The following is a 55459-nucleotide window of genomic DNA, read 5'->3' on the forward strand; positions in this document are numbered from 1 at the left end:
TGATACCGCAACGATTGCCGACTTCATTGAGAAGACGGTCGGGTTGGTGAGACGGCAACTGACGGAGTGACACAGGGACAGCTTAACCGCTTACGGCCGCATCCCCACATCCGTCATACCGGCCCTGAGCCGGTATCCAGCCAACCCAAGTCCTTGGGCTGAAAGGAGTCCTTCTCGCCGCGCCGACGCGCGTCGGCTGGATGCCGGATCAGGTCCGGCATGACGGAGGACGAAGTGCTGAGCCGACGACAACCACCAAACTTGTGGTACTTATCCTGCGCATCACCCCAAAAATGAAAAAGCCGGGCTCTTCACCCGGCTTCATCATTCCTTGAGACGCAATACCTATTCAAGGAAACCTGATGGGTTCACCGGTGTCGCATCCTTGCGAACTTCGAAGTGAACCTGCGGACGCTTGGCGCTGCCGGTCATGCCTGAGGTGGCGATGGTCTGGCCACGCTGGACCTTCTGGCCGCGCTGTACGTCGAGATTGGCGGCGTTGCCGTAAACGGTGACCTTGCCGTCGTCATGGCGCACCAGCACCGTGTTGCCGAGCTGCTTCAGACCGTTGCCGGCATAGATGACCACACCGTTTTCAGCGGCCTTGATCGGCGTACCCTCGGGAACCGAGATGTTGATGCCGTCATTGCGGCTGCCTTCGACATTGTCACCGAAATTGTTGATGACCGCGCCGCGAACCGGCCAGCGATATTTGCCGATGCCGGTGGATTCCGGAGCGAGAGAAGCCATGTCGGACTTCTTTTCGATGTCGCTGACACTTGCCGTGGCAGCCGGCGCGGCAGGAATAGTCGCGGCAGCAGCGGCAGGGGCCTTGTAGGGCTCCGGCTTGGCGGATGCGGTCTCCACTGCCTTGGCCGCCTCCTTGGCGGGAACCGAGGCTGTCTTGACGTTGTCAGTGCCGGCGCCCGGCATGGAAAGTGTCTGGCCGACACGGATGCTTTCGTTGGAAAGCCCGTTGGCGGCCTTCAGCGCGGCAACCGAGACGCCGTTTTCACGGGCGATCTTCGCCAGGCTGTCACCCGGCTGAACCTTGTAACCACCGGTCGGCGGCAGTGGCTTGCCACCGGGAGGCGTCAGCTTGCCAGCCTCGGAGGAAATCTTGTCACGGGCGGCAGCCTGCGACGGCAGCACGGCAACATTGCCCTCAGGGCTGCGCAGCGGGGTCGGCTGGTCGCCATTGCGGTTCAGCGCGATATTGCCGGCCGCATCCTTGGCGGCGTTGCGCACCTGGCCGAATTTCGGAATGAGGATCGACTGTCCGGCCTGCGCCGAAGACGCGGCTTTCAGGCCGTTGACCCGCAGCAGTTCCTTTTCCGGGACACCGTAGCGGTTGGAAATGGTCGTGATGCTTTCGCCGGGACGCAGGGTCACGGAGGAAGCGCCATCCGTATGCCAGCCATTCTTGTCGGAACGGACGGTTGCGGTTGTCAGATTGTCGGCGACGGGCGCGGCTGCCTGGCGGGCAGGTGCTGCCAGAGAAGGTGCGGCTTGTCGCTGTGTGGACGGGAAAGGCTGAGCCATGGCTTCGTTGCGCGTCGCCGGATCGCGGCTTGCCACTGCCGACGGTGCCGACAGTTCGGAGCGCTGCACCGGAGAGGCCGAAGCCGAGCGGGCCGTGGACGGCTGGACGCCGCCGCCGTAACCGCCGGACTGCGGATAGGAATTGCCCGCCATGTTCTGATTGGCGTAACCGCCCTGCGGCGCGGCGGAAGCATAACCGCCGTTCATGTCGCCCTGCGGAACCGGGGCCTGCGCATAAGCACCACCACCCTGACGGGCTGGAATTGACGCCGTGGTCATCTTGTCCGGTCCACTGGAAAAGAGGCCGCCGAACCGCGTTGCATCCGAGCTACAGCCCGTTGCGACGCTTGCCAGCAATGCCGCTGCGAACATTTTTGCGACTGATTTTCCGATTTTAGACGAATGTCTCATACGCATGACTCGATCTACACTGACGCCAACCCGCCGCATCGAAACCGATCCGGCACAAATTTCACTTCTTGCAAGGCCCATTTCCCGAGGTGGGGAAAACCATGCGTCGATGTTTATGATTAAAGCGCGTTAGTGTTACCACGCCGTTAAAACGTTAAGCCTCTCAGTGCTTTTTTGACACTTCGATAACCATGACGAAAACCGGATGCGTCATGTTGAGACAATAATGATATTGAAAATCAGATAGTTGCGACAATTCAGAACTTTAGAAGACTAAAATAAACTGTCTTCAAAATTTTCACTTTGTCACAAATGCCGGGCAATATGGGTGCTGAGCGGCAGATAAGGCGCCTCGAACAGCTCTTCCTTTTCGAAGCGGCTGCCGGTCTTGGAGAAGCGGGTCATCACGCAGCGATCACCCTCAACGATGATCGGCGCGATCATCATGCCGCCCGATACGATCTGTTCGGCAAAAAAGCGGGGCATGGTGGTGAAGGCGGCTGTGGAGACGATACGGTCGAAGGTACCTTCGCCCACCAGACCGTTGCTGCCATCCGCCTGACGGATGACGACATTGCGGATGGAAAGATCGTCCAGACAGTTCTGCGCCTGCTGCACCAGCGTCTTGTAACGCTCCAGCGAAAACACCCGCTCCACCCGACGGGCCATGATCGCGGTCATGAAACCGCTGCCGGTACCGATTTCCAGCACTCGCTGGCCGGGCTTGACCTGCAGGCGGGCAAGGATTTTCACCGCCATGTCGGCGCCTTCCATGAAGGCGCCGCAGTCGATCGGGATCGTGCGGCTGGAATAGGCGTCAGCAGCAAATTGCGGCGGCACGAATTTGGAACGTGGCGTCTGCTCGACCGCCGTCAACAGGTCGAGGTCGGAAATCCCCTCGCCCCGCAGACGGAGAACGAGAGCGGCAAAACCTTCCTTTTCGACCATGGCGGATTTCAATCGGCGACTCCGAATCCAAGTGCTTGCGCAACCCGATCCTTTACCGAGTAATCCGTCAGGTCAAGCTTAAGCGGCGTAACCGAAATCTTGCCGTGCTTCAGGGCATGGATATCGGTGCCTTCGCGGAAGGTACCAAGACGCTCGCCGAAGCGCAGCCAGTAATAGGGGAAACCGCGGCCGTCCTGTCGTTCTTCCACGGTCAGGCCGAAATCGAGCTTGCCCTGCCCGGTCACGGAAACGCCCTGCACATCCTTGGGCGCGCAATTGGGGAAATTGAGATTGAGGAAGGTGCCATCAGGCAGATCGACATTCATCAGCTTGCGCAGAAGATCCGGCGCATAGGTTTCGGCGACTTCCCACGGCACGACACGGCCGTCAGCATGGCTGAAGGCCTGGCTGAGCGCGAAGGAACGCACGCCCTGCAGGGTGCCCTCGATGGCGCCGGCAATGGTGCCGGAATAGGTCACGTCATCGGCCATGTTGGCGCCGGCATTAACGCCGGACAGCACGAGGTCGGGCTTCTCCGGCAGAACTTCGCGAATGCCCATGATGACGCAATCGGTCGGCGTGCCGCGCAACGCATAATGCTTGTCGGAGATTTTGCGCAGACGCAACGGTTCGGAAAGCGTCAGCGAATGGGCAAGACCGCTCTGGTCGGTCTCAGGCGCAACGATCCAGACATCGTCGGACAGCGTGCGGGCGATACGCTCCAGCACGGCCAGACCCTCGGCATGGATACCGTCGTCATTCGTCAGCAAAATCCGCATGTTTTCTCTCCGCTATTCATTTGGTTCAGGTAAGAGCACCCCCTCAACCGTCATCCCGGCCTTGAGCCGGCATCCAGTCGACGCGCGTCCGCGCTTCGGGAAGAGCCCTTCCAGCCCAAGGACTTGGGCTGGCTGGATTCCGGTTCAGGGCCGGAATGACGGAAACATCAGAACTCAGGCCGCCTTCTCGATGCGTGTCAGACCGCCCATATAGGGCAGCAGCACGTCTGGAATTGTGACGGAACCGTCCTCGTTCAGATAATTTTCGAGAACCGCGATGAGGCAGCGGCCGACAGCCGTACCGGAGCCGTTCAGCGTGTGCACGAACTTCGTCGCCTTGTCGTCCTTGCCGCGATAACGCGCATTCATGCGCCGGCCCTGGAAATCGCCGCAGACCGAGCAGGACGAGATTTCACGATAGGTGTCCTGACCCGGCAGCCACACTTCCAGATCGTAGGTCTTGCGCGCGCCAAAACCCATATCGCCGGTGCACAGCGTCATGGTGCGGAAATGTAAGCCGAGACGCTTCAGCACTTCTTCGGCGCAGGCCGTCATGCGCTCATGCTCTGCGACAGCACTTTCCGCATCGGTGATGGAGACAAGCTCGCATTTCCAGAACTGGTGCTGTCGCAGCATGCCGCGCGTGTCGCGACCAGCCGAGCCCGCTTCCGAACGGAAGGACGGGGTCAGCGCGGTGAAGCGCAGCGGCAGCTTTTCCTGCTCGAGAATTTCGCCTGACACGAGGTTGGTCAGCGTCACTTCCGCCGTCGGGATCAGCCAGCGGCCATCGGTGGTCTTGAACAGGTCTTCGGAAAACTTCGGCAATTGCCCGGTGCCGAACATCGCCTCGTCGCGCACCATCAGCGGAGAGGACACTTCGGTATAGCCGTGCTCTGACGTGTGCAGGTCGATCATGAACTGGCCGAGCGCCCGCTCCAGACGCGCCAGCTGGCTGGTCAGTACGGTAAAGCGCGAACCAGACAGCTTGGCGGCGCGTTCGAAATCCATGTAACCGAGCGCTTCGCCGATCTCGAAATGCTCCTTCGCCGCATGGTTCCAGCCGGGCTTCTGGCCGACCACGCGGGCAACGACATTGTCGTGCTCGTCCTTGCCATCAGGCACGTCGTCGAAAGGCATGTTCGGCAGGCGCGACAAAGCATCGTTCAGCTCGGCGGTGACGTGGCGGTCCTCCTCCTCGGCGCGCGGCATGTTTTCCTTGATGTCGGCGACTTCTGCCTTCAGCTTTTCCGCAAGCTCCATGTTCTTCTGCGCCATGGCGGCGCCGATTTCCTTGGAGGCGGCGTTGCGGCGGGACTGCATGTCCTGCAGGGACTGGATGACGGAACGGCGCTTTTCATCAAGGGCGATCAGGCCGCTGGCAGCAGCCTCCACGCCACGGCGTGCAAGGGCCGCATCGAAGGCTTCAGGGTTTTCGCGTATCCATTTAATGTCGTGCATCGTCGTTCCAGACCGTTGTTGCATTGCCCTCAGCAAAACGCCGGGCAAAGGCCCGGCGCGAAGAGATTTGTGAGCGGGGGAAACCTTCGCAAAGGCTCAGGTCTCTTCCAGCTCCGTGCTTTTGGATTCCGCCGCACGTTTCCTCTCCACGAGTCGAGCCATGTAGATGGAAATCTCGTAGAGAATGATCGCAGGCAGCGCAAGACCGATCTGGGACATGGGGTCGGGCGGCGTCAGCACGGCGGCGACCACGAAGGCCAGCACGATGGCGAACTTGCGCTTTTCCCGCAGCCAGTCGCTGGTCAGAATGCCGACGCGGGCCAGAAGCGTGGTGACGACCGGCAGCTGGAACACCAGACCGAAAGACAGCACCAGCGTCATGATGAGGCTCAGATATTCCGATACCTTCGGCATCAGCGAAATCGCCACCTCGCCATCTTCAGGTAATTGCTGCATGGCGAGGAAGAACCACATGACCATGGGCGTGAAGAAGAAATAGACGAGCGCAGCACCGATGAGGAAAAGGATCGGCGACGCGATGAGGAACGGCAGGAAGGCGGCGCGCTCGTTCTTGTAGAGACCGGGTGCGACGAATTTATAAAGCTGCGAGGCGATCACCGGAAAGGAGATGACCATTGCGCCGAACATGGCGACCTTGATCTGCGTGAAGAAAAATTCCTGCGGCGCGGTATAGATCAGCGACGATTTCGTCACATCGAGCCCGGCCCAGAGCACTGCCCATTTATAGGGAATGACAAGCAGGTTGAAGAGGTGCTTGGCCACCGCAAAACAGCCGATGAAGGCGATGAAGAATGCGCCGAGCGACCAGATCAGCCGGGTGCGCAACTCCATGAGGTGCTCGATAAGCGGCTGTGGCTTATCTTCGGTATCGCCGCTCATGCTTCATCCTTTTTCGGCTTTGCAGCCTTGGTTCTTGCCGGTTTGGCGTCAGCCACCACAACAGCCTTGTCCGCTGCCGCTTTCTTGATGGCTGCCTTTTTGGCGACAGCCTTCACGGAAGATTGCGAAACGGCTGGTTCGCCGGTTGCGGGAGAGGCAATGGGTTGCGGTGCTGCGTCCGCCTTGGTGCGGACGGCACGCTTCGGCTTGGCGGCAACCGCCTCTGCCTCAACCGTCGCAATTGATTTCGCACGTGCGCGCTTCGGCTTCGTCTCCGCAGCAGCAACAGGAGTAACCGGCGCGGAGGCCGCAGGCGTGGAAACCACTGAAGGCGGCGTGTCCGGAAGTTTCATTTCCGGTTCCGGCACGCTGACCAGCGGCGCAACCGGCTCGCTCGTCGCGGGTGCCGGGGTGGACGACAGGCCATCGGGCGCCGCCGTCGCCTTCTGGAGATCGGACTTGATCTCGTTGCCCAGCTGGCGAAGCGGGTTCATCGCATCGCGCAGCGAGTTGGTGGGGTTGAGATTGCGGACATCGGAAATGGTCTGGCGCACATCGTCCATGTCGGCCTCTTTCAAGGCCTCGTCGAACTGCGTGCGGAAATCCCCCGCCATCTTGCGAAGGCCGGCCATCGTTTTACCGAAGGCGCGGATCATGGGCGGCAAGTCTTTCGGCCCGACAACCACGATCAACACGACCGCAATCACCAGAAGCTCACTCCAGCCGATATCTAACATCAATATGCTCCCGAGACCCTAGCGCCGTCTCAAAACAAGCAGCTTCAAAGCCGCTTACTTGATCTCGTCAGCCTTGTGGTCGACGGTCTTCGCATTGGCAGGAGAGTTTGCATCGGCCGGAGGCGGCGTCTGGTCTTCGTCAGCAATGCCCTTCTTGAAGCTCTTGATGCCCTTCGCGACATCGCCCATCAATTCCGGGATCTTGCCACGTCCGAAGAGGACGAGAACAATCACCAGCACGATGAGCCAATGCCACACACTAAAAGAACCCATAACTGCAACTCCTGAATTTCGCTTTCAGACGATGTAAGACGTTTGAAAGGCTTTTTCAAACAACAAATTGTCGCGTCAACAAGGTGTGAGCATAAAGTTTTTGCGTCCTGTCATCCGCTGACGGCGATATCAATCATCACCATCGCCGCCGCCCGGCGCAAGCAGGCCCAGCTCCTCCAGATCGAGCTGCGTGATCGGGTCTTCGTCTTCACGCAATTCGTCGCTCATCATCGGCAGGGGAATGCCGAAATTGGACGGGATACGACCGGAAAGCAGCCCCGCGCCTTTCAGCTCCTCAAGGCCCGGCAGATCCCGTAGCTCCTCAAGGCCGAAATGATCGAGAAACTCCACCGTGGTGCCGATCGTCACCGGCCTGCCCGGTGTGCGCCTGCGACCGCGGAAACGCACCCAGCCCGCCTCCATCAGCACGTCGAGCGTACCGCGTGAGGTCTGCACGCCGCGGATTTCCTCGATTTCGGCGCGTGTCACCGGCTGATGATACGCTATGATCGCCAGAACTTCCAGCGCCGCGCGCGACAGCTTCTTCGGTTCCTTCTCCTCCGTGCGGATGACGAAGGAAAGGTCGCCCGCCGTGCGGAACGCCCATTGCCCGCCCACCTGCACGAGATTGACACCCCGGTCGCCATAGGCGGCCTTCAACTGGTGCAGAATGGTGACGACATCCATGCCGCGCGGCAGACGCTCGGCGATGAAGCCGACGGAAACCGGCTCGGCCGAGGCGAAAATCAGCGCCTCGGTGATGCGCTCAGCCTCCTTCAGCTGACGCTCGGAAAATATCGTGGGTTCGGGCTCCACCCCATCTGTCACGATCAATACCTCGCCGGCCTCGTCATCATTCGTCATCATTGGTCCTTTCGGCATTCACCGCGCGATCGTCTCTTTCGCCCCTGCGCATATAGATCGGCTGAAACGCACCGTCCTGCCGGATTTGTAGCGATCCCTCACGCACCAGTTCCAGCGAGGCGGCAAAAGCGCTGGCGATGGCCGTTACCCGCATGGCGGGATCCGGCACATATTGCAGCAGATATTGATCGAGCACCGTCCATTCGCCGACATCGCCGAGGAGACTGTTGAGAAGCTCGCGCGCCTCAACCAGCGACCAGACCTGCCGCTTTTCGATGGTGACCTGGGTGATGGCCTGCCTCTGCCGCAGATTGGCATAGGCGCTCAGAAGATCGTAGAGGTTCGCCTCGTAGGCCGAACGGTTGATATGCGGAATATGCTCCGGCGCCCCACGGGCAAAAACATCGCGGCCAAGCTGGGCGCGGTTGACGAGCCTTTCGGCCGCCTCGCGCATCGCTTCCAGGCGTTTGAGGCGGAAGGCCAGCGTCGCGGCCATTTCCTCACCTGAGGGGCCGTCATCCTTCGCCTGTTGCGGAATGAGGAGCTTGGATTTGAGGAAGGCGAGCCACGCCGCCATGACCAGATAATCGGCGGCCAGCTCGATGCGCACGCGGCGCGCGCTTTCCACGAATTGCAGATATTGCTCGGCAAGCGCCAGCACCGAAATGCGCGACAGATCGACCTTCTGCGTGCGGGCAAGGTGCAGCAGCAGATCGAGCGGGCCTTCGAAACCCGCGACATCGATGACCAGCCCGGCCTCGCCCGTCAGCCGCTCCGGCGTCACATCCTGCCAGAGCTTGTCCATCGGCGGTAAATTGCGAGACTTGTCTGCGGCCATTGTTCCATCCGCCGGGCATCCGGCCTGTGATCCCGAGTGGGCGACCGCCGCCCGATCGTCAGGAAACGGCCCACATGGCGTTGAATTCAGCTCTCAGTTCAGCTTCGTCGGCGGTGTCAGCAGCGGGGAAACCCGCCTCCACGGCCCGCACCCGCTCCAGCGAACGGCCGGAAAGAACGGGAACTTCCTTCACGACCTCAAGCATTTCACCCATCACGCCGTTGCAATGCAAGACTATATCGCAACCACCCGCAACAATATTCGCAGCCCTTTCGCCAAGCGTGCCCTTCAGCGCATTCATGGAGCTGTCGTCGGACATCAGCAACCCGTCAAAGCTGATCCGGCCGCGAATGATCTCTTCGATCACCTTCGCCGAGGTGGTAGCCGGCCGTTCGCGGTCAACGGCGTTGAAGACCAGATGTGCGCTCATCGCCATCAATTCGCGGTTAAGCGCCCGGAACGGTACGAAATCATGGGCGTCCAGCTCGTCGAGCGGTACATCGACAACCGGTAGATCATGATGAGAATCCACCATGCCGCGCCCGTGGCCGGGCATGTGTTTCATGACAGGCAACATGCCGCCCGCTTTCAGGCCGTCCGCCGCCGCCTGCCCCATCTCGGCAACCATGGTCGGCGAATAGCCATAGGCGCGGTTGCCGATGACGTTGCTGGCGCCCTCCACCGGCACATCGAGCACCGGCAGGCAATCGACATTGATGCCGAATTTCATCAGGTCAAAGGCATGCAGACGCGACATCAGCCAGGCGGCGCGCAGGCCTTCCTCGCGGTCGCGCTCGTAGATTTCGCCGAGAATGCGGGCATTCGGATAGGCTTGCAGGATCGGCGGCTTGATGCGCTGGACGCGCCCGCCCTCCTGATCGATCAGCACCGGAGCCTCCGGCCGCCCGACGGCATCACGCATCGAGGCGACGAGATCGGTGATCTGCTGCGGTTCGCCAATATTGCGGCCGAACAGGATGAAGCCCCAGGGCTTTTGGTCACGGTAAAGGGCAATCTCGTCGGCGGTCAGCGAAAGCCCGCTGCATCCGAGGATCATAGCTTTGCAATCGGTCATGGTGTCACGCTCGCAAGGGGAAAGAGATGGAGGATAAGAGAGGCTGCGCCGTCAGGCGTACGACAACGGTCCGCCAACCTCACCGCCGTCATCCTCGGGCTTGACCCGAGGATCCATTCAGGCGGCAGTGGATCCTCGGGTCAAGCCCGAGGATGACGTCGAGTTTGCAGGAGGTCCAGATATTTCAAAGGGCTGCCTCACTCGGCAGCCCAATCGTCACGAAGCCAGATCGGCCGCTATCAGCGTGCCACCAGGCAGCTGCCGCCGGCCGAGCGGAACTTTTCGCAAAGCGCCACGGCTTCGTTCTTGTCACCGGCCGGGATGCGGACACGGTAGAATGTGCCCTTGCCGGCAATTTCAGCCGCCTTGATGTCGACACCGCGTCCACCGATGACCGAACCGAACTTGGCCGACATGTTCTGGTAGGACTTCTGGGCCTCGGCCTGGCTCGGCAGCGACGCGATCTGGATGTAGTAACCACCGGCAGAAGGCGTGCTGGTTGCGGCGGGTGTTGCGGCAGCCGTTTGCTGTTGCGTAGCCTGCGGCTGGGCCGGAGTGGTCGCTGCCGGGCGGACATTGCCCTGATTGGTAACCGTTGCCACCACGTTGGCAGGCTGGGAAGACGGACGCGCCGAAGGAAGCGGCGCTGCAGACTGCGCAGCCGGTGTGGAAGCGGCGGCAGGCGTATTGGCCTGCGGCTTTGCGGCCTGCTCGGGCGCCACCGGAACCCGCGAAGCCGCGATGACGGCGGGAGCGCCCTCACCCGGCTTGGCGGTCTGCGGTGCGGCAAGCTCTGCAACCTTGTCGGCCTTCGGCGGCTGGGCTGCCGGTGCGTCCACTTCCTGGGCGACCAGCGTACCATCCGGCTTGACGATCATGGTGCGGACCTTGCGCGGCGAAACACCCGTTGCGCCAGCACCTTCGTTCTGAGCCGCCTTTTCTTCCGGCGAAAGCAGACGCGGATCTTCGGTCTCGCCAACCGGTGTGCCGGCGGCTTCCATATCTGCGTCGTTTTCACCTTCAAGCGGCAATTGTTCAGGGATCAGCGTGCGCTGAACCACATCCACCGGCTGTTCGTTGCTGGAAATCAGCGCCGGCTGCTTAGGATCGGCTGCGTTGCCGCCGGCAACACGGTCATAAACCGCCTTGTCCTGATTGGGCACGACGCGGCCGCCCGGATTTTCCGGCACAACCTTCATCGGATCGTTGTCGGCGGAAATGATGACCGGCGCGCCATTCGAACCGGTGCTGGAGGAGCCGCCGGAAATCAGCGCGTAAACACCACCACCGATAAGCACCAGACCGATGGCAGCTGCCACGGGCATGATCCAGCGGCGACCGCTGCGTTCATCTTCGTCGCGATAGGCCGCCTGATGATCGACATAGGTATTCTCGGCATCGCGTGATGCATTGCCACGGGACGCCGCAGCCTCCTGCATGGAGCGGCGGAAGTCCTCTTCCAGAGCCCGCTCGAATTCGTCGGCGTCTTCCGGAGCCTGCACGGCGCGCGCCTGCGGGGCAGCAGCACGGTTTTCCGCGTGTTTGTGGCGGTCAAGTCCGCCGGCAACTGCAGGCGCAAACAGCGTCGCAAGCTCGGTATCGATATCGAGATCTTCCTCATGACGGCGCGGCGCTGGCTTGGGTTCGAAAACCCCGACCGGCAATTCCGGAACATCCATCTCGATGATGGTTTCCGGGTGTTCTTCCGTCTCGCCGATCTGTGAAGGATCGAAAGGCAGGCTTTCCAGCGTCTGCGGCTCGGCCGGCTGCGGCGCGGCGACGGCCGGGCGCGGTTGAACGGGCGCAGCTGCCATCGCGATAGGCGCGGACATGGTTGCGGCGCGCGGTTGAGGCGCTGGCTGTTCCCTCACCGGCTGGGGCGCAGCGGCCACCACCGGAGCAACCGGCTGCTGGCGAACGGGTTGGGGCGCAGGCGCAGGAGCAACCTCGGCTTCAGCGATTTCCGACAGGTCGAGATCAAGGTCGAGATCGTCGAGCGCCAGCTCGAAATCATCGTCGTTGAAACCGGCGAAATCCGCAAAGTCCAGTTCCTGAACAGGTGCCGCGGATACGGCAGGGGCAACCGGCGTTGCCCGCACGGACGATGCGGCAATGGGCGTCGCCACAACTGGCGTTGCGACAGCCACCGGTGGCTCGATCCTGGCCGCCTGAACGACGGGCGCGGACTGCACGACCGGCTCTTCGCCGCGACCGGGAATGGAATATTTCGCAACGTCGTAGATCAGCTCGTCCATCGCCGACAGATTGGTCGCAGCCGGCTGCTGGGCGACCGGAGGCATCACAGGTTGCGCAGCAGGCGTGAAGGTCTCCGCGACCGAGGGTGCGAAGGCAGGCGCGGTCTCTTCCGCCTGAATGATGGCAGGCGCCAGCGCTGGCGCGGGTTCGACCTGCGGCTCGATCCGGGCAGCAGGCTGCCGTTCGGACCTCGGCTCAACCCGTCGCGGATCGGCGGACGAAACATCGCGACGTGCACCGAAATTGGCAAGCGGCAGGCGCAGGCTGGAAAATTCCAGCGAAGAACGGCCGCCATGCGAAGGCGGACGCACGGAAACGGGTGCTTCCTCAGCGACCGCGATCTCTACCTCGTCGGCAAGATCAAAGGACTGCGGCTCCGGTACATAACCGTGAGCAGAAGACGACACGTTGCTCGAAACATCGGCCGGAAGCTCCGGCATGGCGTGCCACTCGGGCTGGGCCGGCTCTGCTGCCTGCGGCTCTTCCCATGCGGCATGCTGGGCGACCTGCTGGTAATCCATCGGCTCGGCGGCACGCGGCTGGTGCGAATGCACATCGAAAACTTCTGCAAACGCACCGGCGTCGTCGCGGAAATCCGCGCGAATGTCCTGCGTCGAGGTTTCGACGTAATTGTGAATATAGGCGTTATCGACCTCCGGAAGCGGCTGCGCCATTTCCTCGGGGGCGTGCGTCAGCTCCGGCGCGTACTGCGTCTCGGGCGCGGCAACGGGCTCAAGCTCAGGCTCGCGGCGGGCGAAGACAGATTCGACGCGCTGCATGAAATCGTTGGGGTGGATGCCCGCACGAACATCGTTTGCCGGATCAAGAACCACGGGATCGGCGTGCGGCGCATCATAAACCTCGAATTCCCGAAGCAACTCGTCTTCGAGATTAAATTCGGGTTCGCGGCGGGCAGAGGCTGGCGCAGCCGCAGAACCCGCATGCGAAGGACGCTCATCGAAACCGACGATACGCGCCAGTTCTGCCAGAGGATCGTTGTCAGCGAACCCTTCGGACCGGGCGTCCCGGTTATACGCGACATTTTTTTCGACCATTACGTGTTCCACCATCTACGCATTGCAGCTCTTGCCAGCGTATTGTGAGCAAATAATGGTGATATGTTATCGCATTTCGTCAGGTGCGTCCGCTCCCAAAAGCGTAAGGCCAGACTTCAAAACATTTGCGACAGCATTCACCAGCCCAAGTCTGGCAATGCTCAATTCTCGGTTTTTATCGTTAATAAAACGTAATTCCGGTTGGTCTTTGCCCTTGTTCCAGTGTCCATGGAAGGAACTGGCCAGATCATAGAGGTAAAAAGCAAGCCGGTGCGGCTCATGCGAAAGGGCCGCCGATTCGATCAGACGCGGATATTCGGCAAGCTTCGCAACCAGCTGTAACTCGTTGATATCGCTAATCAAAGCCACAGAGGCCGCCATCTCTTCCGCAGAGGGAGCAAGCCCCGGAAACGCTTCCCGCGCCTGCCGGAAGATCGACTGTGAGCGGGCATGTGCATATTGCACGTAAAAGACCGGATTATCCTTCGATTGTTCGGTCACTTTCGCGAAATCGAAGTCCAGCGGCTCGGAATTCTTCCGATAGAGCATCATGAATCGCACCGGATCGCGACCCACTTCGTCGACAACATCGCGCAGCGTGACGAAGTCGCCGGAGCGCTTCGACATCTTCACCGGCTCGCCATCACGGAACAGTTTGACGAGCTGGCACAAAAGCACGGTCAGCTTCGACTTGCCTTCGGAGACAGCGCGCGCAACCGCTTCCAGCCGCTTCACATAACCGCCATGGTCAGCGCCCAGCACATAGATCATCTCGGAAAAACCGCGATCGAACTTATTCTTGAAATAGGCGACGTCGGCAGCGAAATAGGTGTAGGAACCATCCGATTTCATCAGCGCACGGTCCATGTCGTCGCCCACTTCGGTGGAACGGAACAACGTCTGCTCGCGATCTTCCCAGTCGTCAGGCAATTCACCCTTCGGCGGCGGCAGCGTGCCCTTATAGACATGGCCCTTGAAGGTCAGATCGTTGATGGCCGAGAGAATGGGGCCACCATTGCCCTCATGCAGCGTGCGCTCCGAGAAGAACATGTCATGCCGGACGTTGAGAAGCGCAAGATCCTCGCGGATCATCGCCATCATCGCATCGATCGCCTTGTCCTTGACGATCGGCATCCACTTTTCCTCGGGCATGGCGCGCAGCTTGATGCCATATTCATCCGCCAGCGCCTGGCCGACGGGAACGAGGTAGTCGCCGGGGTAGAAGCCCGACGGAATGGAACCGATATCTTCACCCAGCGCTTCGCGGTAACGCAGGAAGACAGAACGCGCCAGCACATCGATCTGCGAACCGGCATCGTTGATGTAATATTCCTTGGTCACGCCATAGCCAGCGAATGCGAGCAGGTTCGCCAGCGTGTCACCCACCACGGCGCCACGGCAATGGCCGACATGCATCGGGCCGGTGGGGTTGGCGGAGACGTATTCGACGTTGATCTTCTGGCCCGTGCCGACCTTCGAGCGACCGAAATCGATGCCCTGGCCGATCATGTCGGCAAGCAGACGCTGCCAGTAACGGACCGAGACCTTGAGATTGATGAAGCCGGGACCGGCGACATTGACGCTGTCGACATCGCCGTCGGCCTGAAGTGCCGGCACGATGAGTTCGGCGAGCGCCCGCGGATTGGTGCCGAGCGGCTTGGCCAACACCATCGCCGCATTGGTTGCGACATCGCCATGGCTCAGATCACGCGGGGATTCGACGGTAATTCGACTGAAATCGACCTTGTCGCGGTTCTCTTTCACGATATCGAGGGTCTCGAGCGCGTTTTTGATCCTGGTATCGAAATCAGCAAAAATGTTCATCGTTCCAACCTGCGCGAAGGGCTTCTGTTTATGTCCGGTCGTCATAACCGGGTCGGCTTCGCGATCGCCCGCTGCCCTATCGCAAATCGGGGGTGTGGTCAAACAGCCGCTGGTGGCTGCGCAGTGCATAACTATCGGTCATACCGGCCAGATAATCGCCCACATGCCGGGCTTTTGCGGCCTCGCTCATGCCGGAAATGCTGTCCACCCAGTAGTGACTCTGCATCTCCGCCGGCGTCTCCATATAACGGTGGAAAAGGTCGGTAACGATCTGCGTCGCACCAGCCCGGATGCGCATGATTTCCGGGTGCCGGTAGATATGGCCGAACAGCAGCTTCTTGATCTGCCGGTCGGTCTCGGCCATCTCGGGCGAAAACGTCGCGACGGTGAAATCGGCGGCGCGGATATCGGCAGCACTCTGCGGGTTCAGGCGAGCAAGGTTGTTCTGCGCGACCCCGATCACATCTTCGACCATATGGGTGATCTGGCGACGCATGATCTCATTGGCGAAACGCTCCTTGTCGAGCACGGGATATTTTCCCCGCACCTCGGCCATAAGACCACTCAGGAACGGCACCTCTTCCAGCATCTCAAAGGTGAGATAACCGGCGCGCAACCCGTCATCTATGTCATGGGTATTATAGGCGATGTCGTCGGCAATCGCCGCCATCTGCGCCTCAAGGCTGGCATAGCTGCCAATCTCCAGATCCTGCAACTCGCAATATTCGAGGATGGGCAGCGGAACCGGTCCCTTGACGCCCTCACCCTTGGCATTCACCAGCGGGCCATTGTGCTTGACCAGCCCTTCGAGCGTTTCCCATGTCAGGTTGATGCCGTCATATTCGGCGTAGCGACGCTCCAGCTTGGTGACGATGCGCAGCGACTGGGCATTGTGGTCGAAACCGCCATAGGGCAACAGCACCGCATCCAGCGCATCTTCCCCGGTATGACCGAAGGGCGTGTGGCCGAAATCATGCACCAGCGCCACGCCTTCCGCCAGATCCTCGTCCAGCTTCAGCGCGCGGGCGAGCGCACGGGCAATCTGCGCTACCTCGATCGTATGGGTAAGACGGGTGCGGTAGTGGTCCCCGTCAGGGCTGATGAAAACCTGCGTCTTGTGTTTCAGGCGGCGAAAGGCTGTCGTATGGACGATGCGGTCCCGGTCGCGCTGGAATTCCGAACGCGTCAGGCTTCCCTCTTCGGCAAAAAGACGCCCGCGCGTGCTCCATGGATCGGAAGCGAAAATCGCCCTCTCGCCACTTCCAAAACCCAATGCGCGCTGGTCTATGATCATGCATTCACCCGTACTGTTCTCTGGCCATGACGTCGGCTGTGACTTCCTTGAGCCTTGACCATTGACCTTTTCATCCACCCTTCATACCTATCGCAAAGGTCGGCGCAAAGCATCATCGCGGCAAAGACCGTTGCGAACATCGCTATAGACCGTTTATTTGACCGGTTTATAATGACGCCGACAGGACTATTGCTCTCCGGTTCTTGACCCCGGCACGAGGAACGACATGGAAAACACAGACATTACCCTTTCGGAAGCCGCAGCGAAGCGGATAGCACAGATCGTCGCAGCGGATGCGGGCAAGCAGGCCTTGCGCGTTTCGGTGGAAGGCGGCGGCTGCTCCGGCTTCTCCTACAAGTTCGATCTGGCGGAAGACCCCGCGGATGACGACATCGTGATTGCGCGCGGCGACGCCAAAGTGCTGATCGACAGCATGTCGGTCATCTACATGGCCGGCTCCGAAATCGACTTCGTCGATAATCTGCTCGGCCAGTCCTTCCAGATCAAGAACCCCAATGCGGTGGCAAGCTGCGGCTGCGGCACCAGCTTCTCGATCTGAGTGAAACGGCCATAACTCCGGCTGGGCTCTTGGCTTTGAGGTGACCCACATCTCTCTCCTCCCTCATCCCTGTGCTTGTCACAGGGATCCAGCCAGCCCAAGTCTTTGGGCTGAAAAGAACTCCCTCGCCGCGCAGACGCGCGTCGGCTGGATTCCTGTGACAAGCACAGGAATGAGGGGTCGGCAATGCAGCGGCACCTCCCCTGCCGTTGGTCTGCCCTACCAGCCTCATCTCTATCCACCACATCCTCACCACCACATTCCAAAAACGGTGGCAATCGCCTTTGCATCGGATAAAAGTACCCTCACAAAAGGGAAACTCCGATGAAGATTGCCACCTGGAACATCAATGGCGTCAAGGCGCGTATCGAAAACCTCTGCCAGTGGCTGAAGGATTCATCGCCTGACATCGCCTGCCTTCAGGAAATCAAGTCGGTTGATGAGGGCTTTCCCCGTCTGGAGCTGGAAGCGCTCGGTTATCATGTCGAGACCCACGGCCAGAAAGGTTTCAACGGCGTCGCCCTGCTCTCGAAAGTGAAGCCGGACGAGGTCAATCGCGGCCTACCGGGTGACGATGCCGACGAACAGGCGCGTTTCATCGAAGGCGTGTTCTCCGTTAACGGTGGCGCGATCCGCGTCTGCTCGCTTTATTTGCCGAACGGCAATCCGCCTGACGATCCGGTCAAATATCCCTACAAGCTCGCCTGGATGGAACGGCTGCGCCGTTTTGCCGAAGATCGCCTCGCGCTGGAGGAACCGCTTATTCTGGCCGGCGATTACAACGTCATCCCCGAGCCCTTCGATTGCCACGACCCACGCGTGTGGGAAGGTGACGCTTTGTTCCTGCCGCAGACGCGCGCGGCCTTCCGCAAGCTGGAAAATCTGGGGTTCACCGATGCTGCCCGTGCAACCACAGATGAAGCCGGACTATATTCCTTTTGGGACTATCAGGCCGGCGCATGGCCGAAAAACAACGGCATCCGGATCGATCATCTGATGCTATCGGCGGAAGCGGCCGACAGGCTGCAATCGGTCAGCATCGAAAAACACGTGCGGGCATGGGAAAAACCGTCCGACCACGTGCCGGTCTGCGGTTATTTCGATTTTCGGCCGGTCGACTGACCGGCTCTCCTCAGACGACAAGAATTCGCCTCAGCTGACATCATCTTAATTGGAATCGTCGATCTGCATGTTCTGCGCCATCGCGATGGCCGCGCGGCGATCATTCTCGCCCGCCAGTGAAAATGCCTGTTCCTGCAGGCTCTGGATCCAGGTGCAGTCCACCGCCGTACATTTGTCGAGCGCCGCCGTCATGAATGCCAACCCCTGCGCCGCCTGGCCTTCCTGGAAGATCAGATTGCCGAAAATCGACATCGCGCCGGCATGGCCATGCTTGCGTGCCTGATTGAGCCACTTCTTGGCCTGCTGCACATCGGTCCGGCCGCCCTCGCCGGCCAGAATCATCTCCGCCAGCCGGAACTGCGCTTCAGCAACGCCAAAGGTGGAAGCCACCTGAAAATAAAGCTGGCGGGCCTGTGAAAGGTCCATTTTCACCGGGCTGCCGGGAATGCCGTGCCGGTAATAGTCGGCCAGAGACAGCAGCGCATTGACGAAAAAGCCGGTATCCTCGGAGCCCGGTTCGACGCCCTGGCTGGCGATCTCGCTGTAAATCTTGAAGGCTTCGAAGTCGTTCTTGGCGACGCCATCACCGAAGGCGTACATATTGGCAAGCGCCCAGCGCGAACCGGTATGGCCCTTTTCAGCCGCGTAGCGATAGGCCTCGACGGCTTCGCCCTTGTTGCCGTTCTTGTAGGCCTTGAAGCCGAACTTGAACAGGTCGAAGGGGCCGGATTCCTTGGTCACGCCCGCATTGATGTCAAAAGCCGCGGCAGGCATTGCGAGCGACGCAAGCAACATGCCCATAAGGAGCGGCTTTAAAACGTTGGCTTCACATTTCAGCATTTCGGCGAACTTCTCATAACTCTTCCCGGCATATAGCCAATACTTGCGGAATACTGCAAAGCCGAACCCCGCCGGGTCGCGATTTTTCGAACACACTGCGTCTTTCCGGCAGCACTTTCCAGCGCACCGCCGGTGGCCTCTTGCGGTAATTGCTCCAAATTTTCAGTGAAACAGATATAGGCATAATTTCCGGCAATATAACGGCGTTTCACCATCTGCCGATCAGCGCCAAACAAAAAATCCGGACCAAATTCCCGTATTACTTGCTTAAACCCTGAATCCAAACCCGTTTTCACTTGTCGCAATTCCAGAGATCCACATCAAACGCCTGCATGTTCTTTCATTCCCGCGTCCATAAACAGAAGCCAAGCACTCTGTTTGTGGCGGGAAATGGACAGATATGCTCACATTCCAACGCGGCTCCAAGCTTGCAGAAAAGTGTTGCCAAATCGTCACAAAACTTCTGGCCTAGAAAATTTTATCGAGAAGGAATCATAGTCGGGCATGAAAAAAGGCCCGGTTGGTAAACCGGACCTTTATTTTAGCATCAGCAGAAGTATGACGTCAGAACTTGACCTTCACACCTGTGGAAATGGCCGCCACGAGATCGTTGCCGAAGTCGTAGCCTGCCTCGTTGCCACACCGTAAGCCGTTACCGCAGGGTCCGCCGTTAATGGAAGAGCTACCCGAGGTCAGAAGGCCGAGAGCACCAGCAATCTTAAACTCGATATTCTTGTTCGGAGAGTACACAACCTGCGTGCCTAGCGTCCATGTGTCGGTCTGGGTACCGATAACGGTCGATGTACCGCGGTCCCAGGTCAGGCTGACCGCGCCGCTCCACTGTTCGTTGAACTTGTGACCAACGCCGCCGGAGATCGTCCAGCCGTCGCGATAGAACAGGTCGAGCGTGTTCAGCGTGTCTTGGCCACTTGGAACGCAGGGAGACGTGCCGACCGCGCAGAAAGGAATGACCTGAATCTGGCTCCAGTCAGTCCACTTCACCGAGCCGAAAGCAAGCCAGTCTGGCGCTATGCCGGATTGCACCTTGAGTTCGATACTGTCTGGCATGGAAACAGAGCCATAGATCGGCACGAGCTTGCCGCCGTATTTTGCAAGCGTCTGAGATACGGACGGCGGTGTCTGCGGGACCGCTCTCACGTCGGCGAAGCCGTTCAAATCGTGATCGACAGCGCTGTTATAAACAAGGCTGGCGCGGAACGCGATTTCAGGGATTTCATAGGCCATGCCGGCACGCCAGCCCCAGCCATCGCCTTCCATCTCCAGTTTGCCAACGCCACTGAAGCTGCGCCACGCAGGAACCGAGCTAAGAACGTCTGGCCCCAAAACCTGTCGATACTTGTAACCGCTGATTTCCTGATAGAAGCCACCGCCGATGATCGAGAAGTCACCCTTGCCAAGATCGAACTTCACCCGGCAGGTGGTGGCGTAATTGTGCGACTTGACCTTGGTTTCGATATTGTAACTCGATCCCTGCCAGATGCCGGGATTGAGATGCGCGCCCCATGGCTGCGAATAGTCGAACATGCAGTCGCCAAAATCGCCGATTGCCGCCTTGGCGCCGATACGGGTCGACCAGAAATTCTCGGAATCATCTGCACTCGTTGACCAGGACGCAGGCAGAGGACCGCCCTTTGGACTATCCTTCGCATTCTCAACCTTGCGCTGCGGCGCAACGAAGGTGGCCGAACTATCGAGAACATAGTCGGACGGATCAAACAGCAGGTCGATATTGTAACCGCCGCGTTCAAGGCCGCCGGCCAGTGAAGGCGTGACCGCCGCGATGCTGGCTACGAAACATACCGCGCCGCGAAAAATTGCAGTTTTTGCCATCTCTCTCCCCAATCAAGGCAATGTGATCGAGGATAGAGTGAAACGCTAAAGGGCAAATGACAATCTGTCGCAGTTTCCGGCTGTCGCATAAATGCGGCGATTTTTTTACGTAAGAATTTTATGTCTGGCTTCTTATATAATCATTTTAGGCTATTTTTCTAATCCGTTCGAAAAAATTGACACAAAACGAAACAAATTGCCAAACCCAACGAGAATGTCGCCAAATAACCACAGTCGCATTTTCCCGAAGAAACCCGCTTATCAGACCGTTTTTATTGGTTTTTTTCCGCTTTTCCGGATTATCCGGCCGAAGATCGCGATGAAATAATCGCACTGTTTCCCGAAAATGATTCGCCGCTGCAACGCAGCAATGAAAAGAAATTAAACCTGACAGAAGGCAAAAAAACGCCCCGCATTAACGGGGCGTTTTGCTGTTGGAAAGGCAATGGCGGGCTATCCCGCCTCGTTCACCCGCTGCATGGCGGTCTTCAGGCTCGTCAGTTGCACCTCGAGTTCCGCCTTGCGTTCGCGTTCAGTGGCCACAACCTCCGGATCGGCATTGGCCACGAATTTTTCGTTCGAGAGCTTCTTGTCGATACGTTCCATTTCCGCATCCACCTTGCCGATCGCCTTTTCGAGGCGGGCTTTTTCGGCCGCGAGATCGACAAGATTGCCGAGCGGCAGGCAGACCGTGGCTTCACCGATGATGATCTGGGCCGAACCCTTCGGCGCGACATCCCCGGCGCGAATTTCATCGGCCCGCGCTAAGCGCCGGATGGCGGCAGCGTGGCGGTCAAGCCGCGCTTCGGTGGAGGTGTTGGCGCCGACGACCACCAGCGAGGCAGTCGCACCCGGCGGCACATTCATCTCGGCACGTGTCGAGCGGATGCCCGATACGACATCGATGAGCCAGTTGATTTCCGCAGCCGAAGCATCGTCGCGGAATTCCGGCACCGGCCAGTCGGTGAGGCAGAGCAGATCATCCCGCTCCTCGCCCTCGCCGGCCGTATGCGCCCACAGCTCTTCCGTCATGAACGGCATGAAGGGATGCAGCAGCTTGTAGATCTCATCCAGAACATAGGCCGCGCAGGCCTGTGATTCCGTCTTCGCCTTTTCGTCTTCACCACCGAAGACCGGCTTCAGCAGTTCCAGATACCAGTCGCAGAACTGGTTCCAGACGAAACGGTAGAGAATGCCGGAGGCATCGTTGAAACGGAAGTTCTCAAGCGAGGCCGTCACATCGCGCGCCGTATTGGCAAGCTCGGTCAGGATCCAGCGGTTGATCGTCAGCGATGCGGTTTCGGGCAGGAAGTGCGGATCGCGCTTCACGCCGTTCATCTCGGCAAAACGCGTGGCGTTCCACAGCTTGGTGCCGAAGTTGCGATACCCGGCGATACGCGCCGGATCGAGCTTCACGTCGCGACCCTGCGCCGCCATGATGGCGAGCGTGAAACGCAGCGCATCCGCACCATATTCATCGATGAGATCAAGCGGATCGATGACGTTGCCCTTGGACTTCGACATCTTCTGGCCGTTCTTGTCGCGGACCAGCGCGTGGATGTAGACCGTGCTGAACGGCTCGACCGGATTGCCGGCATCGTCCTTCATGAAATGCAGGCCCATCTGCATCATGCGCACCACCCAGAAAGGAATGATGTCGAAGCCGGTGACCAGCACATTGGTCGGATAATAACGCGCCAGTTCCGGGGTCTCTTCCGGCCAGCCAAGCGTCGAGAACGGCCAGAGCGCCGATGAGAACCAGGTGTCGAGAACGTCTTCGTCGCGGATGAGGATTTCGCCCGGCTTGAAGTTCTCAAGTTTCTCCTCGACCCAGGCCTTCCACGGGCCTTCATGGGCGATATAGTGCTGGATGGCCGCCTGCAGCGCCTCTTCCTCGGTCTTTTCAACGAAGACCTGCCCGTCCGGGCCGTACCATGCCGGGATCTGGTGGCCCCACCACAGTTGCCGCGAGATACACCAGGGCTGGATGTTATCCATCCATTGGAAGTAGGTGTTTTCCCAGTTCTTCGGCACGAAATTGGTGCGGCCTTCGCGAACCGAGGCAATCGCCGGCTGGGCCAGCGTCTTGTTGTCCACCCACCATTGATCGGTCAGGCGAGGCTCGATCGGCACGCCGCCACGGTCGCCATGCGGCACCACGTGCTTGTGCGACTCGATCTTGTCCAGCAGACCGGCTTCCTCGAAGATTTCGACAATGACCTTGCGGGCAAAGAAGCGGTCCTGTCCTTCCAGACGATCCCATGCGCCATGCAGGGCGGCCGGATGATTGAGGCCCTCGAGGAAATCCTCGTTCTCCTTGATGGAAATGGTGCCATCGATATTCATGACGTTGATGGCGCGCAGGCCGCAACGCTTGCCGACTTCGAAGTCGTTGAAATCATGCGCTGGCGTGATCTTGACCGCACCGGTTCCAGCCGTCGGATCGGCATAGTCGTCGGCAACGATCGGGATCTTGCGGCCAACGATCGGCAGGATGACATGCTTGCCGACGATGCCCTTGTAACGCTCATCTTCCGGGTTCACCGCAACACCGGTATCGCCCAGCATGGTTTCCGGGCGCGTGGTGGCGACGACAATATAATCGCGGGTTTCGAACTCGGTGGGTTTGCCCTCCTCGTCGAAAGCGACCGGATATTGATAGGTCACGCCCTTTTCCAGAGGATAACGGAAGTGCCAGAGATTGCCCTTCATTTCCAGCTGTTCGACTTCCATGTCAGAAATCGCAGTCTGGAGCTTCGGGTCCCAGTTGACCAGACGCTTGTCCTTATAGATCAGGCCCTGCTTGTAGAGCGTGACGAAAACCTCAAGAACCGCCTGCGACAGCCCCTCATCCATGGTGAAGCGCTCACGCGACCAGTCACAGGACGCGCCAAGGCGCTTCAGCTGGTTGAAGATCAGACCACCGGATTCGGCCTTCCATTCCCAGACCTTTTCCAAGAACGCCTCGCGGCCCATCTCACGGCGGCCCGGAAGCTGCTGTTCCATCAGCTTGCGCTCGACCACCATCTGGGTGGCGATGCCGGCATGGTCCATGCCCGGCTGCCACAGCACATCCTTGCCGCGCATGCGCTCGAAGCGGACCAATATGTCCTGCAACGTGTTGTTGAGCGCGTGGCCCATATGCAGGGAGCCCGTCACATTCGGCGGCGGGATGACGATGGTGAAGGTTTCCGCACCCGGCTTGGCGTTGGCGCCGGCACGGAAGGCATTCGCCTCGTCCCATGCTTTGGCGATCTTCGGTTCGACGGCTGCGGAATCGTAGGTCTTCTCGAGCATTTCCTGACCTGAATTTTAGAGTTCTTGTGTGGATTTTTTAAATAAGGATGGATGGTCGAGAGTCAACAGAAACCGACCCGCTTAAGCCGCCGATTGAGCGACCCTGCAGATGACTATGCCCCGATAACGCCTTCATCTTCAACAAAAAAGCCGCCCCGATGCCGGAGCGGCCCCTGTTTCGTCATGGCCCGGCGCATTTGCGACAGGCGGCCGGAGAGAACTTAGCGGCGCGAACCGCGCGCGACGCGCTCGATTTCCTCGCGCACGAGACGTTCCACCAAAGTCGGCAGATTGTCTTCCAGCCAGTCCTGCAGCATCGGGCGCAGCATCTCGGCGGCCAGATCCTCGATAGAGCGGCGCTCGACGCCGTCGAAGATTTCCGCAAGTTCGCTGAAGGAACGCGCGATCTGCGCGCCGGCGGCAGCGGAAATAAGATTGAGCGACAAAGCGCTCTCGGTTTCCTGCTCTACCGGCTCGAATTTCGGCATCTCGACGGCAGGCTGGTTCACTCCGATTTCAAAATGCTCCTTGACCAGCGGCGTTTCGATCGCGCCACGCAACGCAAGCTGATCAAAAGGGCTCTCGGCAAACGGCGCATTTTCGATGGCAGCGGCAGCGGCGCGATCCTCGGCGGCAAAAGGCACTGGCTGTTCGCCGGCAGCAGCGGCGGTCGCGGCCATCAGCGGTCGCACATCCGTGGGACGCTGCGGCGCCGGACGTTCAGCCGGTACTACGCTCGAGGAAGATGCGGCGGGCGCAGCCGGTGCGGGCTCTGTTGCCCCACGCTGCGCCTGCGCGGCAAATGCCTGTGGCCCCATGGCGGCGTTGCGGTCGGCAGCGGCGCGAACACGGGCTGCAACATCGGCCAGCGACATGGTCTTCTCGGCGGAGATTTCCAGCTGTTCCGGCATCGGCCTTTCGGAAGCCGACGAATAATCCTGGGGAAAATCCTGTGCGGGCCGCGCACCATAGGCCTGGTTTGCAGCGGGGGGAACGCGGGCCGGCGGGCTGACGGGCTCCGTCACGAAGGCCGCTTCACCGGCGGCATCGTCTTCATCGTCATAGACCGGCGGCAACTGCCCGGAAAACGCACCGGCAGGTCCCGGCTCGTTGCTTTCGATAATCCGGCGTATCGACGCCAGAATCTCTTCCATGGACGGTTCACGCGCTACGCTTGGCTGAGCCATATCAATCCCCGGTTTCCACTCTTGAGCGCTCAGGCCGTATCCCTCTGGATACCGGACATGGCGCTTCGCACCTGTTCAATTCTTACATCGCGTCCATGACAACCGAAGACGGCTGTCGTGCCGATGCTCTGAAACATGTTCAGACAAAACCGCCGGGCGCTTTTGCCGTCCCTGTTGCAGGATCATGCGGGGCAGAAATACGCACACCCCGAATCACCCTTAGTCTAGGGCAGCATAGTCAGGAACTAAATCACTGATTCGACAAGTTTCACGGTGATGCACAGCTTTGTGAGAACAGGCTGTCAAGGCGTTGCCGCAGGGCAAGCGGGGCGCAGCATGCAGGCCCCGCAAAAAACAAACGCCGGGGCGGAAGGGCCACCCCGGCGTAAACGGCGAATACGATGTCGTTGGATCAGAAAACGAATTCTGCCGCCTTGGCAAAACCGGGCAGAGGCTTGATGGAGGCGTTGAAGGAGCTTGCAGCCGATGTGCTGTTGCCATCACGGCGGTAGACAGTGGCCTTTGCGGCATTGCCATATCCGACAACAACGACCAGACGTCCGCCGTCGCGCAGCTGATCGGTCAGCGCCGCCGGCACTTCCTCGACGGAACCGTTGACGAAAACCAGATCATAGGGCGCTTCGCCCGCATAGCCCTTTTCGAGATCGCCGGTCACGACAGCAACATTGTCATATCCAAGCGAGGCCAGCGTCTCGGTTGCCTGCGCCGCCAGCGCTTCGTCACATTCAAGCGAAACCACCGAACCGGCCAGCTGGGAAAGGATGGCGGCCGCGTAACCGGAACCACCGCCCACTTCCAGCACCACATCCTCCTTGGAGACAGCGGCAAGCTGCAGCAGTTTCGCCAGCGGCGAAGCCTTCATGACGTAGCGCGCCGGGCGGCCGTCGCGGGCCGGACAGATCTGCATATCCTCGTCCGCATAGGCAATCTGCCGCACGCCCGCCGGCACGAAAGCCTCGCGCGGCACGCTCAAAAACGCCTTCAGCACCGAATGCGAAGTCACGTCAGTCGTGCGCAGCTGGCTGTCGACCATATTGGCGCGCGCGGTTTCGAAATCCATCATGTCCTTATCGCCTCAATTTCACGGATGCCGGTCGGGAAGCCTCGGCTCCAAAAGCTCAAAACGGCGCGGGTCTCCCCTCACCTTTGGATAATCTCATAATTGCCAAGGCGCGCGCTTTCAAGCGTGGTGAGTGGGATGTGGGGGAAAAAGCGAAATGACAGGGATTTTTTGAAACAGCAAAGACGGTCAATCACCGAAAAGCGGGAGATATGTTCAAGACGACATCTGCAATTTTGTGGAAAATTTGGAGGCCTCGCCCGGAAGCGTCAACAATATATTTTTCAAACGCATAGTGGACTATCTGCCACACCGAGCGTGAAATAATTATCAAACGATATCAAAGCACACTGCCACACGCTGCCACACCAGTTGAGAATATTCGATCCACTTCATTAGTCTCACAAACCGGAATCCAACAGACATTTAAGCCAACTGCCGATGACAACGCAGGTCTGGCCTTGTTGACTCTTCTCTAAAATGAGAACATTCATAGAACAAACGAGAGATCAAGAGACATGTCGGACGCTGAAAAAATCATTGTCGTGCAGTTCAAAAACAGCCGTGGCGGTGTTGTGCCGGGCGAAATGCGACAAGCTTCCAATCAAGCATCCGCCGAGAAAATCGCGAGTGCGATGGCTCCTCGTCACGTCGGCGTTGCTGCTTATGCCGTTACCGTGGATGAGGAAAGCGGCACCATGGCAAACCCGCGTCTACTGGTCTCGCACGGGCAAATTGCCGACCTGATGCCAGACTGATTTTACCGGCGCGGGGGCGCGCGCCTTTCAAAACAGGGAAAGATTTTGACACTCTGAAGCAGGAGAATGAGAACGTGCGCCCAGAGAGAAGAGAACCGGAAGCCGATCCGGTTGAACACATTATCGCATGGCACGACGGCGATAGCCGTGCTGCCATCGAGACCTTGATGGAAGATATCCAGCATTTGCGGATACAGCTCGCGCTGGCCACGGCTGCCATGGGCAAGGGATTTACGAGGGGATGGAAGCCGGACGCTGAGCGAGATGCCACCTAGAGAAGCATATACGCTGTCAGATTATGGTGGGGAGCCAGTATGCGTCTTGTGCGAGGACTGCGAGCTTCTCAAGTCTATAAGCTCAGCAGAACTCATGATCGAGTTTGGCGACTTACAGATGCCGACGATGTTGGAAAAAATATCTCAGGAGGTCTTCAAGTGCCCAAAGCCTATGGAAGGCTTCTCTGGACGGTGCAGGCTCAGATACCACACTCGATCCGGCAGCCTCATGGAAGCTTTGAAACAAGCGCCGCCGCCGCTCGTTAAGGTCAGGGAAATACGAAACTGGGAAATTGTCGTTGCCAAGTGCAATTACTGCGGCCACGTTTCGAATGTCCCGCACTGGCAACTGAACCGCGTGGCCAAGGCCGACACCACTGTAGACGATCTTGCCAAGCGGCTTAAATGCAAACGGTGCAACGTCAAGGGTGATGTGAAGATCACCATAGCCAAGATGCCGAGGTGAGCATGTGTAATCTATACCGCGTGAAGACCAATCAGGAATCGATCCGCGACATCGTGGGTATCATGCAGGAACGGCTTAACCTGGAGCCGGGAGTAGAAGTCTATCCAGACCGGCCGGCGCCAGTGGTGCGCAACGGAGAGAGCGGCCGTGAGCTTGTCGGCCTGACGTGGGGCATGCCCTCGCCTCAGTTCGTCACGCAAGGCAAGCCAGATACCGGCGTGACCAACATCCGCAATGTCACCTCGCCGCATTGGCGCCGATGGCTGCGGCCGGAGAACCGGTGTGTGGTGCCTTGGACAACCTTTTGCGAATGGGAAGACACCAAGCCCCGAAAGACAAAGCGCTGGTTTGCGCTGAACGAGGAAACGCCCCTCGCCTTCTTCGCCGGCATCTGGACGGAATGGCACGGCGTGCGCGGTTCGATGAAGAACCCGCGTGAGGGAGATCATCAGCTTTTCGGTTTTCTCACGACCGACCCCAACAGCATCGTGAAGCCGATCCACCCAAAGGCGATGCCGGTCATTCTGACAAATAAGGATGAGGTGGAGATGTGGCTGACCGCACCGTGGGAGGAAGCGAAAGCGCTTCAGCGTCCGTTACCAGATGATGGCCTTGTGCTGCTGCCGGTCGAAGGAGAAGGCCAGCCGGCCGATCTATTCGGATAGGAGAAAGCGAATGCTCATAAAGCCAGAAGCACTCAGAGCGCGCGGCATCCTCGTCGTCGGGCAGCAAGCCGACGGCGATTACATGGATATGGATAGGGTGGCGCTGCCAACCGTCGATAATCGGCTTGTCGACGCAATCAAAACCAAGCCGGGATTTCTCGAGGTCTACGCTTACGCCGGGCCTGAAAGGTTCTGGGCCGATGACAACCGTGCGTCAGGGGCTTCAATGCAGATGATGTTCAGCGACGCCTTAAAGCTTGCTGCTATTCTTTACATCGATCCGGCATTATCTGGGCCAATCATTTCGTGGGTGAAAGCCGATTCTCCGGCCGATGCCCTCCATGAATGGACCAAGGATATGCACGCCGGCGGAGCTTCCCCGGTGGCCAGCTTTGACCCGCCACACCCCACCCGCAAAGGCCACTGAAGAATGAGCGACCAAAACAATAAAGTCGGCGACGGCGTCCACGAAGACCACTATTGTGAGCATCCCGGCTGTAAGGCTTGGGGCGGCTTTGGTTTCAGCAGGTCGAAGGCTGAAAAATCTTCGTGGCATTGCTGGGAGCATTATCCGCAGCGGGACATGTTTAAATCCGGCCTATCAGCAGACCGCCAATCCGTTTGAGCGCATCTGCGAATGACACTCCGAGCGCAACGCCGCCGATCCCGATCATGCTCAAAGCACCGATGCCCATAAGCCGCCAGCGGCGGACATCATCCGTAATCGGCTTCATTTCGGCCACATCCTCGTTCACAGAGGAGACAGAGCTTTCGACGCGTGCAATTCGGTCAACTGCCTCATCAAGCCGTCTGTGAACGCCTGCGCGGCTTTCTGCGGACTTGTCCTCCGAACGTTGGAGCGAGGCCTTCATTTCGCGCATGTCGTCTTGTATGCCACGAAGGCCAGCGACAAGCTCTCCAAGCTGCCGATGAACTGCAGCGTCTATTTCAGGTGCCATCGGCAAAACCCTTACGATGCGAGTAAAGAAAAGCCCCCGGCCATAGGTCGAGGGCGAATGTCATGGGTGTTTTCAATTGTCTCTGGTGCGTCCCTTCATGCGGTCTTGCACCTCAAGAAGCACCATACTCAGCAAGTATATTAGAAGGCCGATGTTTGCTTGCTCTGCCAACAGTAACGCGGCTTTAAGGTGACCCTCAATCGCCATCAGTTTTGAGTTATCCATTTTAAAATCTCCTAAAGTAATGGAGACTTTTGTTTTACGATAAAACTAAAACCGTTGCTTTACCGTCAGGCGAGAAGCGCCAGTATTTTCGGAGCAACGAGTGCCGACTTAAGCTGATAGGCCTGCGCGGTCTGATGCAGTTTGTCAGTCGCGAAGTAAGTGGTGTTGTTCGGATCGGCCAGTTCGGGGATGTTGGCGTAGTCCACCATGTCATCTGCAAACGTCGCCCAGTTGGTGCGAATTTGCGAATTGATCGACAGGCGATAGGTTTCAGCCTGCGCGGTGTACGTCGCATCCACAACCTGTGTGTTGATGGTCGATACGACCACCTTCACACCCTGCGAACGCAGCCAGGCGCAATATCCCGAAATGGCATTGTAGACAGTCGTGTCCGTAGACGCAGCTCGAAGGTCATTGATCCCGGCATGGACGCGGGCAACACGCTTCGTTGTTTCTGGATAGGCATTCATCAGTTCCAGAATACGTGCCCGGTCGTTGGCGGAGTTCAAAGCGGTCATCGGGATAGACGGCTGGCCGCAGTTGAATATGGCCGTATCTGTCGGGCTGCCGAGAAGGCCAAACAGTTGATCCGGCTCCGTGGCCGTCATGCCGAGACCGGCGGTGTATACAGCAACGCTGCCCTGCCCTGCCGTGATGCTGTCCCCGATCATGAAGACGCCCTTGGTCTGTCCAATCTGGATCGGCGCGACGGCTTCAAGCTGCCGGCCCACGGATGTCATTTCGGCTTCCGTCAGAGAGCGCGGGAAGATGACGACGGCCATGATCTCGCTGTAGCCGTTTCCATTCTCGATGTTGCCTCCCGTCAGCATACCGGCCGCCAACCCACCCGCAACGGTCTCGACCTTGCGGTTATTGTAGAATGTGATGCCGCTCGCTCCGCTGGCATAACCCATGATCGATACGCCGGATGTCTTGGGCGCACGTGATCCGACCTTAGTAACGCTGTTTGCGCTGTCCAAGAGACGCGGTCCGCCGCCCGGTGTCGTCAGGTCAGGGGTTGCCGTGCCATATTGCAACGTGGTGCCGAGACGTATCCAGTAAAAGGAGGCGCGGGCCAAATGCGGCTTGAAGACGACGAAGACGGTATGGTTCGCACGGTCCACTGAAAGCCCTGCCGGGATCGGATATTGGACATTCGGACCACCGGTGAACGGCAATGCGCCGCCGTCGATCTGAGACCTGTATACCTTGCCGCGCGCTCCTGCCGTTGGCTGGATCAGGTCGTACCCGTTGCCTGATTGGTCGAAAAATGTATCAACTCGGGCGTCAGAGTTTGCGCCGCCGGCATAGGTCTCTATCGCTGCAAGGTCTAGACGATCACTCGCCCATCCAAACGTCTGCGGTGTCGTCGGGTTGGCGGCTCGCGCTACTTTCGCTGCGCTTCCGGCCCAGCCAGCCATACGCACAGTGCCGGCGAATAGCAGAGGCGCGACAGGCAGGCTGACAGGCAGTTTTGGGACGCCCTTTGGCTTACCCGACAACCCGAGAGACAGGCCAGTCATCAAACTCAATCCAGTCATATCAGCGACCCTTCTCAAAACTGCTCTTTGTTGTGTCATAGAAAGCAGCGCAGTCCGTTATCTGGCGGTCGATGTTATCAGCGCTGTATTCCCATCGCTTCTGCGACCAGCGCGCTTTCTCGCCCGCCTTTGGCACTACACGCCCCATTGGGTCGCGGCATCGCTCTGGAAGGTCAGGTAGAGACACGCGCCCTTGAGATGCCCCTTGAGCCTTTGCCGCAGTGTCGATGCGCGTCAGGTCAGTGCTTCCGCAGCCAATCAAGATCATCATCGCCCCAAGTGCAGCCGTCAGAGCCGCTATCCTCGGCAATGAGCTTTTCCAGCCTTGCATCTGCTTCTTCCTTCAATTTCAGGGTGGCGGCGCTGCGCTTGCGGTATTCTTCGAGGGATTGGGAAGCCGCGTTCTTCTGCCGCTCCATCTCATCGAGTTGGGCCTGGAGCGATGTCTTTTCCGACAGCAGGACATACCCAGCGCGAGCCTCACGCCCTACGGCAGGATCATCAATCCAAACGTCATAGATCGAAGCCAGAGCTATGCCCGCAAGGCCGCCAAGACCAACCTTGATGTAGTCGAACAGCGTCATGGCTCCACCTTCACCGTCGTGTCGGTATCGCCCTGTTCAACGGCTTGCTGGGCGATATCCGCTTTGACCTGAGTGTTCTTCTCCCAGACAGCGCCGAACACGTAGGAGCCGATGATACCGCCGATCAGAAGGATGAGGTTCATCGCCACCGTGTCGCTGAGAGCAATCGGCCGGCCCCAGATCGCAAGGTACGTCACGAGGCCACCCGACCAGATCAGGGCAATGATGATGATGCGCCGACGCACCGCCCACTCAACAGAGGCCTTGTGATCCATGAAGAACTTCATCGGATCAGCCTTCAAACAGTTGGGATTTTTTCGCCCAGTCGCGCCACGGGTGCAGTTCGAAGTGCGGCATATCCCACGCGTCCGATGTTGTCTTGTCGCCGTCCATGTTCCAGTCGCCGCCCCATCGCAGCGGGATGCCCTTTTCCTTGGCAATCCGCATGATGATGGTGGCAAGCTTGGTGAAGGCTTTCCGATCATTCCAGTCGTAGGGGAACGGGAAGAGATCAAAGGCGATCGCCGGGACGTAGTTGTGCGCCGACTGCCCAAACTTCGCTTTGCTCTTGCCGGTCTGAAAGGCCCGGTTCTGCGCGTCCCGTCCCCGCGTGCTGTCGAGAACACGGAAGTCAATCTCCTTGATCGCTTCCGTCGCGATGAGCTTGAGGCTCGCGTGGCACTTCTCAAGGTTCTTCATCGATGCGGCGCCAAAGACGGGCATGGCAATTCTCCATTTCAATTTTTGGTGGATTCGTGTACTGTGTTTGCACACAGAGGGCGTTGATTATGGCTATTGCGAAAGACTATTCAGGCCAGATTTACGGGCGCTTGAAAGCCATCAGGATGGAAGGTGACAAGGGAGGAAAATGGCTGTTCTCTTGCGAGTGCGGTGCCAGTTGCGTTGCTTCAATCGCGCACGTGCGCAGTGGTCACACCAAGAGCTGCGGATGCATTGCATTGGAGCGTCTCAAGGAGAGGTCAATAACTCATGGCCACTCTCTAGGACGGCAAGTTAGCCCAACATTTTCGTCATACCGTTCCGCATATGCTCGGTGTTTCCGCCCATCAGCGAAGGCATATCCTCGATATGGCGCAATCGGGATTACTATGTGCCGCCGATGGGCCGATAGCTTCGAGAACTTCCTTGCCGACATGGGGGAACGACCAGAAGGAACAACGCTAGACAGATACCCAGACCCGCTTGGGAACTACGAGCCAGGAAATTGCCGTTGGGCAACTAACCGCGAGCAATCGGTAAACAGAAAGAGTTCTATTCTGGTTGACCATGAGGGCGACAAGATATGCTTGAAAGATTTTGCCAGCATCATGGAAGTTCCCTATCTCGCGCTCCATGCCCGCGTCGTTTACCGCAATCAAAACCCATATAGCGCAGCAGAAGCTATGCGGCTTCGGGCCAACAAGCCATCTTAACCGGCTGGAGCCATTCCAGCGGAAGCTTGTAAGTCATAGCGATGTCCTGATTGTGGGTTATGGGTGCCGGATCCTATCGGCCGGGGTAACAGTTTGCCGTCGCGCGTGCCCTGAAACGGGCCTCGGCATTTGAGCAGAGATTGAAATGTTCTTCGTGCGAGGCTAAGGCTGATAAATTGCTGTTCGGTAGCTTTGTGAGGGAAGACGTTTGACGGGCGAAAACAACAAGAACAATACGATCCGAGCTCTCTTTGAGAGTTTCCTCCGGCGCGTACCATTCGCTCGATCCGCGTATTCCCGGCTGGATTTGATGCGGGATGAGATCAACGGTCTAAAAAACGCGGTAGACGACGCATTCCGGCAAGGCGCTGCCTCAGTGGCGTTACCGCCGAGCATGCTTGCTGACCAACGCCGCCTAGTGCCAAAGCCATCCGTCATCGTCGATGTTGGCGCTCACCACGGGCAATCGACGGTCGAATATCTCGATGCTTTCCCATCTGCCCACGTTTTTGCCTTTGAACCAGACGAAGCCAACAATCGTCAAGCGGTAGAACTATTGCGCCCTTATGGCGATCGTGTCCGCTTGTCACGATTGGGGCTAGCCGAGCATGCCGGCAAAGCCTCTCTTCACATTAACTCGCATGATGGCACCCATTCTCTGCTGCCAATTGGCGACATGTCGTATTGGCATGGTCAAGCGAGTGAAATTGAGAAAGTTGATATCGAAACAACCACTCTGGACAGCCTGGCGGCTAGTGAGAGGTGGGATCATATCGACATTCTCAAGATGGACATTCAGGGGGCTGAACTGGCCGCGCTGAAAGGTGGAGCAGGTTTGCTGGCTGCCGGAGCTATCGATTTGCTCTGCCTTGAGGTCGAGTTCGAGCATCTTTATGAAGGTCAACCGCTTTTCTGGGAAATTGCGGCCTATCTCAACTCGCTAGGCTATCGCCTGTACCGCGTCTATGAGTGGCAATACGGATTGACGCGATCAAACGAACTTTGCTGGGCCGATGCTATCTTTATCAGCCCTCGCTTGCGGAGCGTGTCGAATGGCCTAGGCGGCTGAACTATCGGACGGCCATTGAAAGGCATCGATCTCGGCGATTTCCGTGATCTCGCCTGATGTGATCAGAGCGTCGATCGCTTTTTCTACGACAAACGACGCCTGCACATGCGCACCAACAGCAAGCGCCGTTGCTTTGATCTCCGCGCCCGACAAAGTCATCCAGCCAGACAACGATTTAAATGCGGTGGAGGCTGCGCCTGAATTGACGATATATGCATGCGCGTTGGCCACCATCGACTGACTGTCTCGACTGGTGTCGATTCTTGCGCCATTGACGACAATACCGCCGGTCTCCACAGCAAAGCGCTTTGCGCTGGCATAGGCGCGTAGTTCATCGGCTGTTTTTGCGGCAACAACCGGCGCGGCGAAGGTTTCCCCGTCATAGGTCCAGCCAGCCTTCACCTTTTTTGTGGCGGGAACGAAGGTGTTGGCGATATCCACATGGTAGACATCCACGGGATTGATATCGGCAAGGTCAACGACCTCAAGCACGGCGCCATCGCTGATACGAGCATAAATCATGATCGGCCCTCAGTTGATTATCTGGATGATGATGCCGCCGGCAGCACCCGCAAGGCCTGCAGCCCCCCCTGTGCCACCAGAACCGCCGCCCCCGCCGCCCGGCCAAACACCTGCGATGTTAGGCCCCGCACTCTGGACGCCGGATGGTGCACCAAAGGGCGTCCCGCCTCCGGCCCCTCCAACCCCCGTGCCATTTGGCGCAGCGGGCAACGCGCCCGTACCAAATCCACCGATCAGATTGATATCGCCACCGGTGCCAACACCACCCGTTGTAATATTGCCAATGACGGCAAACTTACCGTGGACGCCGGGGCTGCCGCCAGTTGCTGAGAGGATGCCACCAAACGATGTTGTCCCGCCGCTCGTCCCGCTGCCACCTGTTGCTCCACCAGTCCCCGCAGCGCCAACTGTATACGCAAGGGTTTGACCAGGAGTGACATCAATAATCTTGCGGGTATAGCCGCCACCAGCCCCGCCAGTGCCGCAATACTCGTTGGCCATATTGGATGCGCCGCCGCCGCCGCCGCCGCCGCCCCAAATCTCAACCAGTATGCGGGTAACACCAGCTGGGACGGTATAGGTGCCGGACCCTGCCGTGTTGTAAACCGTGACATCGGTGGCAAAGCGGACCGCCAGAGGAGTCGAGACCTGGGCGTTCGTGCCGTCATAAACAAATGTGACCGCCGTCCCGGCCAGGAGCTGGCCCTTGAGAAGGGCATTTGCGCCGGATGAGACAATCGGCACTGCGCCGAGACCGTTGACATTGAGCGTGCACGCGCCCGTGTTGGTCGTGGTGATGATACCGCGCAAAGGCGTGCCAACCAGATCAGCCCAAGACGTCGGGACTGGCGATAGCGTCATCGTCAAAGCATTGGCAGTACCACCGACCGCGGCGAACAGCCAAGGCTGCTTTTGCAGTGTGCGAACAAAGCTATTCTCCAGAGTGTCGACATTGCCATCGTCAAGCGCGTCATACCCGCCGTAATCAAGGATGAACTCGCCCATCATGGCCGAGATAACTGAAGACTGGCGCCAGACGGTATTGAGTTGAGCGCTGACGGCTGTGCCAGCGGTGAACCCAGATAGACGAGCGGCAAGGCCATTGTATGCTGAAGGCGTGAGGACGTTTGCCCCGCCGGCTGTGCCGAAGGGAAGATACTGGTTCGTTGCCATGAGTACCCCGAATTTTAGGATGTGAAGTAGGAGGGGCCGACGCCCCATGAGCCGTTATCAAACCCGCCGATGTATTGGTTATCCACGTCGAATCCGAACACTGGCGAGTTGTTTACAGTCGTGATCGCATAGTTGATCCGCACGCCCTCCGGCTTGATCGGAAGGAACCCTTGGTTCAGCAGAGCGATAAAGAGCAGCGACGGGATGGCACCGGAAATGCCAACCGTCATTGTCATGTCGAAATTGTCGATGACGAAGATATTGGTCCCCGGCGACTGCGAGAAAACCAGATTGAATGCGGCCTGCGCCGTTTCAACTCGCCCGTCCCACTGGTTCGCGGCAATTTTCGCCCGGAGAAATATCCGGTACGTTTCATCATCAAGCCGCGTGACGCCACTGTCACTGTCATATGGCCCCTTCCACACGCCGAGATCGAAGCCCCGAAGCGCGTCATCAAAGCTGAACCAGATGTTCGGTATCGGCGTCGGTATGAAGCGGGACCGGCCGACCCATTGGCCAACGGCATCAAGCTGAACGCCTATCGCTGTATCCAGATCAAAGTCCTGCGGCATACCGCCAAGCATGACCTGAAGGTTTTCGAAAGGATCGAGAACCGCCGTCAGAGTCGAGGTGAAGACTGGCTTCCCGCGATAGTACGGCGTAATGAGATTAAGATAATCGTCGGTTGTCGCCATCACGTCACCGTGACGACGATATTGGTGACACTGCACGCCGCCGCTTCATTAAAGGCAATGGCGATGTCCGCGGTGGCCAATGAGTCCGCGAGTTTTGCGATCTGCAAATTCGTTACCTCATATGTCGCACCGGAACTGTTGTTGCCGAGGTTGGCCGGGACGTAGAGGCGCGTGTAAAACACGCTCTGACCGATCGGCAAGGCGTTGATGTAATCGGCCACTGCCTGCTTCAGTGCGTTCTCGATCGCTACCGTATAACCCGCGAATGCCTTGACGGTGATGCCAGCTTTGATCCCGACAGATACCGGGCGCGAGAACTTGACAGCGTGCGAAACACCGATCGCATCCACCACTGTGACGGTCGTGGTCCCGAAGGTTCCAGAACCCGGCGTTTTCTTGTCCGCAATCGTCTGGCCGATGGTCTGGGCATCCCCGCCCTCTACAATCAATGCAATCGAATGGCTCGGTATGCCGTTGCTGTCGGTGACATCAGTGTCGTTCTCGTAGGCACGGTATCGCGTGACGCCAGTGATAGCCGCCACGGCCCCGACAATCCCCTCCAGAATGGTCAGTGACGGCAATGCGGTGGACGTTGCCTGACGGTTGCGCAGGTTTGCATCCGTCTCAACCGGGTTGCCAGAATTGGCGACGGCTGCGTTCGAAACGCTCTGCCAGCCGCGCGTCGGCGTTGCGATGGTCGACACAGCGCCGATAGCAGCGGTGACGGCTCCAATGGTCTGGCAAACTGCGGTAACAGTAATCGTGCCGGACGGCGGGATAACCACACTGGCTGGGAGGCTCCAGTTGTTGCTTGCGTCGTCCGACACGATGCCATTGGTAACCGTCGTGCCGGCAACGCCGATCAGGGCCACATCAACCGTCGAGTTTGATGCGATGTTGCGCGCAATCCCGTTGATCTTTACGACGCTGGACAGCCCCACGCCCTGCGCCGTCGAAGGCGAGAAGGCGCTATAGACTGAGGCAGCCATGTTGTTGGCATCGGTGATCGCCAGCGCCAGAAGCGCGACAAACTGGCCATCAAGGGAATCGGGTTCCAGATAAACGTCGGACCCATAGATGCCCTGATACGCGCTCTTGAGATAGGTCAGCACGTCCGTATAGGCCGGAACGCTGATGCCGTTCTGATCAATCACGCAGACTGGTGTCGTAGCCATCAAAGCGTCCCTGTCACTGTCGTCTTGCCGTATTCGGTCGATATTGTGGCCGAGACGTTGTACTCTCGGGTTTCCCGGCTCAGGTCACTGGAATACGCATCGATCTGCGTCACACCCTGCGTTCCGAGGATACGCGACCGAATGACTGCATCGCGCGTCTCGCCGGTGTATTTGCCGAGAACCCGCGTCTTCCACGGGATGCCCTCGGATGTGTCGAGGAACCATTGTCCCTGCTCCAGAAAGAGCCGCGTCAGCACGCATTGCGCCGGACCATCCGGAACGTCTCTCCAGAAGTCCTGCTGTTGGCGGCCGAAGGAATAATCGCCGTTGGCGTCTAGCTTTCTCACTCGCATCAGAGCACCGCATAAACCTTGTTCGACGGTCCAGCTTCTGTGGAGACGCGGGAACCGCCCATGCCGCCAAGATCAACTCTTGATGGGGTGATGTTTACCAGCATTTCCCCGACAGTCATGTTGACTTGAGACGGGGTAAAGGTGCCGCTTGAACCACTGGTCTTTACCTTCACATCGTCCTCTTTAAGAGAAACTGTGGTGTTCCCGCTATCAGACCGGAGTTGAACGGAATCGTCGCTGACGTTGGCCAGAGCCTTGTTATTCGACCGAAACCCCACCATCGCAAAACCATCGGACAGGTCATGCGTGCGCGCATCGATCTGGCTTTGCACACCCCCGCTTTGCTGCCAAGCATCACTTGGGCGAGAGGAGAATACGACAAGCGCCTCGTCTCCCGCCTTGACCGGGAATGTCATTGACGCCCCACCGCCGGTCGGGAAGTGCATCGGCACGTCAGTCAAGAGCGGAAGGTCGACGGCCTTCACAGAACCGTCGGGCATCTTTTGCTGGCTCTTAATGGCCGGCTGAAGCGTTGCCGTTTGCTTGGCGAAATCGACCGACTGGACTATGGCCGGAACCGCAGTCCATAGCGAAGCCTTGAAGCCGTCGAGCATGGCTCGAAAGGCTTCTTCCATATCGCCAGTGCGTTCACGAACGTCCATTAGAGCGCGATCCCTTGCGATGCGATTGAAAGAGGTATTGGCCCCTTGCCGTCAGCGCGGAGGCAAAGGATTTGCGTGTACCAAGGATCCCCTCGGGTATCCCCGATGTGGTTGACCACAAGGCATTTGTAATAGCCGTCGTCAGCCGTCGACGGGATCATGGCGTTGTTGACGACCGCCGTGTAATCCGCGCTCAGCTTGGCTTCCTGCACCGATGCCTGGTTGATCTGGATAAGGCTTCCCGGCCCGATCTGCGGGTTGAGAAGGCACGTCACCAGAATGCCGTCGATCGACTGGATCGGAAGCCCGATCATGCCGGTGCGCGAGTTGAGGACGATTGCCCCGCCCTCTTTCGGCTCGTTGTTCTTCGTGACCGTCAGTTCATTGTTCTGGATCGACCAGCTTGTGCCGGTCGATATCGCAATGGTCCGAAGGATATCCCGAGCCATGCCGAACATGACGCGCGACCGGGGCATCTTCTTGTCGCCCAGATCGGCAATCTTGCCCAAGGTGATGCCAAACGGCTTGAGAGCCTCATAGGCAGTCATCACCTGGTCGCGGTATGTGTGGCCGGCCGCCAGCGTCTTGCTCACCACAGCGTGGTTGTAAGCCTGATCGCCGCCCTGCGCGATGATGTTCAGATAGGTGTCGACTGGATTTTCACGACCGGAACGTTTCTGGATGATCTGGCCTTTGAAGATCAGGCCGGGGTTCTGCTCGTAGCCCGCCTCAAGCGTGACTTCCGTCCCCTCTCCCTTGATCCTCTTCACCGTCTGATCCGACAGGTTCGATATCGTGATGTCACCAACATTCGGAGACTGCAGGTTATGCTGCGTCACCTGAAACCGGATGCGGAGCTGCGACAGGTCAACGCTGTCACCGCCGCCAGCCACTGTGAGCTTGCAATACCGGAGCCATTGCTGGGCCATTGATCAAACCTTGGTATAGAGATGCGACGTGGTGCCGAGATTATCGAACGTCGGCACTGCATCGGGATCGCCGTCCGTCGCGACATACAGCGCCACGCCGATCCCGAGATATGCGTATTGCGCCAAGAGATCAGTGCCGGTCACCATGGGGAGACCATTTGCAAGCGGGTTCCCATCGGCATCGGCAATATCCAGCAGCCATCCGCCCATATCCGCCGCCACATAACGCGTCGTCAGTTGGTAGGTTGTTTCCTTCAAGATGATCGAAAACGTCTCTGGTGAGCCGCTGAGAGGGATTTCGTAGTATGTTGCCACGGCTAACCTCTCGACATTTCAAAACAATTGCCCATCATCGTCCAGATTAACAACCTGGAGAACTGAATGAGAAAATCTCTCGCCCTGATCGCACTTGCTGTCTCAACCCCTGCCCTAGCGGCGGGAACGGTCCCATATGGCTCGCGCGCCGGGATGGAGGTAACCGTCGTGCGAATGAGCGGGCTCGACACCACGAAGGCCAAGATCATCACCAAGCACACCCGCGAGAACGCCATCAGCTTCTGCCGGGACTACGTCCAGAAAGTCACCGAGGACTGCATCAAGGAAGAGATGTCCGTTCCTCTGAACGATTCCGTCTCTGCAAATTGCAAGACAGGCGAATTTGAAACCTTCACCGGTGAGCGCCTTCGCTTCGCTGGGAAATCCAGAAGCCCCAGCATGTCGAAATACCGCGTGATCGACCTTGCTACGAAGCAGGACTTGGACGGATCATCCGCCTCCGGTTATCCCGTCGCAATGTCGATCTTCAAAGCCCTGTGCCCAAGGACGGCCCCGCAAGATTACTGATCTCTCAGCCGTCGCGCGCGTAGGTAAATCCGGTCGTCTGGTACTGCTTCGCCCCACCATTGCCGATCGACGTTGTACGCGCCGCTTGGCTTTGCTGGCTCTTGGGTGCCGAGGTCGTTGTCGTGCTGACAATGATGATCTCGCGAAGTCCGACCGTCACCAGCAGCGCATTTTCGGAGTGCTCATCTGTCACCACTTCAAGCGACCGGATCAGCATGTTCGAATAAGAGCGCTTGCCGGTGAAGACCGAGAACGGCTGGCGCATCTGCTGGAGCGCTAGAAGCTCCTGATAGACCGCCTGCACATATCCAGTCGTTCCGGCCGTCGAGTTTGACCACCCGCATCGCATCTCGATCTCGGATGGCATCTTGAATGCATGGTCAGAAATCGCCGCGCCCTGCTCCACCGGATGATCAGTGATCACCAGTTGGTCGCGGTGCACCTCTTCCACGACCACATCGGGGATGATGAACCCGATGAGGCGCGTGGGCGAGAAGATCAGGGCAAAGGCGTCGTCAAGCAAAGACATCAGCGAATTGCCCCTTGAGTGTTGCGCAGAAGCCGGCCGTTGACCGTTTCCTGCTTGCCTGCCACGGCGTTGGCCGTGTCTGTCGGGTTGGAACTTCCGATCACGGTTATGTTCGTGTTCTGGTTCATCGTTGCAGAAGTGCCGGAGTTGATGCCAGCGGGCTGCATGAGAGGCGGCACAGCATTTCCACCAAAGGCGGGATGCGCGCGCTTGAACTTCTCAGGATCGCCACCGGTGCCTTGCGGTGCATCTTGCAACGTCCTTGCCCAGCGATAAGCGTTATCCGTTCGGATTGCCGTATCTCTGGCCTTGTTCGCGGGCCTCTCGAAGTCATAGACAGCCGCAGACACCGCCTCATCGACGCTGTTGGCTTCCATCATTTTCCGCCATGCCTTGCGAGCGCCGGCATCATTCGACTGCGTGAGTTCCCAATAGGCGCCTTCCAGCTTCTTCTCGTGCGACGTGTTCTTGTCCCACATGTCGATGCCGGTTGCCGAAAGGATCGCGTTTCTGCGGTCCCTGTGGTGCTGGAACGGGCCGCCAGCCAGGCCGCCGTCACCAACCGCATTCGGGTTGAAGTTGGATTCGCCTTGCTCGTTGCCGACCATGGCAAGAGACGCTTCACGAGACAGACCCTTGCTGCGCCAGAACCGGTAGGACCGAAGCGCGTTCTCGGATTGCTGACGGGTGTTGACCGCCGGCCCGCGCTGTGGGCTTCCAGAGCCGCCAGCGCTTCCACCGCCGAACCATCCCTTAACTTTACCCACGCCCCAGCGCAGCGCATCATCAACGCCCCAACGCCCGAGGCGCGGCGCATTGGTGAGGCCGTCGCCGGGATTGATGATCGAATTCGCTCCGGCTGCTGCCGCACCATAGATGCCCAGCATGCCGAGGAACTTGCCCATCAAGCCGCCGCCCGTGCCGCCGACGAGCAGCCCAAGCATGGAGATAAGCTTGCCAAGCACCGCAGCGCCGACAAGAACCTCTATCGCCGCCACCAGCCCTTTATCGCCGGTGATGGATTCGGCAATATTGGTGAAGCCGGTCCAGACTGGTTCCAGCTTATCCAGGACCTGTCCGAGATTGGTTGCCAGCGTGGCGATCGCCTCAGCAGCATCACCGAACGCCTTGGAGATGGCAGGACCGTTGTCGACCATCCATTTCTGGATCTTCTCCATGTATTCGGTGATTTTCGGCATATTGTCCGTGAGGACTTTGCCGAAAAGAGTTTCGATGCTCGCAGCCATGGCATTGACGCCACGCATGAAGTCGCGCGATGCCTTAGAGGCCTTATCGCCGTTAAGACCGAACGCCCGATCCCGTTCTTTCTGCTCCTTGATGAACCGCTGCAACTCGCCGCTCTGGAGAGCGCGAAGCATGGTTTCATCGATGCCGAGAGCCGACGCATACTGGTTTGCCTGATAGTAAGGCATCGACTTGAGCCGCTTGCCCAAATCCTCCATGACGTCGATCTGGTCGCGAAGCTGGCCGTTGCGGGACCGTGTCTGCACCCCGAGCGACTTGACCAGGCTTTCATAGCCGGGGTTTGTGCGCAGCGTCTGTCCGAAGGATTCTATCGAGGCAATCGCACCCTGATACGACCCGCCGAGTTGCGAGACCGCATAGGATAGCGCGCGGATATTCTGGACAGAAGCGCCCGTGCGCTGCGATGTCCAGTAAAGGCTATCGAAGTTCTTCGCGACCTGTTGAAGCGCTTCTGCGGTCGTTTTTGCCGCCGCAACGATGGCCTTCGACATAAGCTCGGCCTGCAGCGTGGCAGACCGGACGCTATCCTTGAATTTCTTCTCGGACTGCTGGTCGACCCCGTAGCCGATGGAGACAAGGAACTCGCGGATGGTATCGGCCATCAGTTTTCCCTCGCCGCCTTTTGCGCACGCTGTGTGTTTTCGTCCAGCGCATCGATTGCTTCATTCATCTGCGCGATGTCGCACAGGTCGACGGAGCCGTCTTTCAGGCTCTCGTATCGGCAAAGCCCCCGCATCACGGGACGCATCAGCCAGTCCATGCCATCCGGCAGGCTGACCGGATCGAACGTTACGCCGGCTTCTGATCGGGGGATGCTTGCTGGCCGGCGCTCATAAAAGGGAGAAGATTGTCCGACACCACCTGAAAGACGATGCGAAGCAGGACCGTCATATCCATGTCGGCAAACATCGGCTTGTTGGTGCCACGCGTCCACACCCGCACATAGCCAGGGCCATCGAGGCGATAGACGACGCTCATGCATTCCGAGATGATGTAATTCACGTCATCGTCGGGCATCTTGCCGACAATCTCAAGCAACGGCTGCAAGGCGCCGATGTCACCCTTGATGCTTTTCAGCACGTTGGGGACAACGGCAATCACAGGGGCGATCCGCCGAGCGACGTGAAACTGCTGCATCGCGTCGAGCTTCTCAGCCCGGTATTTCACGTCGTTGATCTCGAAGTCCGACATTATACGCCCTCACCCAAAATCTGGTCGATCTTGCCTGCCTGCCACGACCATTCGACGGTGTTGCCGTCCTTGGCATAGGTCAGGTCTGGAGCCTTAGCGAAAGCGCAGATGGCAGCGGTGATGCTGTCACCACGGGCCGTGTCGCGTATCGTGATGGTGTTGCGACCGTGCAGAGCCGATGACGTGGTCTGGTAATTGTAGAGCGTCATGAGTTGCTTGTTGACCGGGCTGGTTTTCAACAGCCGTACCGAAACACTGCCAGACTTGCCGGCGTGGAGGGAGTGCATTGCACTACCGTCGGCGCCGATCGTCATGGTGTTTTTGTCTTCGGTCATCGTGACGGTGATGCCTTCCTCGGAGTTGCCGGAGCCATTGCCGAGAGAGAAGTTTCCACCGGGGCCGGCAATCGAGGCCGTCACGTCCAAGAAGGAATACGTTGCCATGTTTTATCCTTTCAAAGCAACCGATTACCGGTTGACGTTGATAATCACGTTTACCTTGTGGACGGCGCCAGCGAGCTTTGCAGCAACCTGAATGGTCGGAGCTACGCGGGTTTCACGGGCGGCCTGCGTCTGCGAAGCCACCTTGGGCGCGTAGACGTAGTAGCCCTTGGTCAGCGTATCGCCCTGGCTCAACTCACCAAAGCCACCGGCATTCCAGACGCCGGGGGCGACCAGGCCATTGTTGACCGCCTCATCCATCGTGGACTCGATCACGTTGACGATCAGGTTCACACCGGCGTCGGTCTGCGGAATCTTCGTCGTGGACTGGTAGAGCAGATTGTAGACGTTGTTCTGGACTTCGTTTTGCAGCCAGTCCGTGCCATGCACTTCATCGAAGAAGTACCCGTTGGCCATCACGCCTTCCTGAATGATCGCGGTGTCATTGGCGTAAGCGACGAAGACGTTACAGTTCTTGCTCTTGAGAGCATTCGCCTGCGTCTGGGTAAGCGTTTCAGCCGATACTCCGGGCTCCTGCTTGAACTTCAGCGTGATCGTGCTGTTGTTCGCCGTGAAGTCCACGGTGAAGGCGCGACCGAGCAGCGATGCCACGGCGTAAGGCGACGAGGACGAATACTCCGTCACGGTGCGCTTGTAGTTTGCCGTTTTCAGTAGCGACGGCAGATCGTTCGTGACGGTCGAGTCCAGCGCCTGCGTGCTGGTGATGGTGATGCCCAAGATATGTGATACCGCAGCGCCCTCGATGAAGGCAGCGGCAGCAAGGTATGCCGCATCGTTCGGAGCGGTAGCGGTTGCGACCGTAACGCCGTACCAGTCGTTGGACATGTCGGCAAAGGTCGTCAGGGCAGATACCAGCGTCTCGGCGGCAATGCCATCCACCGGAGCCGAAGCCGCGCCCGTGGTGAGCTTGAGCTGTGCGGAGATATCCGTGCCGGAGCCAGTAGCCGAGGCGTAGCCGACGGTCGATGTAACGCCCGTCGTATCGGACTTGACCATGAACCGGCCATTGGTGGCATCCCACGTCACAGTCGCGCCGGTGAGCGCCGTGTCGATAACGGAGGCTACACCGTTGAGGTTCGTCTGTGCCGAGAAATTGAGCGTCGATAGCGTTTTCGTGGCACCGTCGATGTCGATCTTCATGGAGCCGGCCGTGATGGACGTCCATGCCGACATAAGCTGTTCAGAAGCCGTCAGGACACCACCGTTCAGCGTGCCCTTCGTCGCGGTCTGCGCCCATCGGCCCACATAGAGGATTGCCGGCTGGGGGCTTTGCGAAAAGAACAGGTTGGCGGCCAGATATTCCGGGGCAGTCGTCCCGAAATCAGATGCCACGCCGTCGAGGTCGGAATAAGTCCGCATCCTCTGGCCGGTGTCGATGACGTCGCTGGATCCGAGGATCAGGAGCGCGCCGAAATTGCGTGCGGCCGCGGCGATGGGGCTCAGATTAACCGAGACGTTCACCACGTTGTTGACATTGAGACCTGTCGCCATTGGCTATCGCTCCTGTGCGGTCCAGTTTTCGGAATTGTTTGGGGTTTCGATGGAGCCACCGGCCCCAAGAAGGTTGAGAACCGGATAAGTCCTCGTGATCTGTCGCCTCAGCGTGAACGGCACGTCGAAACGGCGCATCCACTGCGTGCTGATGAGTTCGGGCGCTGCAATCGTGTCTCTGGCCTCGTAGAAGGCCATTCCCTGCGACTGAAGCACTTCCGTGTTCTGCGGTATCTGAAGGCCATCCTTGAAGGCTGCGGCGTTTGCCTGCCCTGCTGGCCCGTAGAAGGAAACAAGCAGTTCGATCGTTTCGTGGGTGATCGACTGATCGCTTCCATCACCCGTGCCGATGTGGCGCACGGCATTGAAATTGTCTGATCGCTGGCGGGTGATCCCGAAGGCGCACCAGTTGACGTTGATCGCCGGCTGCTTCGGTGGGTTCTGCTGCCACCGGGGGCGAACGAGAGAACCGGCGAGCCCCGTAATCCCGACGATTGCCGCCTGTATCTGGTCTTCAAGTTCGGCGTCCTGAGCCGGTCCTGTCGACGTAGGCTGGAGATAGCCGCCCGTTGCTGACGTGTTCATGTCGGTGAAACCTCGAGCAGGTCGGTCATCGTGAAGATCGCCGAAACAAAACCCGGCCCGAAGTTCGTCCAGTCGTTCAGCGCAGTCAGGCGATAATTGACGCCGTTCCACGTCATCTGGTCAGCCTGCGTCGTCTGGGTCGCAGCAGCGAGCCTGAAGGTGGTGTAAATCATCACCGAGCCCTCAACCCTTGTTAGTTCGGGAAACCGCTTCAGCATGTCTCCATGGCCGGCCACGATGACACCAACGACGCCGGGAAATGTTTCGGTAGTAATGATCGGCCGCCCGTTCGATCCCATCGTCTCGGTCTCGCGCGTTATTGTGACCGTGTCGCAGAAGTCGGGATCGGAGAGGATTTCAGTGACATCAAGCGTTGCCATGGTCACTCACCTTTCGGACGAACCGCATAAGAGATGCTTTGCCGAAGCGAACCGGTGTCGATCAGCGGCTTCTCACCTGAACGGCCTTTTGCCTTCCGCTTCGCCAAGGTGGCTGGCGCGAGAGGATCAAATGGCCCATCGGTGATTTTCTTCTGCACCGCGGCCTGCCCGATCAGCCCGACCTTGTGCAGCGTCTTGTCGGCGGCTTCCGCGTCACCCGTGAGTGATTTGATCGCCCCGGCTTCCATTGTCTTGCCGATTTCGGGCTTTGCGTTCTCGATGCCAGGCACAAGGAACGCGCGCGGTGGGATATTCTTCTCCGGCACCCCGGTTTCCATCAGATAGCCGATCTCGGCATTCGTCAGCGGGGCTTTTTCCCCGTCGTCCGGAGGCCGATCGGCTTTGTCCATCGGAACCCCGACGAGAACTTCCTTCTTCGTCAGGGCCTTGATTTCAGACAGAACCTTGTCGACCAAATCTTTCTGGACCGTGAGGCCGAGTGTGTTAGCCATCAGGCGGTTACCCAGCGCGCCTTATCACCGGGGTTGACGAAAAACGGCGTAGGTGTGGACGCTGCGACAAACGCCCGCGTAGCAGTAGCGGATGACGGATCAACGGGGCTCGCGCCGAAGGTCACCCAGCTATCCGCCGATGCGATGACGTTGCAGATCGGGTTCGACGCGTTGTCACCGACAGGTGCCTGCGTGGTTGTGGTGCCTAAGCTGGAAAGCGTTTCAGCGGCCTGTAGAAGCCCAAGGACGGGCGCTCCGTTTGCGCTGCCCTTCAGTTGCTGACGCCATTCAAAATGCACTCCAGAGAGAGCCATGTTGATCTCCGTTAAAGCTGGAGACCGCCAGCACCAAACATGTCCCGCAGATCAGCGAAACGCGTGCCGTAGGTCGTGAGATTGAGATTGCCGGCGCCCTCGACGGTGGCGACAGTAGTGTCGTAGCTGACAGAAACCCCATCAACCGATTTCGATGACTGAACGCCAGAGGACGAGCCCGGAATGCCGCCAACCGAAGCCGCCTTGCTATCCTTCTTCCAGATCACAAGGTTATGCGCGGTCAGCAGATAGACGCCGAGGTCGTAGAGCGTTCCCCATCGATCAAGGTTGACGAGATTTTGAGCATATCCGAGCCACAGATTGACCGTGGCGTCGGGATAGGCGGTGGTGTCAGCGAATTCAGGGAACGCGGTTCGGAAGCCTGAGGCGTCGGCCATGGATTATTCCGTCCCCTGGCTACCTTCGTTGCCGCCTTGGTTTTCACCGGGCGCCTGCGATGCATCTTCCGTCTGAGCCTGTGCGGCATCTTCAGCGGGAGCGTCTGCCTTGGCCTTCTTGGAGGACTTTGGAGCGGCGGTCCGCTTCGCTGCTGCATCCTTGCGGCCCTTGAGCGGGTTCGGAAGAAGGCCGTTGGGCACGTCTCCACCCTTCGCGACAGCAGTTTCAGCCTGTTCCGCGGCCCTCATCTGTGCCATGCGGATGGCTTCCTGGCTCTGGCGAACTGCTTCGTTCTGCGCGGCTACCTGTTCAGCGGCAAGCCTCTCGGCTTCCGTCTGAGCCTGTGCGGCGGCTGCGCGGCGCTCTTCTGAGGCCTGAACCATCCACTCATGACTGCCTTCCGTCGGCGCGGGAGGTTCAAACCCTTCAAGATGGGCCTTAGTAAACCAGTGATCCGCAATTTCCTTGCTGACGTCGTGTTCACCAACGTCGAACACCTTGATCTCGCCGCTGTCCAGCGTGAGCTTGAACGGTTTGGCGACAGTGATCTTTGCCATCGTGATTTCTCCTTTTGATGGGATCAGGCGGGGAATTGGATATCCCCGCCCGCTCGATGGCTTGGCGTCAGATGCCGTCCATGTAAGCCAGTGTTTCGCCGTAGCGCGCCTCGACCTGACCGATGCGACCGAAGTAGGTCGTGATCTGGTAGAGCGAGCGATACTCAATCGGCGTGCGCTGCATCGGCACCAGCGGGAAGCGGACGTACTTCGGATCCTTGGAGTACGCCACCATGCGGTCCGTGCTGGATGCGCCGCGACCGGTCAGCCACTTCAGCGGCTGAATGTTCAGCGGCTGGCCGTTGACCGTGTTGGAGATGCAGTTCTGCTTCAGGTATTCCAGGATAGACACGTTGCCGGCCGTGGAAACCGTCTGCGAGGCGAGATAGCCGAACTGCGCCGGGGGAATGCGCAGATCGCTCGGCGCCACGGCATAGCCGGACGCTGCCCATGCTGCGTTGAGCACGGCGTTGACGTCCTTCAGGATTTCCGCCGGGGTCTTGTTGATCCAGAGCGGAGAACCGCCGGCGCCGTTGGGGGCGTTGGTCGGGGTAACCGATGCGAGGTTGCAGAGGCCGTAGCAGGACGGCAGAGTGCTATCCCCGATGTAGACCTGCTCATCGATGTCCATGTTCCACTTCAGGGTCATGGCATCGTATTTCTGCGTGTCGACCGGGCGGCCCAACTGTGCGGCGCTTTCGAGTTCCGGGATGGTCCAGGAAAGCTCCATGCCCCAGAGGTGCAGAGGCTGGGGGGTCTTGCCGATATCGATCTGGATGGTGGAGATCGCATTCGCGCTCTTGCTGATCCAGTTCTTGCCGGTCGGGGTGATGCCGCCAGGCGCTGCGAACGAGCTGTTGGTGAACGAAGCGAGTTCGTCGCCGATCTGGACGTCTTCACGCAGGTCGATGTCACGCGACCATGTGTAATTGACCAGCGGCTGGTTCAGGGTCTGGTCGAGACGCTCAAGCTCGCCAACGAGGAAGGCGCCGGCAGAGTCGATGGTTGCCCGGTCGAAAGTCGTGAAATTGTCGCGGGTCTTTGCGCGCAGGGTCACCGGCGAGGTAGGTGCGGTGCTGCCCACGATGTTGCGAGGATGGAACATGTGTTTCTCCGAATGAACGACGGCAGCGCCGCCTCAGATGATGGGGATGACGGCGGGGTTACCGCCGCTTGGATCAGATGTTGTAGGCGATTTCGACGTTGCCGTTGGCGTCTGCGGGGCCCATGAACGTGAGGCCAGCAGGGGCGACGGTGTTAGTGGAGTCCGCAGCGCCTTCAAAGCCGCCGATGGGCTTGCCAGTGGCAGCGGCAGCAACGCGGATGTAGACCTGACCGCCCTTTGCGACGGTCGCGCCGCCGTTTAGCAGGATGGTCATGTATCCGCGCTTGAGGAACGAGCCAGTTCCACCTGTCTGCGTTGGCGTAGCAACGCCGAGAGCGTCACTGGCCGTGCTGGACGACTGGAAAGGGAACGACTTCACGTTGATCGCTGCGAGAGCGGTTGCTGCTTCGCCGCCAGTAAACGGCACGTAGGCGCCGCTGGAGAGCTTGGCAGCAAGGCCGAAGGCAGTGAAAGGGGCAGAGGCCGAGTAGAGGCCCGGTTCAACCGTGGCATGCTCGGTGCGGGTGAGAACGCCAGCGATACCGGCTGGCATGCGGGTCAGGTAAGACACCATGGATTATCTCCTTGGGAGGGGTCAGCGCTTCCAGAAGGCGCGGTTGCTTTCGTTGATGCCCTTGATCGAGTTCGAGTGAGCATCGGTGGCAGCGCGCCGGGTATCGAATACCTGAGCGCGGTTGTTGGCTCGCTTGGCGAGTTCGGAAGCGCCCACGAACATCTGCTTTGCAGCGTCACAGGTGAGCTTCGTGAAATCGGGGCGATCACCGACAAAGGGAGAGACGAATTCCTTGCGGTCGTCGTCCTTGAAGGCGTTGGTCAGAGCCTTGCGGCGCAGAGCGCAGAGCGAGCCCGCGGTCTTCTTCTGGTCGACCTTGGCGTCGAACGTCGGCAGTTTGATGCCGGGGGACAGGATTTCGGCGCGGGCGAGCGTATCGGTGAACTCGGATTTCAGACCGGCGGAATCAGTGGTCTTGCCGGACTTTTCTTCGTCCGTCTTTCCCTCTTCCTCGCCTTCCTCGTCCTTGGTTTCACCGTCGTCTTTGTCGCCGTGTTCATTGTCCACCGTCTCGCCAACTTCACCGGCTTCCAGCTTGGCAAGGCGCCCAGCAATGTCGGTGATGGCGGCGGTGAACTTTTCGTCCATGGCCTGGATCAGAGCGGCGACGTCAGGCTGTTCGCCGTCGTCGTTGGTCTCGTCAGTCTTTTCGACTTCCGGCTGCTTCAGTTCGATTACGAGCTTCTGCGGCTCCGAACCTTCGTCCACCTTGTCGAGTTCTTCAGTCAACGCGGCCTCATCCTGGGCCTTGAAGGCTGTCCAGATGCGATCCCGCAATGTACGTTTTGCACCCATCTGGGAGCCTCCTGTACTGGTTAGAGATTGGTTGTCGCCAACGAAACACCGGGGGCCGCAACGCCCCTTATCGACAAGGGCGACGTGGTTGCCGATGATGTTGGTCTGCCGGCCTTTGCCGGGTTCGATCTGCTCGTAATCGGCGTCGTAGCCGCACGAGACCTCGGGATTGCCGGCCGTGACCTTGGCTATCGCTGCATCCTCCTGGATCAGGAAGTCGGCCAGCAGAAAGTCAGACAGGTCGCCAGTTCCCCGGCGTACCGCAACGATGGTCCCTACCGATAGACTGCGCCAGTTGGCGGGGGTCACGTCCTCGTCGGGATGGTCAACCGTGATCGGCTTTCCAAGGAATGACGCGACCGTGGACGGTGCGAATACCTGCGCCTCATCCCGAGAGATGCGAACAAGGCCGTCACGACCTGGATCAACCGGGACTTCGCCGCCGACATAGATAAGTTCCCCGATGCGCGCGATCGGCACGTCTTCGCAAAGCAGGAAGCCTTCAGGCGTCAGGCTGCGCTTCGGGCCGATCTTCACGGGTGTGTAGAAGCGGAACTGCGCGTCTTCGCTCGCAGCCTTGTCACCGGTCAGTTTGCCCTCAGCAAGTGTTCTGGCGACCGCTGGATGCATCGGCTGGGGCAGATCGTCCAGCGATGCCCAGCGATAGGCCGTGTGTTCCCCGTTCAGCGTCGGAATGAACTTCGGAGAGCCGGCACAGACGAATGTCGTGAACTCCATCCCGGTCGGCGTATCACGCGTATCCAAAGAGCGAAGCGTGCGGATTGGGACATTACCCATCTCTTCGATTGCTTCGCGTCTGGCGGCTTCCTCGGCCGTTTCTCCGTCCTCTGCCTTGCCACCGGGGAATGCCCAATGACCGGCAAAGTTCTCTTCCTTGGGCGAGCGCTTGAGCAGCAGCACGGTATTGTCGTCGGCAACGAATACGATCCCGGCGGCGATGTCCTTCACCGTCACAGGCGGCGCGCTGCCACGCGAAAGCACTGCCCGCAAACTCAAGTTGCCAACGGCCATTCCATCACCCTCGATTTTGTGCAAATGTGCGGGCGATGAAGTTGCCCAGACTTTCCCCCGACGCTTTAATCGAGGAATTGAACGATCAGGCCAGAGAGGCCTTTGTCGATACGTTCCCGCATGTCGAGCAGGCGGATACGCTAGAGGCGGATGCAGCGGCCTTCATTCAGTCGGCCACCAAATTCCTTACCGATATTGTGGACGAGGGCGGCCAAGGCGCGGAACGCGCACAGCGGATACTTCATCGCCTGGAATGACTGGTTCTGGATAACACCGGCAGTTGGGAAACTGGCCCGCATGCCCCTTCATCCCATCCAAGGTTGGCGGCGAATCCCATCGGACGAATTTGCCATTCATCTCCTCGTGGGAATGCCGCACATCCTCGTCTTCAGCCGTTCTCCAAATATATCCCTCGGAGCCGACATACTCGGCTCTTGCCCTCGTCAGTTCCGTTCCGGTCCGGCTTACCTCGGTTCGGGCAATCGTGTTGGCACGGCTCTTGGCAACGTCACCGCTGCGCATGATCTCTTCGGCCACATACTGAGGACGCTTGCCCTCGGTAAAAGCTTTGGTTGATATCTCCCTCACCCGGTCCGCGGCCTCTTCCGGCAACGACTTGATGAGCTTGACCTGATCATGCAGCCGTTCCCGCATCACAGCGCCGGTAGGAGCGCTTTCGATCTCCTTGGCAATGCCTTGGCCTATCCGGCGGGAAACCTCCATCCATGCCGCTCTATCGCGACTGGAGACGTCTTCCAGCATCCGAAGGGCCGTTGTCTCCGCCCATCCGCCGATGACATTGCTGTACCGGCGAAGGGCTTGCTCGATCTTGCTTGCCGATGATGGGTCACCGACGGTGTAACCGCTGGCGATATCACCGATCACCCTCGCAATCTTGCGAAGCTGGATCGCATATCGGGATTCTGCCTTCTTGGCCCGGATGAATGCCGAGCGGCTTTTCCTGTCTCCGGCTTTATCGAAGGTCTTCACGTCTTCCCGCCTACAATGGCCGCGAGTGGCTTGGGTTCTGGCTTGACCTCAGCGACGTTCTCAGCCTCAGCACCTTCCTGTCCTGTAAGGTCTCCAAGATCGGGAACCGGAGGATTTGCGTCCTCTTCTTCAGCGGCCTTGATTTCCTCATCAGGGATCGATGAGAAGATGCCCGTGACTTCCGCCGACTGGCGAAGTGTCTTGAGAGCGGTTGCCTTTCCGATCAGCCCTTCGGCATAAGCCGACGACGTGGAACGCTCGACCGATTCCGCGACCTCCGCCTTTTCCTTCTCGCTCATCTGCCACAGCGGGTTGAACTTGAATGAGAAGTTCTTGGCCGGCGCTTCACCGAAGAATGACCGATGCATGACGTCGAACAGGATCGTCAAAGGCAGCTTCAGGCGACGTTCCTGCTGTGCCTTGACGCTATCGTAGTAATTCCGCAGGTCGCTCTCACCTGTGGCGTTCATACCTGCCGGCGACTGCCCGAAGAGGCGGACCAGAGGGATGTCGATCGCACCGGACAATTGCTGGCCGAACTGGAGCAAGACAGCATCCAGACCTGAGAAGGTGTAACTATCGGCCTGAAACGAGTCCTCACCATCCAGAAGCGTCAGCCCTTCGTTGGACTGGTACTTGCGGATCATATCCATCTGCTTGACCATGGCGTCCATGGCCGGGCCGCCGGACGCGATGACCTTGCGCAGATCCTTGATCTTCACCGTCCGCAGGTGTGCCTTGTAGACAAGCTGTGCCGCGCCCTGCGTTGCGCTATCAAAGCCCACCAGTCGGTCATACAGACGCTCGACAACCGAGATGCCCCAACCGTTCTCCGTCAGCTTCTGCTGGAACGGCAGTTCATACCCTTCGATGCGGATGACGCGCGAGTAATGCACCTTCTTGTTGATCAGCGCCGGGGCGTTCTGGTTGACGGTGTAGAACTCAGGTTGCCCGAGATACGGGCCATACTCTGTCACCGGCCGGTTGAGCGACGGCTGCACCATCCATCGATCGAGAACCAGCAAGCCCTTAAAGGAATCTTTGCTGATCGTGTCGCGGCGCAAAGGGGTGGACACGTCCTGCCCCTCGATGAGCATGACGGCAACAGCGCCACCGTAGAGACGAGCCCACTTGATAGTGTCGTTCAGGTTCTGCCAAATCTGCAGGTTATGCAGACCGACGTGGAACTCCTCGATGTGATCCGGACTGATGTCACCGTTGATGTCCACGCCTTCACGCGTCATGTCCTCGGCAACGACGTCGACCGCCTTACCAACCAGCCATGAACCGCGGTACATCCATTCGAGACGCACACGGTCGCGGCTGATCGGATTGAAGCCATAGCTCGACCCGGTGGACATGTTGTCCGTGCCTATACCGGTGCGCGCCATGAAGTTCTGAAAACTGTCATGGGTCTGCGCCGGAGCATTCGGCTTCATCGTCCGCTTCTGGATGCGGCTGCTGTTGCGTCTCGACATTATCCAGCTAGCCTCTTCCACATGTTTGCGTCGAACCCGTCACCGAGCGCCAGTTCGTTCAGCGCGTCGGCAAAGGCATCCACCTGGTCATCGAACTGCCCATTCGGGAACGTGCATATCTCGTCCAGAAACGCTTCGTTCCAAGGACCGCGTACCAGCTTCACGTTGCCCGCTTCCGCCTGAGCAGATGCAGGGCGCGCCCGGGTTGCCTTGTCACCTGTCGGGGCAACAACGACGACGTCATAACCAGCCAGCAACCTAACCTTGGATTCCGCGTCGGCTTTACCGGCCGCGCCGGGGTCTTGCGGCATTCGTATGCGCGTGAACACGCCATCTTGCGTGGCAGTGTTCTTCAGGTTCGTATTGACCTCAGAAGCCGACCACCGCCCGCGCCTGACGTCCTCGACGTAGAACGTATCATTCACCTTCGCCATACCAAGACCAACGGTCCAGTCCGGCTGCCGTCCCGGTTTCGCCTTGCTTGCCGCAAAGTCCCACGCCCTGCACCGCTGCGCATTGGCTGGGACCGCGTCCACAATCTCAAAGTCACCGCGCTGGAACATACCCCCAGATCGAGGAGATGGCCGCTGCTGAAACTGTCCCGCGACGGCATAGGAACCCATAGGGATCTTGTCACGTTCAACGACCTCGCGCGGGAAGCGCTCAGGGAAAAGCAATTCCCCCTCTTCCGTGCGCGGATCGCCAAACCCGATCGACGTGTGGCACCGACGCTCTGGCTCAAATTCCATGGGGAACATCAAATGCTCATACCCAAGACCAAGCTTCAGTATCTGCCCCGACACGTCACTTTCGTGCAGACGCTGCATGATGACCACGATGGCCGACGAAGCCGGGTTATTCAGCCGGGTCGGCACAGCCTCGCGAAAGATGCGCGTCGTGCTTTCTCGCTCTGCATCGCTTTCCGCTGTCTCGGTCGAGTGCGGATCGTCAATGATCACCCGGTCACCACGGCCACCGGTTAGAGAACCGAACGGCATGCCCTCGCGGAAGCCTGTCTTGTTGTTTGCGAATGACGCCTCACCGGCACGGATCAGCTTCACTTCTGGCCACAGAGACTGGAACCAGTCGGAGACAATGAGGTCACGCATGCGGCGGCTATCGCGCTTGACGTACTTCTCAGCGTAGCTCGTGGTCAGATACCGCATTGCGGGGAGCCCCTTCGGCCCCCACTCCCACGCCGGCCATAGAACCGACGTCAGCAGAGACTTCATGGTCCCCGGCGGAATGTTGATCAGTAGCCGGGTTATCTGACCGTCGGTAA

Annotated in this window: 61 protein-coding genes (2 of these 61 cut by a window edge); 10 read left to right on the top strand and 51 right to left on the bottom strand. The window is 58.9% G+C overall.

The genetic code is table 11. The annotated features are described in order from the left end of the window. Positions 1-70 carry the final stretch of a molybdopterin-guanine dinucleotide biosynthesis protein B gene (mobB, locus tag DXT96_RS06255; RefSeq protein WP_153513852.1) on the top strand. The gene continues 458 nt to the left of window position 1, outside the view, so the window shows 70 of its 528 coding nt (coding positions 459-528); its start codon lies beyond the left edge, outside the window; its stop codon occupies positions 68-70. 275 nt (positions 71-345) lie between these two features. Here the strand turns inward: mobB and DXT96_RS06260 are convergent, their stop codons facing one another. From DXT96_RS06260 to DXT96_RS06320, 13 genes are all read right to left on the bottom strand, one after another. Beyond that, entirely contained in the window at positions 346-1914 is a 1569-nt protein-coding gene (locus tag DXT96_RS06260; protein WP_194287563.1) for a peptidoglycan DD-metalloendopeptidase family protein, read from the bottom strand. A 345-nt stretch (positions 1915-2259) separates the two neighbouring features. Further along, positions 2260-2913, bottom strand: coding sequence for a protein-L-isoaspartate(D-aspartate) O-methyltransferase (locus DXT96_RS06265; protein ID WP_174372485.1), 654 nt, complete (start codon positions 2911-2913; stop codon positions 2260-2262). Continuing rightward, positions 2910-3680: a 5'/3'-nucleotidase SurE gene (surE, locus tag DXT96_RS06270; protein WP_149897468.1), complete on the bottom strand. Its 771-nt coding sequence runs from the start codon at positions 3678-3680 to the stop codon at positions 2910-2912. The genes DXT96_RS06265 and surE overlap by 4 nt, the downstream gene beginning before the upstream one ends. Positions 3681-3854: 174 nt before the next feature. Next, a complete protein-coding gene (serS, locus tag DXT96_RS06275; protein WP_153513854.1) occupies positions 3855-5138 on the bottom strand; it encodes a serine--tRNA ligase in 1284 nt (427 codons plus the stop codon). A 96-nt stretch (positions 5139-5234) separates the two neighbouring features. Next, entirely contained in the window at positions 5235-6038 is an 804-nt protein-coding gene (tatC, locus tag DXT96_RS06280; RefSeq protein WP_149897466.1) for a twin-arginine translocase subunit TatC, read from the bottom strand. Further along, complete coding sequence (gene tatB / locus DXT96_RS06285) at positions 6035-6775, bottom strand: Sec-independent protein translocase protein TatB (protein WP_153513855.1); 741 nt, start codon at positions 6773-6775, stop codon at positions 6035-6037. Before tatB ends, tatC begins: the two co-directional genes overlap by 4 nt. A gap of 54 nt (positions 6776-6829) precedes the next feature. Then, a complete protein-coding gene (locus tag DXT96_RS06290; protein WP_149897464.1) occupies positions 6830-7048 on the bottom strand; it encodes a twin-arginine translocase TatA/TatE family subunit in 219 nt (72 codons plus the stop codon). Between the two features lie 129 nt (positions 7049-7177). Next, a complete protein-coding gene (scpB, locus tag DXT96_RS06295) occupies positions 7178-7912 on the bottom strand; it encodes an SMC-Scp complex subunit ScpB (protein ID WP_153514221.1) in 735 nt (244 codons plus the stop codon). Beyond that, positions 7902-8750, bottom strand: a complete 849-nt coding sequence (locus DXT96_RS06300; RefSeq protein ID WP_153513856.1) for a ScpA family protein — start codon at positions 8748-8750, stop codon at positions 7902-7904. Before DXT96_RS06300 ends, scpB begins: the two co-directional genes overlap by 11 nt. A 58-nt stretch (positions 8751-8808) precedes the next feature. Next, complete coding sequence (nagZ, locus tag DXT96_RS06305) at positions 8809-9825, bottom strand: beta-N-acetylhexosaminidase (protein ID WP_153513857.1); 1017 nt, start codon at positions 9823-9825, stop codon at positions 8809-8811. Between the two features lie 239 nt (positions 9826-10064). Next, positions 10065-13136 (bottom strand): SPOR domain-containing protein, encoded by a 3072-nt coding sequence (locus DXT96_RS06310; RefSeq protein ID WP_153513858.1) that lies wholly within the window; start codon positions 13134-13136, stop codon positions 10065-10067. A gap of 66 nt (positions 13137-13202) precedes the next feature. Further along, positions 13203-14960 (bottom strand): arginine--tRNA ligase, encoded by a 1758-nt coding sequence (argS, locus tag DXT96_RS06315; protein ID WP_153513859.1) that lies wholly within the window; start codon positions 14958-14960, stop codon positions 13203-13205. 76 nt (positions 14961-15036) lie between these two features. Then, positions 15037-16254, bottom strand: coding sequence for a deoxyguanosinetriphosphate triphosphohydrolase (locus DXT96_RS06320; RefSeq protein WP_149897458.1), 1218 nt, complete (start codon positions 16252-16254; stop codon positions 15037-15039). Between the two features lie 226 nt (positions 16255-16480). On the opposite strand from DXT96_RS06320, the gene erpA reads away from it, so the two are divergent. Beyond that, positions 16481-16813 (top strand): iron-sulfur cluster insertion protein ErpA, encoded by a 333-nt coding sequence (gene erpA, locus DXT96_RS06325; RefSeq protein WP_149897457.1) that lies wholly within the window; start codon positions 16481-16483, stop codon positions 16811-16813. Positions 16814-17137: 324 nt separating this feature from the next. Then, complete coding sequence (gene xth, locus DXT96_RS06335; protein ID WP_149897456.1) at positions 17138-17935, top strand: exodeoxyribonuclease III; 798 nt, start codon at positions 17138-17140, stop codon at positions 17933-17935. 45 nt (positions 17936-17980) lie between these two features. On the opposite strand, the gene exoR is transcribed toward xth, so the two are convergent. The 6 genes from exoR to DXT96_RS06365 all read right to left on the bottom strand — a co-directional run bounded on the left by exoR (position 17981) and on the right by DXT96_RS06365 (position 26194). Further along, positions 17981-18775, bottom strand: coding sequence for an exopolysaccharide production regulator ExoR (gene exoR / locus DXT96_RS06340; RefSeq protein ID WP_149897455.1), 795 nt, complete (start codon positions 18773-18775; stop codon positions 17981-17983). Then, positions 18769-19071, bottom strand: a complete 303-nt coding sequence (locus DXT96_RS06345) for a hypothetical protein (RefSeq protein WP_246670525.1) — start codon at positions 19069-19071, stop codon at positions 18769-18771. The genes exoR and DXT96_RS06345 overlap by 7 nt, the downstream gene beginning before the upstream one ends. Positions 19072-19339: 268 nt before the next feature. Continuing rightward, complete coding sequence (locus DXT96_RS06350; protein WP_153513860.1) at positions 19340-20626, bottom strand: outer membrane protein transport protein; 1287 nt, start codon at positions 20624-20626, stop codon at positions 19340-19342. A 453-nt stretch (positions 20627-21079) separates the two neighbouring features. Continuing rightward, a complete protein-coding gene (locus tag DXT96_RS06355; protein ID WP_153513861.1) occupies positions 21080-23923 on the bottom strand; it encodes a valine--tRNA ligase in 2844 nt (947 codons plus the stop codon). 221 nt (positions 23924-24144) lie between these two features. After that, on the bottom strand, positions 24145-25110 hold the full coding sequence (gene popZ / locus DXT96_RS06360; protein WP_153513862.1) for a cell division protein PopZ: 966 nt from the start codon (positions 25108-25110) through the stop codon (positions 24145-24147). Positions 25111-25522: 412 nt separating this feature from the next. Further along, a complete protein-coding gene (locus tag DXT96_RS06365) occupies positions 25523-26194 on the bottom strand; it encodes a protein-L-isoaspartate O-methyltransferase (protein ID WP_046798321.1) in 672 nt (223 codons plus the stop codon). A 515-nt stretch (positions 26195-26709) separates the two neighbouring features. Here DXT96_RS06365 and DXT96_RS06370 point away from each other — a divergent pair. The 5 genes from DXT96_RS06370 to DXT96_RS06390 all read left to right on the top strand — a co-directional run bounded on the left by DXT96_RS06370 (position 26710) and on the right by DXT96_RS06390 (position 28782). Next, positions 26710-26949 carry a hypothetical protein gene (locus DXT96_RS06370; RefSeq protein ID WP_099085358.1) on the top strand — a complete coding sequence of 80 codons (240 nt, stop codon included), beginning with the start codon at positions 26710-26712 and terminating at the stop codon, positions 26947-26949. 74 nt (positions 26950-27023) lie between these two features. Beyond that, positions 27024-27224: a dehydrogenase gene (locus DXT96_RS06375; protein ID WP_371418798.1), complete on the top strand. Its 201-nt coding sequence runs from the start codon at positions 27024-27026 to the stop codon at positions 27222-27224. Positions 27225-27318: 94 nt separating this feature from the next. Then, complete coding sequence (locus DXT96_RS06380; protein WP_246670526.1) at positions 27319-27690, top strand: hypothetical protein; 372 nt, start codon at positions 27319-27321, stop codon at positions 27688-27690. Positions 27691-27692: 2 nt separating this feature from the next. Next, positions 27693-28355: an SOS response-associated peptidase gene (locus DXT96_RS06385; protein WP_153513865.1), complete on the top strand. Its 663-nt coding sequence runs from the start codon at positions 27693-27695 to the stop codon at positions 28353-28355. Between the two features lie 10 nt (positions 28356-28365). Then, positions 28366-28782 carry a hypothetical protein gene (locus DXT96_RS06390; RefSeq protein WP_153513866.1) on the top strand — a complete coding sequence of 139 codons (417 nt, stop codon included), beginning with the start codon at positions 28366-28368 and terminating at the stop codon, positions 28780-28782. 160 nt (positions 28783-28942) lie between these two features. On the opposite strand, the gene DXT96_RS06395 is transcribed toward DXT96_RS06390, so the two are convergent. The 6 genes from DXT96_RS06395 to DXT96_RS06420 form a co-directional block, all read right to left on the bottom strand. After that, positions 28943-29314 carry a DUF1515 family protein gene (locus DXT96_RS06395; protein WP_153513867.1) on the bottom strand — a complete coding sequence of 124 codons (372 nt, stop codon included), beginning with the start codon at positions 29312-29314 and terminating at the stop codon, positions 28943-28945. A 72-nt stretch (positions 29315-29386) separates the two neighbouring features. Then, positions 29387-29539, bottom strand: a complete 153-nt coding sequence (locus DXT96_RS27045) for a hypothetical protein (protein WP_153513868.1) — start codon at positions 29537-29539, stop codon at positions 29387-29389. Positions 29540-29604: 65 nt separating this feature from the next. Next, a complete protein-coding gene (locus DXT96_RS06405) occupies positions 29605-31062 on the bottom strand; it encodes an SGNH/GDSL hydrolase family protein (protein WP_194287564.1) in 1458 nt (485 codons plus the stop codon). A gap of 257 nt (positions 31063-31319) precedes the next feature. Then, positions 31320-31664 (bottom strand): hypothetical protein, encoded by a 345-nt coding sequence (locus tag DXT96_RS06410; RefSeq protein WP_153513870.1) that lies wholly within the window; start codon positions 31662-31664, stop codon positions 31320-31322. Continuing rightward, complete coding sequence (locus DXT96_RS06415; RefSeq protein ID WP_153513871.1) at positions 31661-31951, bottom strand: hypothetical protein; 291 nt, start codon at positions 31949-31951, stop codon at positions 31661-31663. The genes DXT96_RS06410 and DXT96_RS06415 overlap by 4 nt, the downstream gene beginning before the upstream one ends. Before the next feature lie 4 nt (positions 31952-31955). Beyond that, complete coding sequence (locus DXT96_RS06420) at positions 31956-32387, bottom strand: M15 family metallopeptidase (protein WP_062653863.1); 432 nt, start codon at positions 32385-32387, stop codon at positions 31956-31958. A gap of 918 nt (positions 32388-33305) precedes the next feature. Between DXT96_RS06420 and DXT96_RS06425 the strand changes: the two genes are divergently transcribed. Next, positions 33306-34166, top strand: a complete 861-nt coding sequence (locus tag DXT96_RS06425; RefSeq protein WP_153513872.1) for an FkbM family methyltransferase — start codon at positions 33306-33308, stop codon at positions 34164-34166. Here DXT96_RS06425 and DXT96_RS06430 read toward each other — a convergent pair. From DXT96_RS06430 to DXT96_RS06465, 8 genes are read right to left on the bottom strand one after another with little or no spacing between them, the layout of a single operon-like run. Then, positions 34155-34688, bottom strand: a complete 534-nt coding sequence (locus DXT96_RS06430; RefSeq protein WP_153513873.1) for a DUF4376 domain-containing protein — start codon at positions 34686-34688, stop codon at positions 34155-34157. The genes DXT96_RS06425 and DXT96_RS06430 overlap by 12 nt on opposite strands. 9 nt (positions 34689-34697) lie before the next feature. Continuing rightward, the gene (locus DXT96_RS06435; protein ID WP_153513874.1) at positions 34698-35861 is read right to left on the bottom strand and encodes a hypothetical protein; all 1164 of its coding nucleotides are present in this window, start codon (positions 35859-35861) and stop codon (positions 34698-34700) included. Positions 35862-35875: 14 nt separating this feature from the next. Then, positions 35876-36556 (bottom strand): DUF2612 domain-containing protein, encoded by a 681-nt coding sequence (locus DXT96_RS06440; RefSeq protein WP_153513875.1) that lies wholly within the window; start codon positions 36554-36556, stop codon positions 35876-35878. Beyond that, positions 36556-37731 (bottom strand): baseplate J/gp47 family protein, encoded by a 1176-nt coding sequence (locus DXT96_RS06445; protein WP_153513876.1) that lies wholly within the window; start codon positions 37729-37731, stop codon positions 36556-36558. Before DXT96_RS06445 ends, DXT96_RS06440 begins: the two co-directional genes overlap by 1 nt. Beyond that, positions 37731-38084, bottom strand: coding sequence for a hypothetical protein (locus DXT96_RS06450; protein WP_153513877.1), 354 nt, complete (start codon positions 38082-38084; stop codon positions 37731-37733). Before DXT96_RS06450 ends, DXT96_RS06445 begins: the two co-directional genes overlap by 1 nt. After that, complete coding sequence (locus DXT96_RS06455) at positions 38084-38746, bottom strand: Gp138 family membrane-puncturing spike protein (RefSeq protein ID WP_153513878.1); 663 nt, start codon at positions 38744-38746, stop codon at positions 38084-38086. The genes DXT96_RS06450 and DXT96_RS06455 overlap by 1 nt, the downstream gene beginning before the upstream one ends. Further along, positions 38746-39675 (bottom strand): hypothetical protein, encoded by a 930-nt coding sequence (locus tag DXT96_RS06460; protein ID WP_153513879.1) that lies wholly within the window; start codon positions 39673-39675, stop codon positions 38746-38748. The genes DXT96_RS06455 and DXT96_RS06460 overlap by 1 nt, the downstream gene beginning before the upstream one ends. 3 nt (positions 39676-39678) lie before the next feature. Beyond that, positions 39679-39990 carry a hypothetical protein gene (locus DXT96_RS06465; RefSeq protein WP_246670528.1) on the bottom strand — a complete coding sequence of 104 codons (312 nt, stop codon included), beginning with the start codon at positions 39988-39990 and terminating at the stop codon, positions 39679-39681. Between the two features lie 66 nt (positions 39991-40056). Here DXT96_RS06465 and DXT96_RS06470 point away from each other — a divergent pair, with 66 nt between their 5' ends. Continuing rightward, positions 40057-40518 (top strand): hypothetical protein, encoded by a 462-nt coding sequence (locus DXT96_RS06470; RefSeq protein ID WP_153513880.1) that lies wholly within the window; start codon positions 40057-40059, stop codon positions 40516-40518. Between the two features lie 4 nt (positions 40519-40522). Here DXT96_RS06470 and DXT96_RS06475 read toward each other — a convergent pair whose 3' ends face one another. The 18 genes from DXT96_RS06475 to terL form a co-directional block, all read right to left on the bottom strand. After that, positions 40523-41047: a phage baseplate protein gene (locus DXT96_RS06475; protein ID WP_112591623.1), complete on the bottom strand. Its 525-nt coding sequence runs from the start codon at positions 41045-41047 to the stop codon at positions 40523-40525. Next, positions 41047-42915: a phage tail tip lysozyme gene (locus tag DXT96_RS06480; protein ID WP_153513881.1), complete on the bottom strand. Its 1869-nt coding sequence runs from the start codon at positions 42913-42915 to the stop codon at positions 41047-41049. Before DXT96_RS06480 ends, DXT96_RS06475 begins: the two co-directional genes overlap by 1 nt. After that, positions 42915-43073 (bottom strand): hypothetical protein, encoded by a 159-nt coding sequence (locus DXT96_RS06485; protein ID WP_153513882.1) that lies wholly within the window; start codon positions 43071-43073, stop codon positions 42915-42917. The genes DXT96_RS06480 and DXT96_RS06485 overlap by 1 nt, the downstream gene beginning before the upstream one ends. 29 nt (positions 43074-43102) lie before the next feature. Further along, a complete protein-coding gene (locus DXT96_RS06490; RefSeq protein ID WP_153513883.1) occupies positions 43103-43504 on the bottom strand; it encodes a phage tail assembly chaperone in 402 nt (133 codons plus the stop codon). After that, positions 43504-43947, bottom strand: coding sequence for a DUF3277 family protein (locus DXT96_RS06495; protein ID WP_153513884.1), 444 nt, complete (start codon positions 43945-43947; stop codon positions 43504-43506). Before DXT96_RS06495 ends, DXT96_RS06490 begins: the two co-directional genes overlap by 1 nt. A gap of 24 nt (positions 43948-43971) precedes the next feature. Continuing rightward, positions 43972-45456 carry a DUF3383 domain-containing protein gene (locus tag DXT96_RS06500; RefSeq protein ID WP_153513885.1) on the bottom strand — a complete coding sequence of 495 codons (1485 nt, stop codon included), beginning with the start codon at positions 45454-45456 and terminating at the stop codon, positions 43972-43974. Between the two features lie 3 nt (positions 45457-45459). Continuing rightward, the gene (locus tag DXT96_RS06505) at positions 45460-46041 is read right to left on the bottom strand and encodes a hypothetical protein (RefSeq protein ID WP_153513886.1); all 582 of its coding nucleotides are present in this window, start codon (positions 46039-46041) and stop codon (positions 45460-45462) included. Next, positions 46038-46421 (bottom strand): head-tail adaptor, encoded by a 384-nt coding sequence (locus DXT96_RS06510; protein ID WP_153513887.1) that lies wholly within the window; start codon positions 46419-46421, stop codon positions 46038-46040. The genes DXT96_RS06505 and DXT96_RS06510 overlap by 4 nt, the downstream gene beginning before the upstream one ends. A 2-nt stretch (positions 46422-46423) precedes the next feature. Then, the gene (locus DXT96_RS06515; protein ID WP_153513888.1) at positions 46424-46897 is read right to left on the bottom strand and encodes a hypothetical protein; all 474 of its coding nucleotides are present in this window, start codon (positions 46895-46897) and stop codon (positions 46424-46426) included. A 35-nt stretch (positions 46898-46932) separates the two neighbouring features. Further along, entirely contained in the window at positions 46933-47247 is a 315-nt protein-coding gene (locus DXT96_RS06520; RefSeq protein WP_153513889.1) for a hypothetical protein, read from the bottom strand. Between the two features lie 11 nt (positions 47248-47258). Then, positions 47259-47645, bottom strand: a complete 387-nt coding sequence (locus tag DXT96_RS06525; protein WP_153513890.1) for a DUF4054 domain-containing protein — start codon at positions 47643-47645, stop codon at positions 47259-47261. Positions 47646-47648: 3 nt separating this feature from the next. After that, positions 47649-48203: a hypothetical protein gene (locus DXT96_RS06530; RefSeq protein ID WP_153513891.1), complete on the bottom strand. Its 555-nt coding sequence runs from the start codon at positions 48201-48203 to the stop codon at positions 47649-47651. Positions 48204-48270: 67 nt separating this feature from the next. After that, positions 48271-49308 (bottom strand): DUF2184 domain-containing protein, encoded by a 1038-nt coding sequence (locus DXT96_RS06535; RefSeq protein WP_153513892.1) that lies wholly within the window; start codon positions 49306-49308, stop codon positions 48271-48273. Positions 49309-49381: 73 nt separating this feature from the next. Continuing rightward, complete coding sequence (locus DXT96_RS06540; RefSeq protein WP_153513893.1) at positions 49382-49882, bottom strand: hypothetical protein; 501 nt, start codon at positions 49880-49882, stop codon at positions 49382-49384. A 21-nt stretch (positions 49883-49903) separates the two neighbouring features. Further along, a complete protein-coding gene (locus DXT96_RS06545) occupies positions 49904-51709 on the bottom strand; it encodes a DUF2213 domain-containing protein (protein ID WP_153513894.1) in 1806 nt (601 codons plus the stop codon). Positions 51710-51895: 186 nt separating this feature from the next. Continuing rightward, positions 51896-52699: a phage minor head protein gene (locus tag DXT96_RS27370; protein ID WP_371418799.1), complete on the bottom strand. Its 804-nt coding sequence runs from the start codon at positions 52697-52699 to the stop codon at positions 51896-51898. Continuing rightward, positions 52696-54138 (bottom strand): DUF1073 domain-containing protein, encoded by a 1443-nt coding sequence (locus DXT96_RS06555; RefSeq protein ID WP_246670529.1) that lies wholly within the window; start codon positions 54136-54138, stop codon positions 52696-52698. The genes DXT96_RS27370 and DXT96_RS06555 overlap by 4 nt, the downstream gene beginning before the upstream one ends. 38 nt (positions 54139-54176) lie before the next feature. Beyond that, positions 54177-55459: the 3' portion of a phage terminase large subunit gene (gene terL / locus DXT96_RS06560; protein ID WP_153513896.1), read on the bottom strand. It continues 202 nt past the right edge of the window; 1283 of the gene's 1485 nt are visible here — the last part of the coding sequence; its start codon lies beyond the right edge, outside the window — the gene reads right to left on this strand; the stop codon is at positions 54177-54179.

Origin of the sequence: Agrobacterium sp. ICMP 6402 (genome assembly GCF_009498615.1) — a bacterium.
Lineage (GTDB): Bacteria > Pseudomonadota > Alphaproteobacteria > Rhizobiales > Rhizobiaceae > Agrobacterium > Agrobacterium burrii.

Coding starts and splice junctions, on each gene's coding strand:
- DXT96_RS06290 (WP_149897464.1), bottom strand. CDS start 7,048: ATGGGTTCTTTTAGTGTGTGGCATTGGCTCATCGTGCTGGTGATTGTT.
- DXT96_RS06545 (WP_153513894.1), bottom strand. CDS start 51,709: ATGGCCGTTGGCAACTTGAGTTTGCGGGCAGTGCTTTCGCGTGGCAGC.
- argS (WP_153513859.1), bottom strand. CDS start 14,960: ATGAACATTTTTGCTGATTTCGATACCAGGATCAAAAACGCGCTCGAG.
- DXT96_RS06485 (WP_153513882.1), bottom strand. CDS start 43,073: ATGGACTGGCTGATGCGTCCCGTGATGCGGGGGCTTTGCCGATACGAG.
- DXT96_RS06365 (WP_046798321.1), bottom strand. CDS start 26,194: ATGATGGATTTCGAAACCGCGCGCGCCAATATGGTCGACAGCCAGCTG.
- DXT96_RS06420 (WP_062653863.1), bottom strand. CDS start 32,387: ATGCCCGTCTTTGGCGCCGCATCGATGAAGAACCTTGAGAAGTGCCAC.
- DXT96_RS06495 (WP_153513884.1), bottom strand. CDS start 43,947: ATGGCAACGTATTCCTTCTTGGACGTGACGGCCTCGATTGCCGGCCCC.
- exoR (WP_149897455.1), bottom strand. CDS start 18,775: ATGCTGAAATGTGAAGCCAACGTTTTAAAGCCGCTCCTTATGGGCATG.
- DXT96_RS06530 (WP_153513891.1), bottom strand. CDS start 48,203: ATGGCAAAGATCACTGTCGCCAAACCGTTCAAGCTCACGCTGGACAGC.
- DXT96_RS06460 (WP_153513879.1), bottom strand. CDS start 39,675: ATGGCCCAGCAATGGCTCCGGTATTGCAAGCTCACAGTGGCTGGCGGC.
- DXT96_RS06310 (WP_153513858.1), bottom strand. CDS start 13,136: ATGGTCGAAAAAAATGTCGCGTATAACCGGGACGCCCGGTCCGAAGGG.
- DXT96_RS06395 (WP_153513867.1), bottom strand. CDS start 29,314: ATGGCACCTGAAATAGACGCTGCAGTTCATCGGCAGCTTGGAGAGCTT.
- DXT96_RS06370 (WP_099085358.1), top strand. CDS start 26,710: ATGTCGGACGCTGAAAAAATCATTGTCGTGCAGTTCAAAAACAGCCGT.
- tatC (WP_149897466.1), bottom strand. CDS start 6,038: ATGAGCGGCGATACCGAAGATAAGCCACAGCCGCTTATCGAGCACCTC.
- erpA (WP_149897457.1), top strand. CDS start 16,481: ATGGAAAACACAGACATTACCCTTTCGGAAGCCGCAGCGAAGCGGATA.
- DXT96_RS06490 (WP_153513883.1), bottom strand. CDS start 43,504: ATGTCGGACTTCGAGATCAACGACGTGAAATACCGGGCTGAGAAGCTC.
- xth (WP_149897456.1), top strand. CDS start 17,138: ATGAAGATTGCCACCTGGAACATCAATGGCGTCAAGGCGCGTATCGAA.
- DXT96_RS06540 (WP_153513893.1), bottom strand. CDS start 49,882: ATGGTGTCTTACCTGACCCGCATGCCAGCCGGTATCGCTGGCGTTCTC.
- DXT96_RS06535 (WP_153513892.1), bottom strand. CDS start 49,308: ATGTTCCATCCTCGCAACATCGTGGGCAGCACCGCACCTACCTCGCCG.
- DXT96_RS06435 (WP_153513874.1), bottom strand. CDS start 35,861: ATGGCAACGAACCAGTATCTTCCCTTCGGCACAGCCGGCGGGGCAAAC.
- DXT96_RS06405 (WP_194287564.1), bottom strand. CDS start 31,062: ATGACTGGCCTGTCTCTCGGGTTGTCGGGTAAGCCAAAGGGCGTCCCA.
- DXT96_RS06475 (WP_112591623.1), bottom strand. CDS start 41,047: ATGTCTTTGCTTGACGACGCCTTTGCCCTGATCTTCTCGCCCACGCGC.
- DXT96_RS06555 (WP_246670529.1), bottom strand. CDS start 54,138: ATGAAGCCGAATGCTCCGGCGCAGACCCATGACAGTTTTCAGAACTTC.
- DXT96_RS06445 (WP_153513876.1), bottom strand. CDS start 37,731: ATGGCTACGACACCAGTCTGCGTGATTGATCAGAACGGCATCAGCGTT.
- DXT96_RS06455 (WP_153513878.1), bottom strand. CDS start 38,746: ATGGACGTTCGTGAACGCACTGGCGATATGGAAGAAGCCTTTCGAGCC.
- DXT96_RS06450 (WP_153513877.1), bottom strand. CDS start 38,084: ATGCGAGTGAGAAAGCTAGACGCCAACGGCGATTATTCCTTCGGCCGC.
- DXT96_RS06300 (WP_153513856.1), bottom strand. CDS start 8,750: ATGGCCGCAGACAAGTCTCGCAATTTACCGCCGATGGACAAGCTCTGG.
- DXT96_RS06320 (WP_149897458.1), bottom strand. CDS start 16,254: ATGATCATAGACCAGCGCGCATTGGGTTTTGGAAGTGGCGAGAGGGCG.
- DXT96_RS27045 (WP_153513868.1), bottom strand. CDS start 29,539: ATGGATAACTCAAAACTGATGGCGATTGAGGGTCACCTTAAAGCCGCG.
- popZ (WP_153513862.1), bottom strand. CDS start 25,110: ATGGCTCAGCCAAGCGTAGCGCGTGAACCGTCCATGGAAGAGATTCTG.
- DXT96_RS06430 (WP_153513873.1), bottom strand. CDS start 34,688: ATGATTTATGCTCGTATCAGCGATGGCGCCGTGCTTGAGGTCGTTGAC.
- DXT96_RS06470 (WP_153513880.1), top strand. CDS start 40,057: ATGAGAAAATCTCTCGCCCTGATCGCACTTGCTGTCTCAACCCCTGCC.
- surE (WP_149897468.1), bottom strand. CDS start 3,680: ATGCGGATTTTGCTGACGAATGACGACGGTATCCATGCCGAGGGTCTG.
- scpB (WP_153514221.1), bottom strand. CDS start 7,912: ATGACGAATGATGACGAGGCCGGCGAGGTATTGATCGTGACAGATGGG.
- DXT96_RS06480 (WP_153513881.1), bottom strand. CDS start 42,915: ATGGCCGATACCATCCGCGAGTTCCTTGTCTCCATCGGCTACGGGGTC.
- DXT96_RS06355 (WP_153513861.1), bottom strand. CDS start 23,923: ATGCTCGAGAAGACCTACGATTCCGCAGCCGTCGAACCGAAGATCGCC.
- DXT96_RS06505 (WP_153513886.1), bottom strand. CDS start 46,041: ATGAACACGTCAGCAACGGGCGGCTATCTCCAGCCTACGTCGACAGGA.
- DXT96_RS06500 (WP_153513885.1), bottom strand. CDS start 45,456: ATGGCGACAGGTCTCAATGTCAACAACGTGGTGAACGTCTCGGTTAAT.
- tatB (WP_153513855.1), bottom strand. CDS start 6,775: ATGTTAGATATCGGCTGGAGTGAGCTTCTGGTGATTGCGGTCGTGTTG.
- DXT96_RS06260 (WP_194287563.1), bottom strand. CDS start 1,914: ATGTTCGCAGCGGCATTGCTGGCAAGCGTCGCAACGGGCTGTAGCTCG.
- DXT96_RS06380 (WP_246670526.1), top strand. CDS start 27,319: ATGATCGAGTTTGGCGACTTACAGATGCCGACGATGTTGGAAAAAATA.
- DXT96_RS06410 (WP_153513870.1), bottom strand. CDS start 31,664: ATGACGCTGTTCGACTACATCAAGGTTGGTCTTGGCGGCCTTGCGGGC.
- DXT96_RS06520 (WP_153513889.1), bottom strand. CDS start 47,247: ATGGCTCTCTCTGGAGTGCATTTTGAATGGCGTCAGCAACTGAAGGGC.
- nagZ (WP_153513857.1), bottom strand. CDS start 9,825: ATGACCGATTGCAAAGCTATGATCCTCGGATGCAGCGGGCTTTCGCTG.
- serS (WP_153513854.1), bottom strand. CDS start 5,138: ATGCACGACATTAAATGGATACGCGAAAACCCTGAAGCCTTCGATGCG.
- DXT96_RS06525 (WP_153513890.1), bottom strand. CDS start 47,645: ATGGCCGACGCCTCAGGCTTCCGAACCGCGTTCCCTGAATTCGCTGAC.
- DXT96_RS06350 (WP_153513860.1), bottom strand. CDS start 20,626: ATGGCAAAAACTGCAATTTTTCGCGGCGCGGTATGTTTCGTAGCCAGC.
- DXT96_RS06510 (WP_153513887.1), bottom strand. CDS start 46,421: ATGGCAACGCTTGATGTCACTGAAATCCTCTCCGATCCCGACTTCTGC.
- DXT96_RS06390 (WP_153513866.1), top strand. CDS start 28,366: ATGCTCATAAAGCCAGAAGCACTCAGAGCGCGCGGCATCCTCGTCGTC.
- DXT96_RS06440 (WP_153513875.1), bottom strand. CDS start 36,556: ATGGCGACAACCGACGATTATCTTAATCTCATTACGCCGTACTATCGC.
- DXT96_RS06385 (WP_153513865.1), top strand. CDS start 27,693: ATGTGTAATCTATACCGCGTGAAGACCAATCAGGAATCGATCCGCGAC.
- DXT96_RS06415 (WP_153513871.1), bottom strand. CDS start 31,951: ATGAAGTTCTTCATGGATCACAAGGCCTCTGTTGAGTGGGCGGTGCGT.